General features: G+C 71.5%; 52 protein-coding genes, 1 pseudogene and 2 riboswitches (2 of these 55 cut by a window edge). Of the genes and pseudogenes, 34 read left to right on the top strand and 19 right to left on the bottom strand.

All coding sequences use genetic code 11. The annotated features are described in order from the left end of the window. The 6 genes from ACZ5GP_RS33210 to ACZ5GP_RS33185 all read left to right on the top strand — a co-directional run. On the top strand, nt 1-712 hold the 3' portion of the coding sequence (locus tag ACZ5GP_RS33210; protein WP_468754377.1) for a L,D-transpeptidase. It extends 530 nt beyond the left edge of the window; 712 of the gene's 1,242 nt are visible here — the last part of the coding sequence; its start codon lies beyond the left edge, outside the window; the stop codon is at nt 710-712. Nucleotides 713-803: 91 nt separating this feature from the next. Next, nucleotides 804-1,571, top strand: a complete 768-nt coding sequence (locus tag ACZ5GP_RS33205; protein WP_358582371.1) for an enoyl-CoA hydratase/isomerase family protein — start codon at nt 804-806, stop codon at nt 1,569-1,571. A gap of 184 nt (nt 1,572-1,755) precedes the next feature. Further along, nucleotides 1,756-2,364, top strand: coding sequence for an ATP-binding protein (locus ACZ5GP_RS33200; RefSeq protein WP_468754395.1), 609 nt, complete (start codon nt 1,756-1,758; stop codon nt 2,362-2,364). Between the two features lie 1,027 nt (nt 2,365-3,391). Further along, on the top strand, nt 3,392-4,129 hold the full coding sequence (locus tag ACZ5GP_RS33195) for a polysaccharide deacetylase family protein (RefSeq protein WP_468754376.1): 738 nt from the start codon (nt 3,392-3,394) through the stop codon (nt 4,127-4,129). After that, entirely contained in the window at nt 4,129-5,316 is a 1,188-nt protein-coding gene (locus tag ACZ5GP_RS33190; protein ID WP_468754375.1) for a YncE family protein, read from the top strand. The genes ACZ5GP_RS33195 and ACZ5GP_RS33190 overlap by 1 nt, the downstream gene beginning before the upstream one ends. 95 nt (nt 5,317-5,411) lie before the next feature. Next, nucleotides 5,412-5,963: a glycoside hydrolase family 25 protein gene (locus ACZ5GP_RS33185; RefSeq protein ID WP_468754374.1), complete on the top strand. Its 552-nt coding sequence runs from the start codon at nt 5,412-5,414 to the stop codon at nt 5,961-5,963. A gap of 26 nt (nt 5,964-5,989) precedes the next feature. On the opposite strand, the gene ACZ5GP_RS33180 is transcribed toward ACZ5GP_RS33185, so the two are convergent. From ACZ5GP_RS33180 to ACZ5GP_RS33165, 4 genes are all read right to left on the bottom strand, one after another. Then, nucleotides 5,990-6,688: an NADPH-dependent F420 reductase gene (locus tag ACZ5GP_RS33180; protein WP_468754373.1), complete on the bottom strand. Its 699-nt coding sequence runs from the start codon at nt 6,686-6,688 to the stop codon at nt 5,990-5,992. A 147-nt stretch (nt 6,689-6,835) separates the two neighbouring features. Continuing rightward, entirely contained in the window at nt 6,836-7,048 is a 213-nt protein-coding gene (locus ACZ5GP_RS33175) for an EF-hand domain-containing protein (protein ID WP_358582359.1), read from the bottom strand. Between the two features lie 64 nt (nt 7,049-7,112). Continuing rightward, entirely contained in the window at nt 7,113-9,695 is a 2,583-nt protein-coding gene (locus ACZ5GP_RS33170; RefSeq protein ID WP_468754372.1) for an AMP-binding protein, read from the bottom strand. After that, a complete protein-coding gene (locus tag ACZ5GP_RS33165) occupies nt 9,695-11,203 on the bottom strand; it encodes an MFS transporter (protein ID WP_468754371.1) in 1,509 nt (502 codons plus the stop codon). Before ACZ5GP_RS33165 ends, ACZ5GP_RS33170 begins: the two co-directional genes overlap by 1 nt. 493 nt (nt 11,204-11,696) lie before the next feature. On the opposite strand from ACZ5GP_RS33165, the gene ACZ5GP_RS33160 reads away from it, so the two are divergent. Further along, nucleotides 11,697-12,728: a hypothetical protein gene (locus ACZ5GP_RS33160; protein WP_468754370.1), complete on the top strand. Its 1,032-nt coding sequence runs from the start codon at nt 11,697-11,699 to the stop codon at nt 12,726-12,728. Between the two features lie 76 nt (nt 12,729-12,804). On the opposite strand, the gene ACZ5GP_RS33155 is transcribed toward ACZ5GP_RS33160, so the two are convergent. The 4 genes and pseudogenes from ACZ5GP_RS33155 to ACZ5GP_RS33140 form a co-directional block, all read right to left on the bottom strand. Then, a complete protein-coding gene (locus ACZ5GP_RS33155; protein WP_468754369.1) occupies nt 12,805-13,764 on the bottom strand; it encodes a hypothetical protein in 960 nt (319 codons plus the stop codon). Nucleotides 13,765-13,824: 60 nt separating this feature from the next. Next, a pseudogene (gene ilvN, locus ACZ5GP_RS33150) lies at nt 13,825-14,055 on the bottom strand (acetolactate synthase small subunit); the annotation flags it as partial. Nucleotides 14,056-14,062: 7 nt separating this feature from the next. After that, nucleotides 14,063-15,871 (bottom strand): acetolactate synthase large subunit, encoded by a 1,809-nt coding sequence (locus ACZ5GP_RS33145; RefSeq protein ID WP_468754368.1) that lies wholly within the window; start codon nt 15,869-15,871, stop codon nt 14,063-14,065. A gap of 359 nt (nt 15,872-16,230) precedes the next feature. Next, nucleotides 16,231-16,503 (bottom strand): hypothetical protein, encoded by a 273-nt coding sequence (locus ACZ5GP_RS33140; protein ID WP_468754367.1) that lies wholly within the window; start codon nt 16,501-16,503, stop codon nt 16,231-16,233. Between the two features lie 86 nt (nt 16,504-16,589). On the opposite strand from ACZ5GP_RS33140, the gene ACZ5GP_RS33135 reads away from it, so the two are divergent. Further along, nucleotides 16,590-16,751: a hypothetical protein gene (locus tag ACZ5GP_RS33135; protein WP_468754366.1), complete on the top strand. Its 162-nt coding sequence runs from the start codon at nt 16,590-16,592 to the stop codon at nt 16,749-16,751. A 30-nt stretch (nt 16,752-16,781) separates the two neighbouring features. On the opposite strand, the gene ACZ5GP_RS33130 is transcribed toward ACZ5GP_RS33135, so the two are convergent. From ACZ5GP_RS33130 to gcvT, 4 genes are all read right to left on the bottom strand, one after another. After that, the gene (locus tag ACZ5GP_RS33130) at nt 16,782-18,167 is read right to left on the bottom strand and encodes an L-serine ammonia-lyase (protein ID WP_468754365.1); all 1,386 of its coding nucleotides are present in this window, start codon (nt 18,165-18,167) and stop codon (nt 16,782-16,784) included. A 157-nt stretch (nt 18,168-18,324) separates the two neighbouring features. Then, nucleotides 18,325-19,584, bottom strand: coding sequence for a serine hydroxymethyltransferase (gene glyA / locus ACZ5GP_RS33125; protein ID WP_468754364.1), 1,260 nt, complete (start codon nt 19,582-19,584; stop codon nt 18,325-18,327). An 11-nt stretch (nt 19,585-19,595) separates the two neighbouring features. Continuing rightward, nucleotides 19,596-19,973, bottom strand: coding sequence for a glycine cleavage system protein GcvH (gcvH, locus tag ACZ5GP_RS33120; RefSeq protein ID WP_468754363.1), 378 nt, complete (start codon nt 19,971-19,973; stop codon nt 19,596-19,598). Between the two features lie 58 nt (nt 19,974-20,031). Further along, nucleotides 20,032-21,165 carry a glycine cleavage system aminomethyltransferase GcvT gene (gene gcvT, locus ACZ5GP_RS33115; RefSeq protein WP_468754362.1) on the bottom strand — a complete coding sequence of 378 codons (1,134 nt, stop codon included), beginning with the start codon at nt 21,163-21,165 and terminating at the stop codon, nt 20,032-20,034. Between the two features lie 34 nt (nt 21,166-21,199). Next, nucleotides 21,200-21,313: riboswitch (glycine riboswitch) on the bottom strand. Then, nucleotides 21,314-21,417, bottom strand: a riboswitch (glycine riboswitch). A gap of 275 nt (nt 21,418-21,692) precedes the next feature. Here gcvT and ACZ5GP_RS33110 point away from each other — a divergent pair. From ACZ5GP_RS33110 to ACZ5GP_RS33075, 8 genes are all read left to right on the top strand, one after another. Further along, nucleotides 21,693-22,358 (top strand): AAA family ATPase, encoded by a 666-nt coding sequence (locus ACZ5GP_RS33110; protein WP_468754361.1) that lies wholly within the window; start codon nt 21,693-21,695, stop codon nt 22,356-22,358. Between the two features lie 59 nt (nt 22,359-22,417). Next, complete coding sequence (locus tag ACZ5GP_RS33105) at nt 22,418-23,197, top strand: enhanced serine sensitivity protein SseB (protein ID WP_468754360.1); 780 nt, start codon at nt 22,418-22,420, stop codon at nt 23,195-23,197. Nucleotides 23,198-23,319: 122 nt separating this feature from the next. Next, nucleotides 23,320-24,132: an enhanced serine sensitivity protein SseB C-terminal domain-containing protein gene (locus ACZ5GP_RS33100; protein ID WP_468754359.1), complete on the top strand. Its 813-nt coding sequence runs from the start codon at nt 23,320-23,322 to the stop codon at nt 24,130-24,132. 298 nt (nt 24,133-24,430) lie between these two features. Continuing rightward, nucleotides 24,431-25,435 (top strand): ABC transporter permease, encoded by a 1,005-nt coding sequence (locus ACZ5GP_RS33095; RefSeq protein ID WP_358587119.1) that lies wholly within the window; start codon nt 24,431-24,433, stop codon nt 25,433-25,435. 102 nt (nt 25,436-25,537) lie between these two features. Then, nucleotides 25,538-27,292 (top strand): ABC transporter substrate-binding protein, encoded by a 1,755-nt coding sequence (locus ACZ5GP_RS33090; protein WP_468754358.1) that lies wholly within the window; start codon nt 25,538-25,540, stop codon nt 27,290-27,292. 156 nt (nt 27,293-27,448) lie between these two features. After that, entirely contained in the window at nt 27,449-28,450 is a 1,002-nt protein-coding gene (locus ACZ5GP_RS33085; RefSeq protein WP_468754357.1) for an ABC transporter permease, read from the top strand. Then, entirely contained in the window at nt 28,447-29,544 is a 1,098-nt protein-coding gene (locus ACZ5GP_RS33080; protein ID WP_468754356.1) for an ABC transporter ATP-binding protein, read from the top strand. Before ACZ5GP_RS33085 ends, ACZ5GP_RS33080 begins: the two co-directional genes overlap by 4 nt. A gap of 23 nt (nt 29,545-29,567) precedes the next feature. Then, on the top strand, nt 29,568-30,998 hold the full coding sequence (locus ACZ5GP_RS33075; protein WP_468754394.1) for a dipeptide ABC transporter ATP-binding protein: 1,431 nt from the start codon (nt 29,568-29,570) through the stop codon (nt 30,996-30,998). Between the two features lie 73 nt (nt 30,999-31,071). Here the strand turns inward: ACZ5GP_RS33075 and ACZ5GP_RS33070 are convergent, their stop codons facing one another. Further along, nucleotides 31,072-31,257 (bottom strand): hypothetical protein, encoded by a 186-nt coding sequence (locus ACZ5GP_RS33070; protein WP_468754355.1) that lies wholly within the window; start codon nt 31,255-31,257, stop codon nt 31,072-31,074. Nucleotides 31,258-31,435: 178 nt separating this feature from the next. Here ACZ5GP_RS33070 and ACZ5GP_RS33065 point away from each other — a divergent pair, with 178 nt between their 5' ends. From ACZ5GP_RS33065 to ACZ5GP_RS33055, 3 genes are all read left to right on the top strand, one after another. Continuing rightward, a complete protein-coding gene (locus ACZ5GP_RS33065; protein ID WP_468754354.1) occupies nt 31,436-32,110 on the top strand; it encodes a trimeric intracellular cation channel family protein in 675 nt (224 codons plus the stop codon). Nucleotides 32,111-32,155: 45 nt separating this feature from the next. Further along, nucleotides 32,156-33,043: a thioesterase family protein gene (locus ACZ5GP_RS33060; RefSeq protein ID WP_468754353.1), complete on the top strand. Its 888-nt coding sequence runs from the start codon at nt 32,156-32,158 to the stop codon at nt 33,041-33,043. A gap of 72 nt (nt 33,044-33,115) precedes the next feature. After that, nucleotides 33,116-34,111 (top strand): helix-turn-helix transcriptional regulator, encoded by a 996-nt coding sequence (locus ACZ5GP_RS33055; RefSeq protein WP_468754352.1) that lies wholly within the window; start codon nt 33,116-33,118, stop codon nt 34,109-34,111. Here the strand turns inward: ACZ5GP_RS33055 and ACZ5GP_RS33050 are convergent. Next, on the bottom strand, nt 34,056-34,916 hold the full coding sequence (locus tag ACZ5GP_RS33050; protein WP_468754351.1) for an alpha/beta fold hydrolase: 861 nt from the start codon (nt 34,914-34,916) through the stop codon (nt 34,056-34,058). The two genes, ACZ5GP_RS33055 and ACZ5GP_RS33050, sit on opposite strands and share 56 nt — an antisense overlap. A gap of 121 nt (nt 34,917-35,037) precedes the next feature. Then, nucleotides 35,038-35,685: a TetR family transcriptional regulator gene (locus tag ACZ5GP_RS33045; RefSeq protein WP_468754350.1), complete on the bottom strand. Its 648-nt coding sequence runs from the start codon at nt 35,683-35,685 to the stop codon at nt 35,038-35,040. A 137-nt stretch (nt 35,686-35,822) separates the two neighbouring features. On the opposite strand from ACZ5GP_RS33045, the gene ACZ5GP_RS33040 reads away from it, so the two are divergent. The 3 genes from ACZ5GP_RS33040 to ACZ5GP_RS33030 all read left to right on the top strand — a co-directional run bounded on the left by ACZ5GP_RS33040 (nt 35,823) and on the right by ACZ5GP_RS33030 (nt 37,597). Further along, on the top strand, nt 35,823-35,975 hold the full coding sequence (locus tag ACZ5GP_RS33040; RefSeq protein WP_468754349.1) for a hypothetical protein: 153 nt from the start codon (nt 35,823-35,825) through the stop codon (nt 35,973-35,975). Nucleotides 35,976-36,160: 185 nt separating this feature from the next. Beyond that, on the top strand, nt 36,161-36,379 hold the full coding sequence (locus ACZ5GP_RS33035; protein WP_468754393.1) for a DUF4190 domain-containing protein: 219 nt from the start codon (nt 36,161-36,163) through the stop codon (nt 36,377-36,379). A 48-nt stretch (nt 36,380-36,427) separates the two neighbouring features. Then, the gene (locus ACZ5GP_RS33030) at nt 36,428-37,597 is read left to right on the top strand and encodes a cysteine desulfurase family protein (protein ID WP_468754348.1); all 1,170 of its coding nucleotides are present in this window, start codon (nt 36,428-36,430) and stop codon (nt 37,595-37,597) included. On the opposite strand, the gene ACZ5GP_RS33025 is transcribed toward ACZ5GP_RS33030, so the two are convergent. Next, nucleotides 37,594-38,289 carry an N-acetylmuramoyl-L-alanine amidase gene (locus ACZ5GP_RS33025; RefSeq protein ID WP_468754347.1) on the bottom strand — a complete coding sequence of 232 codons (696 nt, stop codon included), beginning with the start codon at nt 38,287-38,289 and terminating at the stop codon, nt 37,594-37,596. The two genes, ACZ5GP_RS33030 and ACZ5GP_RS33025, sit on opposite strands and share 4 nt — an antisense overlap. A 61-nt stretch (nt 38,290-38,350) precedes the next feature. On the opposite strand from ACZ5GP_RS33025, the gene mnmA reads away from it, so the two are divergent. Next, entirely contained in the window at nt 38,351-39,487 is a 1,137-nt protein-coding gene (gene mnmA / locus ACZ5GP_RS33020) for a tRNA 2-thiouridine(34) synthase MnmA (protein ID WP_468754346.1), read from the top strand. Between the two features lie 30 nt (nt 39,488-39,517). On the opposite strand, the gene ACZ5GP_RS33015 is transcribed toward mnmA, so the two are convergent. Further along, nucleotides 39,518-40,462 carry an NADP-dependent oxidoreductase gene (locus ACZ5GP_RS33015; protein ID WP_468754392.1) on the bottom strand — a complete coding sequence of 315 codons (945 nt, stop codon included), beginning with the start codon at nt 40,460-40,462 and terminating at the stop codon, nt 39,518-39,520. Nucleotides 40,463-40,585: 123 nt separating this feature from the next. Between ACZ5GP_RS33015 and ACZ5GP_RS33010 the strand changes: the two genes are divergently transcribed. After that, nucleotides 40,586-41,569, top strand: a complete 984-nt coding sequence (locus ACZ5GP_RS33010) for a GlxA family transcriptional regulator (protein ID WP_468754345.1) — start codon at nt 40,586-40,588, stop codon at nt 41,567-41,569. Nucleotide 41,570: 1 nt separating this feature from the next. Here the strand turns inward: ACZ5GP_RS33010 and ACZ5GP_RS33005 are convergent, their stop codons facing one another. Next, complete coding sequence (locus ACZ5GP_RS33005) at nt 41,571-41,906, bottom strand: DUF427 domain-containing protein (protein ID WP_468754344.1); 336 nt, start codon at nt 41,904-41,906, stop codon at nt 41,571-41,573. Between the two features lie 49 nt (nt 41,907-41,955). Here ACZ5GP_RS33005 and ACZ5GP_RS33000 point away from each other — a divergent pair, with 49 nt between their 5' ends. From ACZ5GP_RS33000 to gatB, 9 genes are all read left to right on the top strand, one after another. Next, nucleotides 41,956-42,501, top strand: a complete 546-nt coding sequence (locus ACZ5GP_RS33000; protein WP_468754343.1) for an LOG family protein — start codon at nt 41,956-41,958, stop codon at nt 42,499-42,501. Nucleotides 42,502-42,508: 7 nt separating this feature from the next. Continuing rightward, nucleotides 42,509-43,207, top strand: a complete 699-nt coding sequence (locus ACZ5GP_RS32995; protein WP_468754342.1) for an SDR family oxidoreductase — start codon at nt 42,509-42,511, stop codon at nt 43,205-43,207. Further along, nucleotides 43,204-44,217 carry a methionine synthase gene (locus ACZ5GP_RS32990; protein ID WP_468754341.1) on the top strand — a complete coding sequence of 338 codons (1,014 nt, stop codon included), beginning with the start codon at nt 43,204-43,206 and terminating at the stop codon, nt 44,215-44,217. Before ACZ5GP_RS32995 ends, ACZ5GP_RS32990 begins: the two co-directional genes overlap by 4 nt. Nucleotides 44,218-44,248: 31 nt before the next feature. Next, entirely contained in the window at nt 44,249-46,432 is a 2,184-nt protein-coding gene (ligA, locus tag ACZ5GP_RS32985) for an NAD-dependent DNA ligase LigA (protein WP_468754340.1), read from the top strand. A gap of 530 nt (nt 46,433-46,962) precedes the next feature. Then, on the top strand, nt 46,963-49,071 hold the full coding sequence (locus ACZ5GP_RS32980; protein WP_468754391.1) for a putative bifunctional diguanylate cyclase/phosphodiesterase: 2,109 nt from the start codon (nt 46,963-46,965) through the stop codon (nt 49,069-49,071). A 156-nt stretch (nt 49,072-49,227) separates the two neighbouring features. Then, entirely contained in the window at nt 49,228-49,524 is a 297-nt protein-coding gene (gene gatC / locus ACZ5GP_RS32975; protein WP_010984178.1) for an Asp-tRNA(Asn)/Glu-tRNA(Gln) amidotransferase subunit GatC, read from the top strand. A gap of 4 nt (nt 49,525-49,528) precedes the next feature. Next, on the top strand, nt 49,529-51,022 hold the full coding sequence (gatA, locus tag ACZ5GP_RS32970) for an Asp-tRNA(Asn)/Glu-tRNA(Gln) amidotransferase subunit GatA (protein ID WP_468754339.1): 1,494 nt from the start codon (nt 49,529-49,531) through the stop codon (nt 51,020-51,022). After that, nucleotides 51,019-51,258 carry a hypothetical protein gene (locus tag ACZ5GP_RS32965; protein WP_358579402.1) on the top strand — a complete coding sequence of 80 codons (240 nt, stop codon included), beginning with the start codon at nt 51,019-51,021 and terminating at the stop codon, nt 51,256-51,258. Before gatA ends, ACZ5GP_RS32965 begins: the two co-directional genes overlap by 4 nt. A 16-nt stretch (nt 51,259-51,274) precedes the next feature. Next, nucleotides 51,275-52,789: an Asp-tRNA(Asn)/Glu-tRNA(Gln) amidotransferase subunit GatB gene (gene gatB, locus ACZ5GP_RS32960; RefSeq protein WP_468754338.1), complete on the top strand. Its 1,515-nt coding sequence runs from the start codon at nt 51,275-51,277 to the stop codon at nt 52,787-52,789. Nucleotides 52,790-52,877: 88 nt separating this feature from the next. Here the strand turns inward: gatB and ACZ5GP_RS32955 are convergent, their stop codons facing one another. After that, entirely contained in the window at nt 52,878-54,059 is a 1,182-nt protein-coding gene (locus tag ACZ5GP_RS32955) for an SMI1/KNR4 family protein (RefSeq protein WP_468754337.1), read from the bottom strand. Nucleotides 54,060-54,287: 228 nt separating this feature from the next. Here ACZ5GP_RS32955 and ACZ5GP_RS32950 point away from each other — a divergent pair, with 228 nt between their 5' ends. Then, nucleotides 54,288-56,326: the 5' portion of a phosphocholine-specific phospholipase C gene (locus ACZ5GP_RS32950; RefSeq protein ID WP_468754336.1), read on the top strand. Its footprint extends 79 nt past the window's final position; the window shows 2,039 of its 2,118 coding nt (coding positions 1-2,039); it begins with the start codon at nt 54,288-54,290; its stop codon lies beyond the right edge, outside the window.

Genomic DNA, 56,326 nt, shown 5'->3' with positions numbered 1-56,326 from the left:
CAACTTCACGCGCGGCATCACCGAACCGGAGGCCGTCGAGAAGGCCATCGAGATCAAGACGGAGCCGTCCGTGCCGGTCGAGGGCCACTGGTTCGGCAACGACCGCCTCGACTTCCGCCCGGAGAAGTACTGGAAGGCCGGCACGAAGGTCACCGTCAAGCTCAACCTCGACGGCGTCGAGGGCCGCCCCGGCGTCTACGGCGAGCAGACCAAGACGCTGAAGTTCACCATCGGCCGCAGCCAGGTCTCCACCGTCGACGCCAAGACGCACCAGATGAGGGTCGTCCGCGACGGCGAGCAGATCAAGAAGATCCCGATCACCGCGGGCGCGCCCGGCACCACCACGTACAACGGCCAGATGGTCATCAGCGAGAAGCTCCAGGTCACCCGGATGAACGGGGAGACCGTCGGCTTCGGCGGCGAGTACGACATCAAGGACGTCCCGCACGCGATGCGCCTGTCGACCTCCGGCACGTTCATCCACGGCAACTACTGGTCGGGCGGCGCGTTCGGCAACACCAACGCCAGCCACGGCTGCATCGGCCTGAGCGACGTGCGCGGCGGCTACAGCAAGAAGACGCCCGCCGGATGGTTCTTCGAGAACTCGCTGATCGGTGACGTCGTCGTGGTGAAGAACTCCGCGGACAAGACCATCCAGCCCGAGAACGGCTACAACGGCTGGAACATGCCGTGGGAGCAGTGGAAGGCCTGACGCCACCCCGTACGGAGTGAGGGAGGGCCCGGCCGCACTGTGACCAAGTGCACCGGGCCCCTCGGCGTTAACTGCCGCTAACGTGCCTGTCATGACTGCACACCTCGAAGTCGCCGAAGGCGTCGGCACGATCCGCCTCGACCGTCCCCCGATGAACGCCCTGGACATCGCCACCCAGGACCGCCTCAAGGAGCTGGCCGCCGAGGCCACGCGCCGTGACGACGTGCGCGCCGTGGTGATCTTCGGCGGCGAGAAGGTGTTCGCCGCCGGCGCGGACATCAAGGAGATGCAGGCCATGGACCACGCGGCGATGATCGCGCGCTCCGGGGCCCTCCAGGAGTCCTTCACCGCCGTGGCCCGCATCCCCAAGCCCGTCGTCGCCGCGGTCAACGGCTACGCGCTCGGCGGCGGTTGCGAGCTGGCGCTCTGCGCGGACTTCCGCATCGCCGCCGACAACGCCAAGCTCGGCCAGCCGGAGATCCTGCTCGGTCTCATCCCCGGCGCGGGCGGCACCCAGCGCCTGGCCCGCCTGGTCGGCCCGGCCAAGGCCAAGGACCTCATCTTCACCGGCCGCCAGGTCAAGGCCGCGGAGGCCCTCGCCATCGGCCTGGTGGACCGCGTGGTGCCCGCCGCCGAGGTGTACGAGCAGGCGCACGCCTGGGCCGCGCGGCTCGCACGGGGCCCGGCCATCGCGCTGCGCGCCGCCAAGGAGTCCATCGACGCGGGCCTTGAGGCGGACATCGACACGGGCCTGGCCATCGAACGCACGTGGTTCGCCGGTCTGTTCGCCACCGAGGACCGGGAGCGGGGCATGCGGAGCTTCGTCGAGGAGGGCCCGGGCAAGGCGAAGTTCCTCTGAGCGGTCTCGTTCGAACTCCCTTTCTGTTGCCCTCAGTTGGGGGTATACCGTCAGCGCGGGCCGTCCCCCTAAGGGGCGGTTCGCGGGTGCCTCGACAAAAACTCGTCCCCTTTGGCCCTAAGCCGCGGGGGATGACCCGGGAGCGGCGGTCACCGCAGGTCAGGGCCGCTCCTGCGGCTCATCTCTGCCACGGGCATATGCCTACTCCGTCCCCCGGAACGGTTGGTTCCGGGGGGCTTATTCCATCGGAACGGCCCCGGCGGGCACGCCGGGCGGCCATGATGGGGGGATGGCGGGGCTGGAGGGTTATGAACGGCCGCGGCGGCAGCCGAGTGCGACCGCGGCACGCTGGTCGCCGGCGGTAGAGGACGAACACGCGCTGAAGGCGCTGGAGTTGTTCGGTAATCCGACGGACGCGGAAGTGCCGCTGCCCTCGCGCCCGGAGTCCGCCGCCATCGCGCGCCGCCTCGCCCAAGTCGTCGTCCTGCGCCACTGGCACCTCTCCGCGAAGCTCACCGAGGACGTCGTCCTGCTCGTCTCCGAACTCGTCGGGAACGCCGTGCGGCACACCGGGGCCCGCGTCTTCGGGCTGCGCATGCACCGGCGGCGCGGCTGGATCCGCGTCGAGGTCCGCGACCCCTCGCGCGGTCTGCCCTGCCTGATGCCGGTCCAGGAGACGGACCTGAGCGGCCGCGGCCTCTTCCTCGTCGACAAGCTCTCCGACCGGTGGGGCGTGGACCTGCTCCCGCGCGGCAAGACGACGTGGTTCGAAATGCGGGTCGCCGACCGCTGACGCCCGCCCCCCGGACACGCGAAAGCCCCCTGCGGGCCACGGTCGGGCACGGCGGGGGCTTTCGGGAAGCGGCGTGGACGAGGGGGTGTGACCACGGCCGCCGGACGACCTGAGCCCGGGTCAATGGGGGTCGCGTCCCCGACTATGGCAGACGGGGGCCGACGATCCAAAACTCCCTATTCGGGTATTCAAGGGCAAATAGTGACAGTTTAGAGGTGAATCCTTGGTGAGATGGGACACCTACCTGGAAAACGGTGGACGAGCGGCGGTTGTGACTGGCGATAAGCAAGGCCTGCGGTGGCTTCCGAAGGGGCGGTCTCCCGGCCGAGCGAGGGCATGAAGCGGGTCAATCACCGCGAATCGCCCACCAGGCCCATTAAATGGTCGCGTGACAGCGCATGCGAGGGACGCGGGCCTGCCGGACCAGGAACCGCCGGACGCGGAGGCCGACACGGGCGGACCGCCGCCCTCAGCCGTGCCGCCCGCCTCCGCCGCGGCGCTGGGCTCAGCGGCGCCGCCTGCCCCAGCAGTCCCGCTCGTTTCAGCCGCGCTGTCCACCCCGGCTGCACCGCTCGCCTCGGCCGCGCCGCCTGCCCCCGTCGCGCCGGTCGTCCTGTCCGTGCCGTCCACCCCAGCAGTCCCGCTCGTCTCAGCCGCGCTGTCCACCCCGGCTGCACCGCTCGCCTCGGCCGCGCCGCCTGCCCCCGTCGCGCCGGTCGTCCTGTCCGTGCCGTCCACCCCAGCAGTCCCGCTCGTCTCAGCCGCGCCGCCCGTCCCGGCTGATCCGCTCGGCTCGGCCTTGTCGGCCACTCCATCCGGACCGTCCGCCTCGGCCGACCCGCTGGGCTCAGCCGTGCTGCTCGCCGCGTCCGCGCCGCCGCCCCCGGGCGCGCTGTCCGCCCCAGCCGCCCCACTCGGTCAGTCCGCACCATCCATCCCAGCCGCCCCGGTGGCCCCCACTGTCCCGTCCGCCCCAGCCGCGCCCCAGTCACCCCTACCCGGGCGGCGTGGGGTGCTGCGGGCCGGGGTGTCCACCGCCGCCGCGGGTGCCGGTGTCGCGCTGCTCGGCGGGTGTGGGAGTGGGCGCCCGACCGCGCCCGCGCGTGAGCGCTCGCCCGTGGCCAAGGCGCCCCCGGCCGCCCCCGCGCCGCGCCGCTTCGCCGGCCTGCCCGGCCAGATCGAGCACGGGCCCCGCAACCGCCCGGAGGTCGCCCTCACCTTCCACGGGCAAGGCGACCCCGCCATCGCGAAGGCGCTGCTCGCCGAGGCGGAGCGGGCCGGCGCCCAGGTCACCGTGCTCGCCGTCGGCGGCTGGCTCGACGCCCACCCCGACCTCGCCCACCGCATCCTCGACGGCGGGCACGACCTGGGCAACCACACCCTCCACCACCTCGACGTGAACGCCATGCCGGAAGCCGACGCCTACGCCGAGATCACCGGCTGCGCGGAGCGGCTGCGCCGCCTCACCGGCTCCATCGGCACGTGGTTCCGACCCTCGCGCGCCCGCACGGCGACCCCCCTCGTCGAACGGCTCGCCCACCGCGCCGGCTACCCGCACGTCCTCTCCTACGACGTCGACTCCCTCGACTTCATCTCACCGGGCGCCCCGGCCGTCACCCGCAAGATCGCCGCCGAGGTCCGCGCGGGATCCGTGGTGAGCCTGCACTTCGGGTACGCGGACACCGTCGCCGCGCTCCCCGCCGTCCTGCAAGAACTGGAACGCCGCGGCCTGCGCGCGGTGACGACCACGGAGCTGCTGACCTGATGTCCCGCATCGCACTGAACCTGACCACGCGCACCGCCGCCGTCCTCGCCGCCGGCGCGGTGCTCGCCGCCCTGGCCGGCTGCGGCACCGACGAGCGGTCCGACGAGGCCCTCGGCACCAAGGGCGCCCGCGAGCCCGCCAGGCCGAAGGCGATCCGCGGCCTGCCCGGCATGCCGCCGGTCCTGGACCCCGAGGACGCCTACGCCGCCGACCGGCCGAACGCCCTGGCACCCGTGGCCAGGAAGTTCCTGTCGCGCGTCTACGTCCCGAACACCGAGTCCGACACGGTGTCCGTCATCGACCCCAAGAAGTTCAAGGTCATCGAGACCATCAAGGTCGGCGACCAGCCCCAGCACGTCGTCCCCTCCTGGGACATGAAGACGCTCTGGGTCAACAACGACCTCGGCGACAGCCTCACCGCCATCGATCCGGTGACCGGCAAGCCGGGCCGCACCGTCGAGGTCTCCGACCCCTACAACCTCTACTTCACGCCGAACGGCAAGCACGCCGTCGTGATGGCGTCCATGGACCGCGAGCTGGTCTTCCGCGACCCGAAGACGATGAACCGCGTCAAGACGGTCCCCGTCACCTGCGCGGGCGTCAACCACGCCGACTTCTCCATGGACGGGCGCTACTTCATCGTCTCCTGCGAGTTCTCCGGTGAGCTGCTCAAGGTCGACACGGAGAAGATGGAGGTCGTCGGCCAGCGGAAGATCCCCTTCGAGGGCGCCATGCCGCAGGACGTGAAGATGTCCCCGGACGGCAAGACCTTCTACGTCGCCGACATGATGGCGCACGGCATGTGGGTCCTCGACGGCAAGAAGTTCACGGAGCCGAAGCTGCTGCGGACCGGAAAGGGCTGCCACGGCCTCTACGTCAGCCGCGACTCCAAGGAGATGTACATCTCCAACCGCGGCGAGGGCACCATCTCCGTCTTCGACTTCCCGAAGAACCGGCTCACCAAGAAGTGGAAGCTCTCCCGGGGCGCCAGCCCCGACATGGGCGGTGTCTCCGCGGACGGCAACACCCTGTGGCTGTCCGGGCGCTACGACTCCGAGGTGTACGCCATCGACACCCGCACCGGGGTCGAGCTGGGCCGCATCCCGGTCGGCAGCGGCCCGCACGGTCTGGCCGTCTACCCGCAGCCCGGCCGCTACTCACTGGGTCACACGGGCATCTTCCGTTGACAGATTGACGGTTGACGGTTGATGCACTCCGACACCGGGCACAAAAGGGGCAGTTCACAAACCCCCCCACCGTACCCTCGCCCCCGGAGGCCGTCATGCTGCGTGGCATCGATGTCAGCTCCCACCAGACCACGTTCGACACCGACGGCCTGTGCTTCGTCTTCGTCAAGGCGACGGAGGGGCGCTCGTACGTCAATCCGAGACTGGCCGAGCAGACGAAGCTGGCCCGCGACGGCGACTGTGTCGTCGGCTACTACCACTTCCTGTGGCCGGGGAACATCAAGGCCCAGGCCGAGTACTTCGTCGGCAGGGCCCCCGAGAAGAAGGGGGACCTGCTCGCGGTGGACTGGGAGTGGACGGGCGACCACACCCGCGCGACCAACGGCGAGAAGGACCGCTTCATCCGGGAGGTGAAGCGGCTCCGCCCCGACCACCGGGTGCTGCTCTACTGCAACCGCGACTTCTGGCTCAACCACGACACGACGTCGTATGCCGGCGACGGACTGTGGATCGCCGACTACGTGAGTGCCGGGAAGCCGCGCATCAAGGCGCAGTGGACGATCCACCAGTACACGTCGTCACCGGTGGACAAGAACGTCGCCTGCTTCGAGAGCGAGGACGCCCTGCGGGAGTGGGCCTCGCCCTAGGGCGAGGCGGCGTCCCGTCGGAAAGGTCAGGCGCGCCATTCGGCCGTGCGCTCGGGGGAGGCCGCCCGCAGGGCCTCGCGGATCGCCTCGACGCCGCCGGTGTTGCCGTACACGGGAGTCCCCGGCTGCTGGCGCCACGACTCGTCCTGGCCGCCGTTGTCGACGGTGTCGAAGCCGAGTTCGTCGAGCAGGTCGCGTACGACCTTCTTGGCGGCCTCGTCGTCACCGGACACCGGCAGGGCGACACGGTCCGGGGCGCCCTGGGGCCGCGGCTTGTCGAGGATGTCCTGGGCGTATGTGCCGTTGAACGCCTTGACGACGGGGTGGCCGATCTGCCGCTCCGTCCAGCGGCTCTCGGTCAGGCCCTCCTCGATCTCGGCGATCCTGCCGTCGCGCTGCTGCGGGTAGTAGTTGCCGGTGTCGATGACGACGACGTCCTTCGCCGCTGCGTCCAGGACGCCCTTGGGCAGGTCCGGGACGGCCTTGAGGGGGATCGTCACCACGACGACCTGAGCGCCGCGCGCGGCCTCCTCGACCGGGACGGGCGTCGCCCCGGTCTCCTCGGCGAGGGCGGTCAGGGTGTGCGGTCCGCGGGAGTTTGCGACGGAGACCTCGTGGCCGAGAGCGGTCAGGCGGCGGGTGAGGTTGCCGCCGATGTTCCCCGCGCCGATGATGCCGATCTTCATGACTGCCCCTTTTGATGCGCTGCCGTATCGGTGGTCCACCGCGCGTGCGGTGGGCCAATGCGTATACGGAGGTAACCTCCGGAAGCGCGGGGGTATTCCGGCGGAGCGGCCGGATTCCGGGCGCAGGCACCCCCGGACACGGCGAGGGGCCCGGCGCACGGATGCGCCGGGCCCCTCCAGCCGCGACTACTTGTTCAGGCTCGCCCAGAACTCGTCGAAGGACAGCCGCTTGTCCGCGTCCACGTCCTTCGCGCCGATGACGGCCTCGGCCACCGTCTCGGTCATGTAGAAGTCGCCCATCTTGGCCATGGCGCTCTTCCACTCGGCCGCTGTGATGAAGCCGTCGCCGTCCGCGTCGAACTGGTCGAACGTCCTGCGCGCTTCCTCGATGTCCGCCACCGGATCCACCCCTTCTTGGTGCACTACTGACGGGGGTCAGGGTAACGGCCGCCCCCGGACCGGCTCACCACGAGTGCTGTGCCCGGGCGACGAGCCAGTCCCGGACCAGTTCGTCGTTGGGCGATTCGAGCAGCGCGAAGTGGTCGACGGGCAGCCGGTCCACGGCGGCGTCCGGCAGGATGTCCCGCCACTGGCCGAGAGCCCGCCCGCCGGTCCAGGGTTCGCCGCCGCCGGCCGCCACGGCGGTCGGGCCGCGGCGGGCGTAGTCGATCTCGCCGCCGGTGTCGCCCTGGAGGATGCGCACGGGCAGCCCGTCGGGCGCACCGAGGACCAGGCCGTCCAGCACCCGCGCGTTCGACTCGTACACCGCCCAGGCGTCCTCGATCTCCCGCTGCCCCGCGTCCCGCGCCAGGGTCCCCGCGTCCTTGGCCGCCGCGGTGACCGCGGCCAGGTCGAACCCGCCGGACGCGTCGACGAACCGCTGCGCGGGAACCGGGATCGACCAGCCGACCCGCACGAAGATGTCGAAGGCGTCCCGCACGCTCACCCGGTGTGCGCCGGGGTCCGGCGGGTCGATGAGCAGGGCCCGCACCGAGTCGCCGAGACGGTCGCGCAGCCGGCGGGCGACCTCGTAGCCGAACACGCCGCCCAGCGAGAACCCGGACACGCAGACGGTGCCGTACCGGTCGACGCCGCTCGCCAGCAGCACCTCGGCCAGCCCGTCGGCGAGGGCCGCCATGCCCTTGCCGGACAGTTCCGGCGGGGTCTCCATGGCCCACACGGTGTCCTTCGGAGGCAGCAGCCTGGACAGCGACGCGTAGCGCGTGACGGCGCCGGACAGCGGCGGCAGGAAGACCCACAGCCTGTCCGGGCCGGCCGGACGCATCCGCACCAGCGTGGTGCCGGTGGTGTGGTGCGCGGTCGGGATCCCCTCGCGGCGATCGGTCAGCAGGCGGGCCAGCGCGTCGAAGGACGGCGTCCGGTACAGCTCGGCGGCGCGCACCTGCACGCCCAGCCGGTCGCGCACCTGGGTGATCAGCTCGATCGCCCTGACCGAGTCGCCGCCCACCGCGAAGAAGCTCGCCGACTCGTCCTCGGGCGGGCTGCCGAGGACCTGCCGCCACGCGAGCCGCAGCTGCGCGGCGACATCCGCCGGGTCGGCGCCCTCTTCGGCCTCCGGGGCCGGGAGGCTCTGCGCGCGGTCCAGGAGCGCGGCCTGATCGACCTTGCCGCGTGACGTCAGCGGGAACTCGTCCACCACGCTCACCCGCGCGGGCACCATGTAGTCGGGCAGGGCGCCGGCCAGCCGCCGCGCGATCACCGCCGCCGGATCCGTCCCCGGGGCGCGGCTCGCGTCCAGCCGGACGAACGCGGCGAGCAGTCGGCTGCCGGCCCCTTCGTACGGCACGACCACCGCGTCGAGGACGAAGTCGATGGCCAGCAGGCGCGAGACGATCTCGCCGAGTTCGACCCGGAAGCCGCCGTTGACCTTGACCTGCGCGTCGAAGCGGCCGTGCAGGTCATAGCCGCCGTCGGGCCGCGCCGTCGCCACGTCGCCGGTGCGGTAGGACCACTCCCCGTCGAGCAGGTGGAACGCCGAGGAGGACGCCGCCCGCCCCAGGTAGCCGCGGCCGACCGCGACGCCCTGGATGACGAGGCCGGACGAGGTGCCGTCCTCGCCCAGCGGTTCGAGGCGGAACCGGACGCCGTCGATCGGCGCGCCGATCGCGATGGCGTCGCCGGGCAGCAGGTCCCGATAGCAGACGACGACGGCCGTCTCGGTCGGACCGTAGCCGTTCACCACGCGTGTGCCGCCCGGCGCGACGACCGCCCAGGACGCCACCGCGCGCCGCGTCGGCGCCTCGCCGCCCGCCATCACCAGGCGCAGCTCCGGCGCGGTGTGGCCGGCCGATCCGGCCAGCTCGGCGCCGAACCTGTTGAACACGCCCGTCGGCAGGCTCAGCACGGTGATGCCGAGGCGGCGGCAGTGGTGCAGGAACTCCTCGGCACCGCCGTACACGAACGTCTCGTCGCGGAAGACGAGTTCACAGCCGACGGCCATGGACGTGCAGATCTGTTCCAGCGCGAGGTCGAACGCGATGGAGGAGAAGAACAGCCGGGTGTCGGCCGAGGTCAGGCCGTACCAGTCGGTGGTGCGCCGGACGTGGTTGTCCAGCGCGGCCTGTTCGACGACGACGCCCTTGGGCACTCCTGTCGAGCCCGAGGTGTAGGCGACGTACGCGGCGGGCGAGGTGCGCCGGACCAGCCGTTCGTCCAGCGGCGGGCCGGGCCGGGGGCCGCGTGCCGGGCCCGCCCCGGTGATCAGCGCGGCCGGCCCGCAGTCGTCGATGATCAACTGCTTGCGGGCCTCGGGGAGATCGGGCTCCAGCAGGGTGAAGGCCGCGCCGACACGGCTGACCGCGGCCATCGCCACGACCGTGTCGAAGCCGACCGGCAGGTCGATCACCACCACGCTCTCCGGGCCCGCCCCCAGGTCGCGCAGCCGCTCGGCCAGGGTGTCCGCGGCCGCCGCGAGGTCGCGGTAGCTCAGCCGGTGATCGCCGCGGGACAGCGCGGTCCGCTCGGGGCGGTCGATCGCGTGCGCGGCGATCGCGGAGTACAGCGTGGCGCCGGTTTCCGAAGTCATCAGGCGTTCACCTTTCGCGAACTGGGGGTGGGGGAGGGGGCGGTGGCGGTGGCGGTGGCGGGCAGCAGCACCAGGACGGTGATCGCGGCGGCCGAGGCCACCACCGCGCCGACGGTCCAGGCGATGAGCAGGCCGGAGCCGACTCCGTCGGTGAACCACGCCGCGGCCCGCCCGGTGCCACGGGCGATCAGGGCGTGGCCCTCGGTCACGGACGCCGCCGCGCCCCCCGGCAGACCGGGCACCGAGTCGAGCCGCGCCCGGTAGCCGGCGGTGAACACCAGGCCCAGCACGGCGACGCCGCCGGCTCCGCAGATCTGCTGGAACATGGCGTTCACGGACGATCCGACGCCCGCGTCGGAGGGCCGCAGACCACTGACGATCAGTGTGAGCGCGGGCCCGACGGACAGTCCCATGCCGAGCCCGCAGCACAGCAGCCCCGCCGCGAGCAGCGGATAGCGCAGATCGAGCGCGGCCAGGGCGCACGAGGCGCAGCCGAGGGCGCCGAGGCCGAGCCCGATCACCACGGCGGCCTTGGCCCCGACCCGCGCGACGACCGCGACGCAGGACAGGGAGGCGACGGTCAGCCCGATCGCCAGCGGCAGCAGGCCCGCGCCGGCGAGCAAGGGGCTCCAGCCCAGGCCGTACTGGGTGAACTGGCCGGCCAGGAACACCGTGCCGAACAGGGCGAAGAACAGTCCGGACATGGCCACGACGGCGCCGGTGAACGTCCGCTCCCGGAAGTAGCCGAGGTCGAACAGAGGCCGGGCGGTGCGCCGTTCGTGCACGGTGTAACCGACCAGGGTGAGCAGACCGGCGGCGCCGAGCCCGAGCCGCAGCCAGCCGGGAAGCCGGTCGTCGGCGGCGAAGATGATCGCCGAGGCGAACACCGCGACACCGGCCAGCAGCAGCAGCGCCCCGACGGGGCTCGGGCGCCTCCCGGTGGGCACCGGCTCCCTGCGTCGGATGAGCGTGGCCGTGCCGGCGAGGGCGATCGCGCCGACCGGCACATTGATCAGGAAGATCGACCCGTACCAGAACCGGGTCAGCAACAGTCCGCCGAGCACCGGGCCGATGGCCACCCCGAGTCCCACGACGGCCGGCCACAGCGCGAGGACGCGTCGCCTCTCGCCGTCGGTCAACTCCGCGGCGAACAGCCCGAAGATGCTCGGCACGATGAACGCGGCGCCGATGCCCATGCCCGCGCGGGACAGCACCAGCGCGAGCACCGAGGGCGCGAACGCGCCCAGCAGCGAGGCGGCGGTGAACACGGTGAGGCCCACCGCGTAGGAGCGGCGGGCCCCCATGCGGTCGACGGCGCTGCCCGCCACGATCAGCGATGACGCGAAGACCAGCATGTAGGCGTCGATGGCGAGTTGGACGTCCGGCGTGCCCGCCCCCAGCGAGGCCGATATGCGTGGCACCGCGGTGTTGATGATGGAATTGTCCGCAGAGACCATGAAGAGGCTCAGGTAGGCGGTGGCCACGACACCGAAGGTGCGCGATGTCATCTTTGGCCGATTTTCTGCCGGCGACATGTGGTTCTCGATCTTCTCTCATGCCCGCGGCGAGGCGTCGGCAGGCATTTGGGTGGCATCCACATGGAGTGGATATGCCGGGCGGCTGAATCGAGAAGTGTCGGCGTTCCGCGTCCCGGCAAGGGGAAAGTGTGGGGTGGCTTTCCGGGTGATGACCTTGTGAGCCCCCGACGCGCAAGCTATTTTCAGCTCGCCTGTTTCAGACGCTAGCAGTCGCCCGCGAGGAAGATCAATCCCGGGTGGCTTGGATCACACGGTCTCCAGCTCCCGCGCGCGGCAAGTGGATACGGCTGGTTCCCCGGGTTCGTGGCCGGGGCGTACGGCGTTCACCGCCATCGGGTGAACAGGCCGAAAACAGTGGGCACGCACAGCTTTTGACTCTGCCTCAAATTCATGGACAAGGGTGAAAGCGCGGGGGTTAACTTCCCAGCCGAGGCGTGGAATTCACTTTCTCCAAGGAGCGTAAATGACTGTCGAGGCCGCCATCGGGACCAGTTGGACCATCACCCCGGAGTTCGTGTTCACGGACGCGGAGCGCGAGGCCTTGGAGTCCGCGCTCGCCGGTGTCACGGCGAACCCCTATCGCCTTTACGAGGCCCACCGCTTCCAGGTGGGTCAGCTCATATCCACCGACGCCGTCCCGGCACGCTTCCGTGCCTACGTCGACTCGTTGGCGACCCGCGACCGCGCCACCGAGCCCGTGGTGGTCCTGAAGAACGTGCCCCACGACCGGGACGTACCCGTATTCGACTTCGACCAGCCGGTGCGCTCCAAGTACGAGCTGAAGAAGACGTTCGTCGCCGAGGGGTTCCTCGCGCTGTTCGCCCAGCTGGCCGACACCCCGGCCATCGGATACGTCAATGTCAACGACGGCGACGTCTTCCAGGACATCTACCCGCAGCGCCAGCTGCAGAGCAGCCAGTCGCAGAAGGCGCTCAACCAGATCCACTTCCACAAGGACTTGGCCAATCACTTCGTGCGTCCGGACCAGGTGTACATGGTCGGCATGCGCAGCACCCCGGTGAACGAGGTCTACACGTCGTTCGTCCGTAACATCGACGTCATCGCCTCCTTCACCGAGGAGGAGCTGGCGCTGCTGCGCTCCGCCGAGTTCTACACGCCCTTCGACGACCTGAGCACCATGGGCGGCGGACGGGTCGAGCTCGGCGAGGCGGACCTGCACCCGATCATCGGCGGGCGCGGCCCGGAGGACCTCCGGTTCTTCGAGAACCGCACGGTGGGGGTCACCGACGCCGCCAAGGCCATCGTGCCCAAGGTGGCCGAGACCCTGCACAAGCTCAAGCAGCGGGTGTTCATCGAGCCCGGCGACTTCGTGATCACGTACAACAACCACACGATCCACGCCAAGGAGGTCGTCGAGGTCGGCGACCCGGAGGCGCTGCAGACGCGCTGGATCATCAAGACGGTGAACGTGGACGACATGGCCCCCCACAAGGAGCACCTGGTCCCCGGCACCGACCACCTGATCAACGGCTGACCGCTCCTCGGTGTCCGGCCGGCGCCCCGGCAAGGGGGCGTCCGGCCGGTGGTCGCGGCGGTGGCCGTCGCGGCCGTCAGAACAGCTGCGGGAGCATGCTCGTCTCCGCCGTGACGTGCGCGGTGAGGAGTGCCGAACCGACGGGCGTCAGGACGTGCTTGACCGCCTTGCCGATGCGGTGCGTGGCCACCAGGCCGCCGTTGCGCAGCGCGGACACGTGCACCGAGGCGGTGCCCGCGCTGACGCCGAGCCGGTCCGCCAGTTCGGTGGTCCCGCAGCCGGCGCCGATGTTCAGCAGCGCCGCCGCGCGGCCGCGGCCGAGCAGTGCGCCGAGCCGGGTGGGGGCGACGGCCTCGTCGTCCCAGATCCGGCGGTGGCCGGACGCGGGGTAGGTGATCACCGACCCCCCTGCGCCTGTCAGGAGCACGCGCGTCCGCTGGAACACCGAAGGCACCAGGATCAGTTCGCGCTCGCCGCCCGCGGGCTCGCCGCGGACCTCGCGCACGGTGACCCCGGGCAGGCTGTCGACGACCTGGCGGACGCCGTACGCGGCGAGGTCGTGGGCGCGCAGCGCGACGTCGGACTCCAGGGCGGTCCTGATCCGGGGCCAGTCCTCGGCGAGACACTCCTGGAAGAACTCGCGCACCGGCCCCTCCATCGGGCCGAGGGCCGAGAAGTCGGTCTCCTGACGGCCGGCCCCGCTCCGCTCCCGGAGCGCCAACCGGCCTGCCGCGAGCCGCATGTGCCGCTGTACCGCGGAGAGGGTGAAGGCGTGCCGCTTGCCGAACTTCAGGCCGCGCGGCCGACGGCCGAGCGCGGCCGGGTACTGCCCGCACAGAAGTTCGGCCGCCGCGAGGACCTCCAGGAGCGGCGAGACGAAGAAGCGGCATCGGGACAGCTCACGCGCCGAGATGCCGAGGGTGATCCGGTCACCGTGCTCACCGCGCTCCCGCGGCGGACGAGCGGGCGTCGAGCGGGTCGGTGCTTGTACTGCGGTCCGCTGACTGATCAGCGGAGGCTGAGCGGCGATGGACATCCGGTGTGGTCTCCCCCCGGCCTTCACGGCTTGGTGCTCCCGGTGCTGTCACCGGGTCTGTTCTCGTATGGAGATGACGTTGACGAGCTTGTGGAGCTGCTGGACGACCTGCTCCAGCGGGCGCTCCTCCACCACGTCGACGACGATCGTCATGTGCGAGGTGGTCGGTTCGTCGGTCGGTCCCACCGACAGGGACTCGATGTTGAAGCCGCGGCGCGAGAAGAGCCCGGCGATCCGGGTGAGGGCACCGGCCTTGTTCTCGACGCGGACGGAGAGCGTGTGCTTCGACATGGCGTTCCTACTCCTCGTCGTCACCGAAGTCGGGACGGATGCCGCGGGCGGCCATGATGGCGTCGTTGGAGGTGCCGGCGGCGACCATCGGCCAGACCATCGCGTCCTCGTGGACGATGAAGTCGATGACCACGGGGGCGTCGTCGAGGGCCATGGCCTTCTCGATCGTCGCGTCCAGCTCCTCGGGCGTCTCGCAGCGCAGCGCGTGGCAGCCCATGGCCTCGGCGAGCTTGACGAAGTCCGGGACGCGGGTGCCGCCGGGCGCCCCTTCGGCCGTCTTCCCGGCGTGCAGCACGGTGTTGGAGTACCGCTGCCCGTAGAAGAGGGTCTGCCACTGGCGGACCATGCCGAGGACGCCGTTGTTGATGATCGCGACCTTGATCGGGATGTTGTTGAGCGCGCAGGTGACCAGTTCCTGGTTGGTCATCTGGAAGCAGCCGTCGCCGTCGATCGCCCAGACCGTCGCCCCGGGCTCGCCCGCCTTGGCGCCCATCGCGGCGGGCACGGCATAGCCCATCGTGCCCGCGCCGCCGGAGTTGAGCCAGCTGCCCGGCCTGTCGTACGTGATGAACTGGGAGGCCCACATCTGGTGCTGGCCCACACCGGCCGTGAAGATCGTGGAGTCGTCGGTCAGCTCTCCGATGCGCCGGATGACCTCCTGCGGGGAGAGGCGGCCGGCCGGGGCCGGCTCGTGGCCCAGCGGATACCTCGCGCGCCAGTCGTCGAGCAGCTTCCACCAGGCCACGAGGTCGGCCGCGGTGTCCTTGGGCCCCTCGCGCAGGGCGGCGACGAGGTCCACCAGCACCTCGCGGGCGTCCCCGACGATCGGCACGTCCGCGAAGCGGTTCTTGCCGATCTCGGCGGGGTCGATGTCGGCGTGCACGACCTTGGCGTGCGGCGCGAAGCCGTCCAGCTTGCCGGTGACGCGGTCGTCGAACCGCGCGCCCAGGGCGACGATCAGGTCCGCCTTCTGCAGCGCCGTCACGGCCGCGACCGTGCCGTGCATGCCGGGCATGCCCAGGTGCTGGGGGTGGCTGTCGGGGAAGGCGCCGATGCCCATGAGGGTCGTGGTGACCGGGATGCCGGTGAGTTCCGCCAGGGTCCGCAGCTCGGCGGAGGCCCGCGCCTTGAGGACGCCGCCACCGACGTAGAGCACCGGGCGCTCGGCGCCGGCGATCAGCCGGGCCGCCTCGTGGATCTGCTTGCTGTTCGGCCTGGTCGTCGGGCGGTAGCCGGGGAGACGGTGCTCGGCCGGCCACCGGAAGACCGTCTCCTTCTGCAGCGCGTCCTTGGTGATGTCGACCAGGACGGGGCCGGGGCGGCCGGTCGAGGCGATGTGGAAGGCCTCGCAGATCGCCCGGGGAATGTCGTCCGGGTCGGTGATCAGGAAGCTGTGCTTGGTGATCGGCATGGTGATGCCGCAGATGTCCGCCTCCTGGAAGGCGTCCGTGCCGATCGAGGAACTCGTCACCTGACCGGTGATCGCCACGATGGGAACCGAGTCCATGTAGGCGTCGGCGATCGGGGTGACCAGATTGGTGGCGCCCGGACCGCTCGTCGCCATGCAGACGCCGACCTTGCCGGTGGCCTGCGCGTAACCGGTCGCGGCATGGCCCGCGCCCTGTTCGTGCCGCACCAGGATGTGCCGCACCTTCGTCGAGTCCATCAGCGCGTCGTACGCCGGGGTGATCGCGCCCCCCGGTATGCCGAACGCCGTTTCCGCGCCGACGAGTTCGAGGGACCGGACGAGGGACTGGGCGCCCGTCATGGTCCCGGATTCAGGCGCGGAGGAGGGTATGTCTGCGAGCTGGCTCATCAATTCCGGATTTCTCTTCTTGGTGCCGCTTGGGACGGGCCCGGGGTGGGGGATGGCGGTGACATGGAGGCGTCACCGGGTGCCCGGGGAAAAGCGGCGGGATATGCCAAGAACGAAAACCCTCCAGAGAGGCGCAGGGTATGCGCTCACGCTTCGGGCGTGCGGTCCGACGGAGCGGGGCCGACGGTGTGCGTGGTGCGTATCCGCTGGTGAGCGGAGCTTGATCATAGGCACAGCGATCAGTGGAGCGACAGGGCGATCTCGAATAATGATCGTAAAGAAATTGTTGAGTGCACGTTTCTTGGAGTGGGCTCAACCGGGGCGCCGACAAGGGGCGTTGGCGCCCCGGTCGAGTCATCTCACCTGTCGCCGCTGTCGAGTTCGGCGGCGAGGCGTCGTCGGCCGATCCTGCCGTTCGCGTTGGTCGGCAACCGCTCGGCCCAGTAGGCCCTCGTCCAGCCCCTCGTCGACCAGGAGCAGCCCGAGTCCGGCCTGCTCGGCGATCGACTCGATGCGCTGCGGCGGGAACTCCGCCGGTGACGGAGGTCACCGATCCAGGGAACGCCCTTTTCCCCGGCCGGGTCGCGGCCGATCTCGCCCAGGCCTTCGAGACGCTCATGGACGGCCGCCACCGTCTCATCTGGCGTCGGAAAAGGAGGCCTTTTCGAGAAGCGAGCGCGTACGTATGGCGAAGTCCGCGGAAAGTGAATTCGAGGACGTGAGCGTAGGGCGGGGCCGGTCGGCCCGGCCGCCGCTCCTCGCCGAACTCGTGGCGCGCAGCGGCGAGCCGGCCCGCGAGGACCGGCCGGGCGCGGCCCGGGCGGCACTGGCGCCCGACGACCTGCGCGCCGCCCTGCCGGCCGGGACCGGCCCGCGGTGAGCGCCGGCGCCGATCACCTCGCGGCGCGCCTCAGCACTCGATGATGTTCACCGCGAGCCCGCCCCGGGCCGTCTCCTTGTACTTGACGGACATGTCGGCGCCCGTGTCCTTCATGGTCTTGATGACCTTGTCGAGGGACACCTTGTGGGAGCCGTCGCCGCGCATCGCCATCTTGGCGGCGGTGACGGCCTTCACGGCCGCCATGCCGTTGCGCTCGATGCACGGGATCTGCACGAGGCCGCCGACCGGGTCGCAGGTCAGGCCGAGGTTGTGCTCCATGCCGATCTCGGCGGCGTTCTCCACCTGCTCGGGGGAGCCGCCGAGGACCTCGGCGAGGGCGCCCGCCGCCATCGAGCAGGCGGAGCCGACCTCGCCCTGGCAGCCGACCTCGGCGCCGGAGATGGAGGCGTTCTCCTTGAAGAGCAGGCCGATCGCCCCGGCCGCGAGCAGGAAGCGGACCACGCCGTCCTCGTCGGCTCCCGGGATGAAGTTCATGTAGTAGTGCAGGACGGCCGGGATGATGCCCGCGGCGCCGTTCGTCGGGGCGGTCACGACGCGGCCGCCCGCGGCGTTCTCCTCGTTGACGGCCATGGCGTAGAGCGTGATCCACTCCATCGAGCGGGCCTGCGGGTCGCCCTCGGCGCGCAGCTGGCGGGCCGAGTTCGCCGCGCGGCGGCGCACCTTCAGGCCGCCCGGCAGGATGCCCTCGCGGGACATGCCGCGGGAGACGCAGGCCTGCATGACGCGCCAGATGTCCAGGAGACCCTCGCGGATCTCCTCCTCCGTGCGCCAGGCCTTCTCGTTCTCCAGCATCATCGCGGAGATGGACAGGCCGGTCTCCCGGGAGAGCCGCAGCAGCTCGTCGCCGGTGCGGAAGGCGTACTTCAGGACGGTGTCGTCCGGCACGATCGGGTTCTCGCCCGAGCCGCCCTCCTGCTCCAGGACGGTCTCGTCGACGACGAAACCGCCGCCCACGGAGTAGTACGTCTTCTCCAGCACGAGGGCGCCGTCGCGGTCGTACGCGAAGATCGTCATGCCGTTGGCGTGGTACGGCAGGGCCTTGCGGCGGTGCAGGACCAGATCCGCGTCGAAGTCGAAGTCGATCTCGTGCACGCCGAGCAGGCTGAGGCGGCCGCTGCTCTTGATCGCCTCGACGCGGCCGTCGGCGGACTCCACGTCGACCGTGCGGGGCGACTCGCCCTCCAGGCCGAGCAGGACGGCCTTGGGGGTGCCGTGCCCGTGGCCGGTGGCGCCGAGCGAGCCGTACAGCTCGGCCCGTATCGCGGCGGTGTGGGCCATGAGGCCCTCGTTCTTGAGGCGGCTCGCGAACATGCGGGCGGCCCGCATCGGGCCGACCGTGTGGGAGCTGGACGGGCCGATGCCGATCGAGAACAGGTCGAAGACCGAGATGGCCACGGGAGACTCCAATGGTTTTGGTGGACGCCCCGTCCGCCGGGGTGATGCGGAGATCGGGACGTGCGCCGGGCATGAGCGGGGGCACCGCGCTCACTGTGTTCACTTCCAGTGTGCGCGGTGCCCCGAAGTTACGTACGAAGGAAAGCGTACGAAATCACTACAGGCTGGGGTACAGGGGGTGCTTGTCGGCCAGGGCCGAGACCCGGGCCTTCAGGGCGTCCGCGTCGAAGCCGGGCTTGAGGGCCTCGGCGATGATGTCGGCGACCTCACGGAAGTCGTCCTCCTGGAAGCCGCGCGTGGCGAGCGCCGGGGTGCCGATCCGCAGGCCCGAGGTGACCATCGGGGGGCGCGGGTCGTTCGGGACCGCGTTGCGGTTGACCGTGATGCCGACCTCGTGGAGGCGGTCCTCGGCCTGCTGTCCGTCCAGCTCGCTGTCGCGCAGGTCCACCAGGACCAGGTGCACGTCGGTGCCGCCGGACAGGACGTCGACGCCGACGGCCTTCGCGTCGTCCTGGACCAGGCGCTCGGCCAGGATGCGGGCGCCGTCCAGGGTGCGCTGCTGGCGCTCCTTGAACTCCTCGCTCGCGGCGACCTTGAAGGAGACCGCCTTGGCCGCGATCACGTGCTCCAGCGGGCCGCCCTGGAAACCGGGGAAGACCGCGGAGTTCAGCTTCTTCGCGAAGTCCTTGTTGCGGGCCAGGATGATGCCGCCGCGCGGGCCGCCCAGCGTCTTGTGCGTGGTGGAGGTCACCACGTCCGCGAACGGCACCGGGTTCGGGTGCAGCCCGGCGGCGACCAGACCGGCGAAGTGCGCCATGTCGACCCACAGGTACGCGCCGACCTCGTCGGCGATCCGGCGGAACTCGGCGAAGTCCAGCTGCCGCGGGTAGGCCGACCAGCCCGCGATGATCACCTTGGGGCTGTTCTCCTTGGCCAGGCGCTCGACCTCGGCCATGTCGACCAGGCCGGCCTCGTCCACGTGGTAGGCGACCACGTTGAACTGCTTGCCGGAGAAGTTCAGGCGCATGCCGTGGGTGAGGTGGCCGCCGTGCGCCAGGTCCAGGCCGAGGATCGTGTCGCCGGGCTGGGCGAGCGCGAAGAGGGCGGCCTGGTTGGCGGAGGCGCCGGAGTGCGGCTGCACGTTGGCGTACTCGGCGCCGAACAGCTCCTTGACGCGCTCGATCGCGAGTCGCTCGGTGACGTCGACGTGCTCACAGCCGCCGTAGTAGCGGCGGCCGGGGTAGCCCTCGGCGTACTTGTTGGTGAGGACGGTGCCCTGGGCCTCCATGACGGCGACCGGAGCGAAGTTCTCCGAGGCGATCATTTCCAGGGTCGACTGCTGGCGGTGCAGCTCGGCGTCGACGGCGGCGGCGACGTCCGGGTCCAGCTCGTGCAGAGGGGTGTTCAGAAGCGACATCGGGGAGATCCTTAGCTGCCGGAGAACTCGGTGTACTCGTCCGCGGAGAGCAGGTCCTTCGGCTCCTCCGCGATCCGGACCTTGAAGAGCCAACCGCCCTCGAAGGGAGCGGAGTTCACCAGCGAGGGGTCGTCCACGACGTCCTGGTTGGCCTCGACGACCTCGCCGGTCACCGGCGAGTACAGGTCGCTGACGGACTTGGTCGACTCCAGCTCGCCGCAGGTCTCGCCCGCGGTCACCGTCTCACCGACCTCGGGAAGCTGCACGAAGACGACGTCACCGAGCGCGTTGGCCGCGTGCTCCGTGATGCCCACCGTCGACACGCCCTCTTCGGCGTCCGACAGCCACTCGTGCTCCTTGCTGTAGCGGAGCTGCTGGGGGTTGCTCATGTCCTGAATTCTCCTGTACGCGGGTGGGTGCTGCGGAACGGGAAAGGTGTGCGGGGGGTCACTTCCGGCGCTTGTAGAACGGCAGCGCCACGACCTCGTACGGTTCGTGCGTACCACGGATGTCCACGCCCACGCCGGGCGTGCCCGGGGCGGCGTGCTCCGCGTCGACGTACGCCATCGCGATCGGCTTGCCCAGCGTCGGGGACGGGGCGCCGGAGGTGACCTCGCCGATGACCTCGCCGTCCGCGACCACGGAGAAGCCCGCGCGCGGCACGCGGCGGCCGGCGGCGATCAAACCGACCAGCTTGCGCGGCGGGGCGGTCTCGGCGCGCTCGGCGGCGGCCGCGAGCGCCGCGCGCCCCACGAAGGTCTCGGCCTGCGAGGTCTTGTCGAACTTCACGACCCGGCCGAGACCGGCGTCGAACGGCGTGAGGGCGGCGGTCAGCTCGTGCCCGTACAGCGGCATGCCCGCCTCCAGGCGCAGCGTGTCGCGGCAGGAGAGGCCGGCCGGCACCATGCCGACGGGCGTGCCCGCCCCCATCAGCGCGTTCCACAGCTTCTCCGCGTCACCGGGGGCGACGAAGAGCTCGAAACCGTCCTCGCCGGTGTAGCCCGTGCGGGCGATCAGGGCGGGGACGCCCGCGACGGTGCCGGGCAGGCCCGCGTAGTACTTCAGGCCGTCCAGGTCGGCGTCCGTCACCGACTTCAGGATGCCGGGGGACTCGGGGCCCTGGACGGCGAGCAGCGCGTAGGCGTCGCGGTCGTCGCGGACCTCGGCGTCGAAGCCCTCGGCGCGGGCGGCCAGCGCGTCGAGCACGACCTGGGCGTTGGAGGCGTTGGCGACGACCAGATATTCGGGGGCCTCGCTCTCCCCGAGGCGGTAGACGATCAGGTCGTCGAGGATGCCGCCGTCCTCGGCGCAGATCATGGTGTAGCGGGCGCGGCCGACACCCACCGAGCCGATGTTGCCGACCAGCGAGAAGTTCAGCAGGTCGACGGCCTCGGGGCCGGTGACGGTGATCTCGCCCATGTGGGAGAGGTCGAAGAGACCGGCCTTGGTGCGCACGGCGTTGTGCTCGTCGCGCTCGCTGCCGTAGCGCAGCGGCATGTCCCAGCCCGCGAAGTCGGTCATGGTCGCGCCGAGCGCACGATGCACGGCATCGAGGGCGGTGAGGCGGGGGGCAGTGCTCATGAGGGAACTCCCAGGGCATGACGGGCGAGGTCGATCCTCCCCATCTGTCATCGGAACCTGAGAGGTTCGCCGCGAGCGTCCCGACATGTGGGACGCGCGGCTTGCACCTTGGGTGGAGCCGGCGTGCCGACTCGCTTTTCAGATGTGCCTCGCCCGCGCGGTACGGGGCCTGAGAGATTCAAGGGAGGGACTTGCTCCTTCGGCGCCCCGGGCCCATGCGTGCTGGTCCGGGAACTCTCCCGCGCGGATTCAAACGGCCGGTATGGAGTTGGCGCGCACATCATTGCACGCGGCCGGGGTCAGGGGGACTGGTGGTCCGGTGCCGGTTCGGGGCGGTCCCGGCAGGCCCGGCGGGACCGGGGTGGCTCCCGGCGCGGGTGCGGCGCGAGTCCGGCGCGGGCCCCGGCGTGGGCTCCGGAAATTTCCCTTGTGCCGCATTACCTTCTCTTTACACTTGCCGGGGAAAGCAGTACGTGACCGCTATGGGGAGGCCGATCACGGTGCGCAGCAGGACGAGAGTCCACGCCATGACCACGGGGATGGCGCTGCCGAAGCAGGCTGCCGCCCCGGCCCGGGAGGGCTGCGGCCCACTGCCCGTGCCCGTCGTCCGGGACCTGCGGCAGCGGGCCGGGCACAGCCCCCACCGCCTCACCTTCGACGAGGGCGACCTGGTCGTCGTCTCCGGGCTGCCCGGCGGCGGGAAGTCCACGCTGATGCGCCAGGCCGTCACGGGCCCCCGCGTCGACTCCCAGGACACCCGCGACGCGTGGGCCGCCCGCATGCCCGCCCCGCTGCCGTACGCGCTCTACCGCCCCCTGGTCCGCCTCGCGCACTACGCGGGCCTGCGCCGCGTCCTGCGGTCCGGCGCCGGCGTCGTCGTGCACGACTGCGGCACCCAGCCCTGGGTGCGCCGCTGGCTGGCCCGCGAGGCCGCCCGGCGCGGCAGGACACTGCATCTGCTCCTGCTCGACGTGCCCGCCGACACCGCCCTCCAGGGCCAGCGCGAGCGCGGCCGGGGCGTGTCCCGGTACGCCTTCGCGCGCCACCGCAGGACGGTCGGCCGGCTGGTCGGCGCCGCCGAGCGGGGCGACCTGCCGCGCGGCTGCGGATCGGCGGTGCTCCTGGACCGGGCGGCGGCGCAGGTGCTGCGGGCCGTCTCCTTCGACCGCCGGGGGATCGCCTTCGACCGCTGAGGGCGGCCGACGTTAGGGTTCAGCCGCAGGCTAAGCGGTCGCGAGCAGGGGTTGGACAGATGAACTTTCCGGCGCAGGCACACGCCCATCCGTACGGGGGGTGGCCGGGCAACGAACTGGAAGAGGTCCTCGCGGCCTGCCTCGGCGCCCCCGCCCCGGCGGGCGGCCGCATCGTGGAGGTCCTCGGCCGCAGCCACCTCTGGGTCCCGCTGCCGAACGGCGGCGGCCCCGACAGCCGCACCCTGGACCTGCCGACGCTGGAGATCGACGGCCAGGCGTACGTCCCCGTCTTCACCTCCGAGCAGCAGTTCCGCCAGGCCCTCGGCGACGCGGCGGACCGCATGGGCTGCACGGTGGCGCCCGCCGTGGAGTTCGCCCGGGGCCTGCCGCCGCAGCTGGGCATCGCGCTGAACCCCGAGGGCACCGTCGGCGTCCCGCTGCCGCCGGCCGCCGTGGCCGAGCTGTGCCGGGCGGGGCGCACCCCGCTGGACGGGCCGTCCACCGGCGGCCGGGTCCGCCTCTTCGAGCCGGACTGGCAGGAGGACCCGGTGGACTTCCTCGCCGCCGCCGCCGGGGAGTTCGAGGCGACGGGCGTCGTCCTCACCGCCCGCCGCTGCCTGGCCGCCGTCGAGACGGACGAGCCGACCCTGTTCGTCGGCGTCGAACTGGCCACCTGGGAGGGCCCGGCCCGCGAGCTGCCGATGGAGGCCCTCGGCCGCGCCCTCGGCCGGGTCCCGGTGGCCTGGCCGGTCAACCTCGTCCTGCTGGACGTGGCGCAGGACCCGGTGGGCGACTGGCTGCGCGCGAAGGTGCGGCCGTTCTTCCAGCGGCACGCCTGAGCCCGCGCCGGTCGGGGCGGGATGTGAAGCGCGTACGTCAAGTCCGCGCCCGCCTCGCCGCTTAAGCTGGTTCCATGGCCCGGCCGGGGCGGTGCGGGTTCGTAGTGAAGGGGCGGTAACGGGTGAGTGCGTCGGGCACGGCTGCGGCCGATGGGGCCTCCCCTGGACGAGCTGGCTCAAGTCCTCGGGGACAGGTCGAGCAGATGCTGCGCCAGGTGACGCCGGGGCGCTACGACGCGTACGAGGCACTGCTGCGCGCGCTCGCCGCCGACCAGCTGTGGATGCTCCTGTGGCACGGCCAGGCCGGCTCGCCCGACGCCCAGTACGGCACCATGGAGGTCGAGGGCCTCGGCTACGCCCCCTGTGTGACCTCCGCCCAGGAGCTGTCCGCCAGCGGCTGGAACCGCAGCTACGAGGTGGTGCGCGGCGTCGACGTCGCCCGCACCCTCTACCCCGACCACTACGGCCTGTGGCTGAACCCGCACGCCCCCGGCGGCGGCGTCGGCATCCCCTGGCTGGATCTGCGCCGCATCGCCACCGGCCTCGACCTGCTGCCCGCCGGACCGCTCAGGCTGACCGAGCCGAGCATCGAGCTGCCCCAGTTCTACGCCCTGTTGACGCAGAACGCGCACCGCACGCCCGTCGTGCGCTCCCTGCGCCGCGCCTGGGTCCAGCCCGTGCTCGGCGCGCCCCACCTGGCCATCGGCCTGGACGTGTACGACACCTCGCCGCCCTCGGTGGAGGCGGTGCGGGCGATGATGCGCCAGTCCATCCCCGCCGTGCCGGAGGGGCTGCCCGTCTCGACGGTCGCGATGTCGGACGACTACGACCCGATCACCCTGTGGCTGCGGGCCAACGCCCGCCCCTTCTACGACCGCGAGGCCCAGGCGGCCCCCGCCCCGGCCGGCGGCTACGGCTACCCCGCGCAGTACTGAACAGCGCGAACGGACGCGATGTCCGTTCTGATGGGGGTGGGGCCCTATGGGCGTCCGTGAAGCGTTGCACCCCAACTGCCCCGTGTTCGACCCTCGTTCAGCCGCGTCCGGATAACGGAACACCTCGATCAGCATCACGGTTGCGCATCCATTCACCAACAAGACTGGTAACAGCTCGCAGCCTGGATGAAGACTCCCGCTCCAAGGGGCCTTCGCCCCTGTGCACGACGGACTGATCACGTCGCTACAGCGGCAAGTGCGGGCCGGTCACCACCGGTTGAGAGGGGTCCCTGCCACGATGACGGCACCATTGCATGACACACCTGCGGACGCGGACCCGACCGAGGACGTCGCTCCCGCAGTTGGTGCAGGGGTGAAGAAGGTCGAGGGCCGGTCCCTCAAGCAGATCGCCTGGAACCGCCTGAAGCGGGACAAGGTCGCCCTCGCGGGCGGCATCACCGTGGTGCTCCTGGTCCTGGTCGCCGTCTTCGCGCCCCTGATCGTGAGCCTGCTCGGGCACCCGCCCAACGACTTCCACCAGGAAGAGCTCGACGAGCTGACCAACCTCCCCAAGGGCGCGCTCGGCGGCATGAGCGGCGACTTCCTCTTCGGGGTCGAGCCCAACAAGGGCCGCGACGTCTTCAGCCGCATCGTCTACGGCGCGCGGATCTCGCTCCTGGTGGCCTTCCTCGCCGCCATCGTCGCCGTCGTGCTCGGCACGCTCTTCGGGATCATCGCCGGCTACTTCGGCGGCTGGATCGACGCGCTGATCAGCCGGGTGATGGACGTACTGCTCTCCTTCCCGCAGCTGCTCTTCATCATCTCCCTCGTCTCCGTCCTGCCCGACGACCTGCTCGGCCTGACCGGCTCCAGCGTGCGCGTCGCGATCCTCGTCCTGGTCATCGGCTTCTTCGGCTGGCCCTACGTCGGACGCATCGTCAGGGGGCAGACGCTCTCGCTGCGTGAGCGCGAGTACGTGGAAGCGGCCCGCAGCCTCGGCGGCGGAAAGCGCCACATCCTCTTCCGCGAGCTGCTGCCCAACCTGGTCGCCCCGATCACCGTCTACGCGACGCTGATGATCCCGACCAACATCCTCACGGAGGCGGCCCTCAGCTTCCTCGGCGCCGGTGTCCGGCCGCCCACGGCCTCCTGGGGCGGCATGCTGCGCGACGCGCTGGAGACGTACGAGCACGATCCGATGTTCATGGTCTTCCCGGGTGTCACGATCTTCATCACGGTCCTGGCCTTCAATCTCTTCGGTGACGGGCTGCGCGACGCGCTCGACCCGAAGGGGACGCGCTAGCGGTCCCCGACCGACTTGCCCCTGCCGCATGTCAGGTGGCTCTACCCATGGTTCTCCGGCAGCTCAAGGCCAGGGACCGCGAATCTCGGAGGTTACGAGAAAATGCCCACAGTTTCCTCGAAACGACGGCTCACCGCTGGTGCGGCCCTCGTGGTCGCGGCGCTGGTGACCACCACGGCGTGCGGCGGCGGTGACGGTGACGACAGCGACTCGAAGGGTGCCGGCTACAACGCGTCGCTCGACAAGGTCGCCAACCCGTCCAAGAAGAAGGGGGGCACGCTGAAGATGGTCGGCAAGCAGGACCTCGACTCGGCCGACCCCCAGCGCGCCTACTACGGCATGTCGTGGGACTTCATGCGCTTCTACACCCGGCAGCTGGTGTCCTACGACACCAAGCCGGGCAAGGCGGGCACGAAGCTGGTCCCGGACCTCGCCACCTCCACGGCGAAGATCTCCGACGACGGCAAGACCTACACGTACAAGCTGCGGGATGGCCTGACCTGGGAGGACGGCTCCAAGCTGACCTCCAAGGACATCAAGTACGGCATCGAGCGCTCCTGGGCGACGGACACCATCACCGGTGGCCCCGGCTACATCCGCCAGGCCCTCGACCCGGACAAGAAGTACAAGGGCCCCTACAAGGACAAGGGCGGTCTGAAGGCGATCCAGACGCCCGACGACCAGACCATCGTCTTCAAGCTGCCCAAGCGCAACGGTGACTTCGAGCAGTTCCTCGCCATGCCCACCGGTTCGCCGGTCAAGGAGGCCAAGGACACCAAGGCGAAGTACACCGCGCGTCCGTTCTCCTCGGGCCCGTACAAGTTCCAGGAGTACAAGTCCGGCAAGAAGATCGTGCTGGTGCGCAACACGGCCTGGAAGAAGTCCACGGACCCGATCCGCGCGGCGCTGCCCGACAAGGTCGACGTGACGATCTCCGCCAACCTGGAGGAGAACGACAAGAAGCTGATGGCGGGTGACTACGACGTCGACATGAACGGCACGGGCATGACCCAGTCCGGCCGTGTCACCGCCGTGCAGAAGCACCGCGACAGCGTCGACAACATGCACACGTCCTTCGTGCGCTACGTCGCCCTGATCCACACCGCCAAGCCGTTCGACAACGTGCACTGCCGCAAGGCCGTCTTCTACGGGACCGACTTCGCCGGCCTGCAGCAGACCCGCGGCGGCAAGGTGGCGGCCGGTGACATCGCCAACAGCACGTTCCCCGTGGCGATCCCCGGTCACAGCGACTACGACCCGTACGGGGTCCTGCAGCGCAAGGGCAAGCCGGACGTCGCCAAGGCCAAGGACGAGCTGAAGAAGTGCGACAAGCCGAACGGCTTCTCGGCCAAGCTGACCGCCCGCAACAACAACCCGGGTGAGGTCGACGCCGCCGAGGCGCTCCAGGCACAGCTGGAGAAGGTCGGCATCAAGGTCGAGGTCGAGTCCCTCGACGGCGCCGACTCCGCCAGCATCACCGGCTCGCCCTCCGTCGTGAAGAAGCGCGGCTACAGCATGCAGATGAGCGGCTGGGGCCCGGACTTCCCCTCCGGCCAGGGCTACGCGCAGCCGCTGTTCGACAGCCGTTACCTGATCGACAACGGCAACTACAACGAGTCGCAGATCAAGGACAAGAAGATCGACGGGCTCTTCGACAAGGCGATCGCGGAGACCGACCCGGCCAAGGCCGGCGAGATCTACAAGCAGCTCGACAAGCGGATCCTCGACAACGCCGACTGGATGCCCTTCCTCTACGAGAAGAACATCACCTGGCGCGGACCGCGACTGACCAACGCCTACATGTCGGACGCCTACAACGGCCGTTACGACTACGTCTCGCTCGGCGTCACGAAGTAACACCCGGAACACCCGGCGAGGCACCATCCGTCCGGGCACCCGCAGTTGATTGACCCACCGCCGCCGAATCCCGCCAGTCCGAAGGGCAGGTGATGGCCCCGGGCGGCGGCCGGGACCCCTCACAAGGGGGTCCTGGCCGCCGCCGGGCCGCGCACAGTGCTTGCTTACCTCATCCGGCGCCTGATCGCCGTCATCATCATGGTGCTGGTCGTACTGCTCGCGACCTTCACCGTCTTCTTCATGCTGCCCAAATGGGCGGGACAGGACATCGCCGTCCTCTTCGCCGGCAAGGCGTCGGGTGCCGAGCAGCTCGAAGGCATCCGCGTCAAACTGGGTCTCGACGACCCCCTGCTCGTCCAGTTCTGGGACTTCGTCAAGGGCATCCCGATGGGGCGCGACTACGTCAACGGCAGTGACGTCACGCACTGCCCGGCGCCCTGCTTCGGCTACTCCTTCCGCACCGAGGCCCCCGTGTGGGAGACCCTCAAGGACGCCCTGCCCGTCACCGGCGCGCTCGCCGCCGGAGCGTGTGTGCTCTGGCTCGCCGGCGGTGTCGCCACCGGTGTCGTCTCCGCGCTGCGCCGGGGCTCCGTCTGGGACCGGGCCGCGATGACCACCGCCCTCGGCGGCGTCTCGCTCCCCGTCTTCTTCACCGGCATGATCGCGATGGGCGTCTTCGTCCACAACCTCGGCTGGGTCAAGATCGCGGACAGTCTCAGCACCGACGACTCCGCCGGCGTCTGGCTGCAGACGCTGATCCTGCCGTGGATCGTGCTGGCCTTCCTCAACGCCGCGATGTACGCCCGCCTCACCCGCGCCACCATGCTGGAGGTGCTCGGCGAGGACTACATCCGCACCGCCCGCGCCAAGGGCCTCGGCGAGTCCGCCGTCATCCGCAAGCACGCGCTGCGTTCCGCGATGACGCCGATCCTCACCGTCTTCGGCCTCGACCTCGGCGTCCTGATGGGCGGCGCGGTGCTCACCGAGTCCACGTTCAACCTGCCCGGGCTCGGCCTGGAGGCAGTCAGGGCCATCAGCAGCAAGGACCTGCCCGTCATCCTGGGCGTGACCCTGTGCGCGGCGCTCGCGATCGCCGTGGCCAACCTCGTCGTCGACCTTCTGTACGCCGTCATCGACCCGCGAGTGAGGCTGGGATGACCGAACTGTCCAAGAGCGGGGCCGCGGTGAACGAGCCCGTCGCCGACTCGCCCGCGCCCTCCGCCTTCCTGGAGGTGCGCGACCTCAAGGTGCACTTCCCGACCGACGACGGCCTGGTCAAGTCCGTCGACGGGCTCACCTTCTCGCTGGAGAAGGGCAAGACCCTCGGCATCGTGGGCGAGTCCGGCTCCGGCAAGTCGGTCACCTCGCTCGGCATCCTCGGGCTGCACACCGCCGGCCAGTACGGCGCCCGCAAGGCGCGGATCTCGGGCGAGATCTGGCTGGACGGCAAGGAGCTGCTGGGCGCCGACCCCACCGAGGTGCGCAAGCTGCGCGGCCGCGAGATGGCGATGATCTTCCAGGATCCGCTCTCCGCGCTGCACCCGTACTACTCCATCGGCAAGCAGATCGTCGAGGCGTACCGGGTCCACAACGCCGTCGACAAGAAGACCGCCCGCAAGCGGGCGATCGAGATGCTCGACCGGGTCGGCATCCCGCAGCCCGACAAGCGCGTGGACAGCTACCCGCACGAGTTCTCCGGCGGCATGCGCCAGCGCGCCATGATCGCCATGGCGCTGGTCAACAACCCCGAGCTGCTCATCGCCGACGAGCCGACCACCGCCCTGGACGTCACCGTCCAGGCGCAGATCCTGGACCTCATCCGGGATCTGCAGAAGGAGTTCGGCTCCGCCGTCATCATGATCACGCACGACCTGGGCGTGGTCGCCGAGATGGCCGACGAGCTGCTGGTCATGTACGGCGGCCGGTGCGTCGAGCGCGGCACCGCCGAGAAGGTCTTCTACGAGCCGCAGCACCCGTACACCTGGGGACTGCTCGGTTCGATGCCCCGCATCGACCGTGAGGAGACCGAGCGGCTCATCCCGGTCAAGGGCTCCCCGCCCAGCCTGATCAACCTGCCGAGCGGCTGCGCCTTCAACCCGCGCTGCCCCTACGCGGACATCCCCAAGGACCAGATCACCCGCACCGAGCGCCCCGAGCTGCGCCTGGTGGCCGAGGGGCACTACTCCGCCTGCCACATGTCGCGGGACGAGCGCACCCGGATCTGGACCGAAGAGATTGCGCCGAAGCTGTGAAAGACGACGTGAAGGGCCAGGAGATGACGATCCCGGCGCATACGGAGACCTCGACCGAGCCGCTGCTCAAGGTCGAGGGCCTGGTGAAGCACTTCCCCATCAAGAAGGGGCTGCTCCAGCGCCAGGTGGCGGCCGTGCAGGCGGTCGACGGGCTGACCTTCGACGTGCGTCCGGGCGAGACGCTCGGCGTGGTCGGCGAGTCCGGCTGCGGCAAGTCGACGATGGGCCGGCTGATCACCCGACTTCTCGAACCGACCGGCGGCCGCGTCGAGTTCGAGGGCACGGACATCACGCACCTGAACACCGGGAAGATGCGTCCGCTCCGCCGTGACGTGCAGATGATCTTCCAGGACCCGTACTCGTCGCTGAACCCCCGGCACACCATCGGCACGATCGTCGGCGCGCCCTTCAAGCTCCAGGGCGTCAAGCCCGAGGGCGGCGTGCGCAAGACCGTGCAGGAGATGCTGGAGCGCGTCGGGCTCAACCCCGAGCACTACAACCGCTATCCGCACGAGTTCTCCGGCGGTCAGCGCCAGCGCATCGGCATCGCGCGGGCGCTGGCGCTGCGGCCGAAGCTGGTCGTGGCGGACGAGCCCGTCTCGGCCCTGGACGTCTCCATCCAGGCCCAGGTGGTCAACCTCCTGGACGACCTCCAGGACGAGCTGGGCCTCACGTACGTGATCATCGCGCACGACCTGTCGGTCATCCGGCACGTCTCGGACCGCATCGCGGTGATGTACCTGGGCAAGATCGTGGAGCTGGCGGACCGCAAGGACCTCTACTCCACGCCGATGCACCCGTACACCAAGGCGCTGCTGTCCGCCGTGCCGGTGCCCGACCCCAGGCGGCGCGGCACCAAGAGCGAGCGCATCCTGCTGCGCGGCGACGTGCCCTCGCCGATCGACCCGCCCAGCGGCTGCCGCTTCCACACGCGGTGCTGGAAGGCGACGGAGATCTGCAAGACGAAGGAGCCGCCGCTGATCCCGCTCGCCACCGGGCACCAGGTGGCGTGCCACCACCCGGAGAACGCGGCGGACCAGGCGCCCGAGGACACCACGCTGCTGGCGGCCGCCAAGGAGGCGATCGAGGTGGTGACGGTGGTCCCCAAGGCGGAGGAATCGACGCCGGAACCGCCCGCCACGAAGGCGGCGAAGCCGCTCGCGAAGCCGACGGAGGCCTCGGTCGAGCCGGTGGAGGCTCCGGTCGAGCCGGTGGAGGCCCCCGCGAAGTCGGTGGAGGCTCCGGTCGAGCCGGTGGAGACTCCCGTGAAGTCGGTGGAGCCGCTTGTGAAGCCGGCAGGGGCCCCCGCCGAGCCCGGGGCGGCCCCCGCCAAGTCCGCGGAGATCCCCGCCGAGCCGGCGGACACCCCCGCCGAGTCGGCCGGGAGCCCCGCCAAGTCGGTCGAGGCCCCCGCCAAGTCGGTGGAGCCGCCCGCGGAGTCGGCGGGCAAGTAGGAGGCCCCGGAGGGAGGGCACGCGGTCGGCCGCGTGCCCTCCCTCCGCTGTTTCGGCGACGAGCCGCCCCCGCTCACTCCGTGACGCTCCAGCGCCCCACTTCCCGGTACGCGGAGTCCTGGACGGCCTCGCCGTCGCCGGGCGTCAGCGCGTAGTGGCCGAGGTTGCCGCCCCAGTACCGCAGGATGCGGCCCAGTTCCTCGGCGGCCCTTCCCTCGAACGCGGTCTCGCCCATGTCGACCTCCAGCACGAACTTCATGACACCTCACTTCGCTCGTCGTCGCGCCTGCCTTGCCTGCCTTCAACCGTGTCATTGAAGTTCCAGTGGGGACTTGTGGACGACAGTGCGGGGCGGCACAGCGAATGGCCGCACACGAACCCTCAACCGGGGGCGAAGCCGGCGATGAGGCAGGGGTGGCCTCGGGTAAGAATGGCGCGTGCTCCAGGATCTGTTCAGCCCCTCCGTCCAGCACGCGCTCGACATCGTGGGGATCTTCGTCTTCGCGATCTCCGGCGCGCTGCTCGCCGTGCGCAAGAACTTCGACGTCTTCGGCATCGCCGTCCTCGCCGAGGTCACCGCGCTGGGCGGGGGCCTCTTCCGGGACCTGGTCATCGGGGCCGTCCCGCCGGCCGCCTTCACCGACCTCGGATACTTCATCACCCCGCTCTTCGCGGCCGCCCTGGTCTTCTTCCTCCACCCGGAGGTGGAGCGCACCCAGCTCGCGGTGAACGTCTTCGACGCCGCGGGCCTCGGGCTCTTCTGCGTGTCGGGGACGACGAAGGCGTACGACTACGGCCTCGGCCTCACCGCGTCCGCCGCCCTCGGTCTGATGACCGCGGTCGGCGGCGGCGTCCTGCGCGACATCGTCGCCAACGAAGTGCCCTCGCTGGTCCGCTGGGACCGCGACCTGTACGCCGTGCCGGCCATCGTAGGCGCGGCGATGGTCGCCCTGTGCATCCGCTTCGACGAGCTGACCGCCTTCACCAGCGGCCTCGCCGTCGTGACGGCGTTCGTCCTGCGCCTGCTGGCGCTGCGCTACCACTGGCGGGCGCCGCGCGCCTGGCACCGGCGCTCCACGGCGGTGGAGGCGGACGTCCAGGAGACGCCGTAGCCAGAAAAGCTACCGCTCAGTAATTGGATGTTGTACGTTGCTGCCATGGCAACGGCAGCATCGGACACCTCGGCAGCCCCACTCCCCGCGGCGGCCCCCGTTCGCATCGGCGACAGCGAGTTCGACCGCGACACCGCGGTCACCCGGCGCGCGCCCGGCGTCTACGACACCGAGCTCTCCGCCGGCTGGACGATCATCAGCGCCGTCAACGGCGGCTACCTCCTGGCCGTCATCGGCCGCGCCCTCGCCGACGCCCTGCCGCACGCCGACCCCTTCACCATCTCCGCGCACTACCTCACCGCGTCCCGGCCCGGCCCGGCCGTGGTCCGCACGGACGTGGTGCGCGGCGGCCGCTCCCTCTCCACCGGACAGGCGTCCCTCTTCCAGTACGACGAGGAGGGCCGCGAGGTCGAGCGGATCCGCGTCCTCGCCTCGTACGGAGACCTCGACGCGCTCCCCGACGACGTCCGCACGACCGCGGACCCGCCCGCGATCCCGGCGCTCGACCAGTGCTTCGGCGCCCAGGACGCTCCCGGCCACCGCCCGGTGCCCGGCAGTTCCGCCATCGCCGACCGCCTCTTCCTCAAGCTCGACCCCGCCACCGTCGGCTGGGCGCTCGGGCAGCCCTCCGGCAAGGGGGAGATGCGGGCCTGGTTCGGCCTCGCGGACGGCCGCGACGCCGACCCGCTGTCGCTGCTGCTCGCGGTGGACGCGCTGCCGCCCACCGCCTTCGAGATGGGCCTCACCGGCTGGGTGCCCACCGTGGAGCTGACGGTACACGTGCGCTGCCGCCCGGCCCCCGGACCGCTGCGCGTCGCGATCACCACGCGCAACCTTGCCGGCGGCTTCCTGGAGGAGGACGCCGAGGTGTGGGACAGCGCGGACCGCCTGGTCGCGCAGTCGCGCCAGCTGGCCCGCGCCCGCCTGTCCTGAGCCGCCGGGCGGGCCTGCCCTCATGCCGGAGCCGCCGCGGCGGGCAGGCCCTCGTACGGGATCCTGGACGGCGTGAAAGCTGACCGGCTGCTCTCGATCCTGCTGCTGCTCCAGACCCGCGGCCGGGTGCCCGCGCACGAACTGGCCGAGCGGCTCGAAGTCTCCGTCCGCACCGTCTACCGGGACATCGAGGCCCTGTCCGCCTCCGGCGTCCCGGTCTACGCCGAGCGCGGCCGGCACGGTGGCATCGAGCTGCTCGCCGGCTTCCGCACCGACGTGACGGGGCTGACCGCCGACGAGTCGCGCGCCCTGTTCGTCCTCGCCGCACGGGGCGCGCACGCGGCGCTCGGCCTGGACCGGGCGCTCGGCTCGGCGCTGCGCAAGGTCATGGCCGCGCTGCCCGAACCGCACCGGCCCGCCGCCGAACTGGCCAGCCGCCGCATCCTCGTCGACGCCTCCCGCTGGATGGCGGGCCCTTCGGCCGGCGGGGAGCTGGCCGCGCTGCAGGACGCCGTCTTCGCGGACCGGCGCCTGCGGCTGCGCTACCGGCATGCCGGGGCCCCGCGGCCAAGGACGTACACCGTCGACCCGTACGGCCTGGTGTCCAAGGCCGGCGTCTGGTACCTCGTCGCCGACCGGCGCGGCACCCCGCGCCTCTTCCGCGCCGACCGGATCGGCTCGGCCACCCTCACCGAGACCCCGGTCCGGCGCCGCCCCGGCGTCGAACTCGCCGACGTATGGGCGGTGTTGAAGGCGCAGGTGGAGGACCGCCCCGGTGGCATCGAGGTGACGGCCCGGGTGCGGCGCGACCGCTACGACCTGTTCCTGCGCCTCAACGGCACGGCGTTGGCCCACCCGCCCGAGGACGACGACGGCACGGGTGAGTGGATCACGGTCCGTCTGGCGTACGAGTTCCTGGGCGCGACGAAGACGCTGCTGCCGTTCGCCGACACGGTCGAGGTGCTCTCGCCGCCCGAGGTGCGCGCCGAACTGGCCCGGGCCGCGGCGGCCGTCACCGCCCTGTACGCGGCGGATCCGCCCGGAGGAACCGGGCCAGCTCCGCGCTGAGTTCGGCGGGCGCGTCCTCCTGTACGAGATGTCCCGCGCTCTCGATCAGGCGCAGCCCGGCGCCGGGGATCGCCGCGGCCAGCTCATGGGCGCGCGCCACCGGGATCCAGGTGTCCTCGGCGCCCCAGCAGATCAGCACCGGCAGGTCCAACTCGCCGTACCTGCCCTGGATCTCGTCGGTGTAGCGCTGGTCGTTCTGCTCGATCTGCCGGTAGAAGGCGGGCCTGCCCTCCGCCGTGCACCAGGGGGCCACCAGCCGGTCGAGCACCGCGGGGTGCAGGCCGCGGTGCGCCGCCGAGCCGACGTAGGCCCGTACGAGTGCCTCGTGCAGGTGGGGCGGCAGCTGACCGAAGACATCGGCGTGCGCGCCGAGGAGCCGGTAGGTGGGGGTGCCCCAAGGGGCGAGCGCGACCGGGTCGACGAGGGCGAGGCGGTCGTAGCGCGCGCCGTGCAGGAGGTGGGCGCGCAGGGCGACGCAGCCGCCGAAGTCGTGCGCGAGGACGGCGGGCCGCTCAAGGCCCCAGTGGTCGAGCAGCTCGGTCAGCACGCGGCCCTGGGCGGCGAGCGAGACGTCCTGCCCGTCCCGCATCTCGGAGGCGCCGTATCCGGCCAGGTCCCAGACGTACACGCGGTGTTCGCCCGCGAGGGCGCGGGCGACGGCCCGCCAGACGTACGACGAGAAGGGGGTGCCGTGCACCAGGACGACGGGCGGGGCGCCGGCGGGCCCGAGCGCGGCCCAGCGGACGGCGCCCGAGGAGCCGGCGAAGGTGCGGTCGAGGATCCAGGCGTCACCGGCGTTCGTCATGGCCGTAGAGCGTAGTTGCCCCTTACGTCAGAGTCGAGAGGCCGCGGCGGCACAGGGGGTGCGATACCGGTGGGCCGCCGTTCGGGGCGAGGAGCGAGGCCCACCGACCGCCGAAGGAACCTCAGCCCTCGTCCAGCCAGTGGCGGCGCCCGAGGCTCACCAGGCGCAGCCGGCGCCGGGCCGTGGCCGCCACCCGCTCGGCGGCCGCCGGGTCGCCCTGCGCCTCCAGGAGGGCGGAGGCCGTCATCACCATGTGGTCGACGTACATCCCGGCGAGCATCAAAAGGTCGTCCTCGGCCCAGCCCGCCGCCCCCGGCTCCCCGGCGAACTGCTCCTTCACCTCCTGGGCGAACAGCGCGAGCTGGCCGTTTATCGCGGCCCGCACCGCCTGCACGCCGCCGTGCTGCTCGCGGGCGATGAAGCGGACATGGGCGGGGTGGGCGCGGACGTACGCGGCGATCAGTTCGACGGTGGCCGCGATGCGTTCCTCCCCGTCGTCCTCGCCCGCGCGCTCACCCGTCGCGGAGAGCAGCGCGGTGAGCGCCAGATGCAGGCTGCCGAGCGCCTCCTCCACCAGCGCGACACCCAGGTCGGCCATGTCCCGGAAGTGCCGGTAGAAGGCGGTGGGGGCGACACCGACGGCGCGGGTGACCTCGCGCAGGCCCAGGCTGGACAGGCTCTGCTCCTCCAGCAGCCGCAAGGCCGCGTCGAGGAGGGCCTGCCGGGTCCTGCGCTTCTGGGCCTGCCGGACGCCGAGGGTGTGACTCATGCCATGCAGTTAACAACTGTTCTCCGAGTTTGGAAAGCGTGGGACGGAGTACTCTGAAAGTCAGTGAACAGTTGTTACCACAAGCGTTCACCGAACCGGGCCCGCGACGGTCCGGTCGCCGATTGGAGAGGGATCTCATGCTCTTCCTTGTCGCCGCCCTCCTGCTGCTGGGTGTCGCCATGGGTTCCGTGGCCCACACCCCCCTGCCGGTGACGCTCGTCGCCGCCGCGGTCATCGGGGTGTGGCTCGTCGTCTTCGCGCTCCGCGAGCGCCGTACACACCACCGCTGAGCGGCCGTCATCCCAGATCCGTGCGGCACCACGACCCGTTGAGGAGTCGGACCATGGCACTCACCACCCAGCACCGCACCGGACCCGCCACGGACCGGAGCGTCGAACGCCCCGCGGGCCATACCCCGCGGGAGGCCGCGGAGCGCGCCCCGCGGCGCCCGACCGGCCGCCGGGACACCGACGGCATGGCCGTCGCCTCCTTCGTCTGCGGCCTGCTCGGACTGCTCGTCCTGAACATCTTTCTCGGCCCCGTCGCGATCGTCCTCGCGGGCCTCGCCCTGCATCGCGGCACCGCCCGAAAGGGCCGCGCCCTGCTCGGACTCGGGCTCGGCGTGGCCGACCTGGTGGTCCTCGCCGCGCTGGTCGCGATGGACGGCACCGTGTCCTGGGGTCTCGCAGGCTGATACCGCCGGGTCGTCCGGTGCCGTACGACTCGTAGAATCGTGCGCACCATGGCCTACCTCGACCACGCAGCGACCACTCCGATGCTTCCGGCGGCGATCGCGGCGATGACCGCGCAGATCGCCGTCACCGGCAACGCCTCCTCGCTGCACGCGGCGGGCCGGCGGGCGCGCCGATCCGTCGAGGAGGCCCGCGAGACCCTCGCCGAGTCGCTCGGCGCGCGCCCCAGCGAGGTGGTCTTCACCTCCGGCGGCACCGAGGCCGACAACCTCGCCGTGAAGGGCCTGTACTGGGCCCGGCGCGACGCGGAGCCGGCCCGCACCCGCGTCCTCGCCAGCCCCGTCGAACACCACGCCGTCCTGGACGCCGTCGACTGGCTCGGCCGGCACGAGGGCGCCACCGTCGAATACCTCCCCGTCGACGCCCACGGCCGCGTCCACCCCGACGCGCTGCGCGAGGCGATCGAACGCGACCCCGACGACGTCGCCCTGGCCACCGTCATGTGGGCCAACAACGAGATCGGCACGATCCAGCCTGTCCGGGAACTGGCCGACGTGGCCGCCGAGTTCGGCATCCCGCTGCACGCCGACGCCGTCCAGGCCTACGGCCAGATCCCCGTGGACTTCCAGGCATCGGGGCTCGCCGCGATGACCGTTTCCGGCCACAAGATCGGCGGTCCCTACGGCATCGGCGCCCTGTTGCTGGGCCGGGAGCACAGCCCCGTGCCCGTGCTGCACGGCGGCGGCCAGGAGCGGCACGTGCGCTCCGGGACGCTGGACGTGCCCGCCGTCGCCGCCTTCGCCGTGGCGGGGGAGTACGCCGCCGAGCACCGCGAGCGGTTCGCCGCCGAGGTCGGCGCCCTGCGGGACGAGCTGGTGGCCGCCGTCCGCGCGGCGGTCCCCGAGGCGATCCTCGGCGGCGACCCCTCCCCGGCGGGCCGGCTGCCCGCCAACGCGCACTTCACCTTCCCCGGCTGCGAGGGCGACTCCCTGCTGCTGCTGCTCGACGCGCAGGGCATCGAGTGCTCCACGGGCTCGGCGTGCACGGCGGGCGTGGCCCAGCCCAGCCACGTCCTGCTGGCCACGGGCACCGACCCCGACCTGGCGCGCGGCACCCTGCGCTTCTCCCTCGGCCACACGTCCACCAGGGCGGACGTCGATGCCGTCGCGGCGGCGATCGGCCCCGCGGTGGACCGGGCCCGCACGGCGGGGCTCAGCTAGGACTTCTTCTTCCGCTGCCCGGGGGGCTTTCCGCCGCCGTCCCGGGCGGCACGGACCAGGCGCAGGTACCGGTCCCAGTCCCAGTGCGGCCCCGGGTCCGTGTGGTCCGTGCCCGGCACCTCCACGTGCCCGATGATGTGCTCGCGGTCCACCGGGATGTCGTACCGCTCGCATATCCCGGCCGTGAGCCGCGCCGACGAGGCGTACATCGCGTCCGTGAACGACGACTTGTCGTCGACGAACCCCTCGTGCTCGATGCCCACACTGCGTTCGTTGTAGCTCCTGTCGCCGGCGTGGAACGCCACGTCCAGCTCGCGGATCAGCTGCGCCACATGCCCGTCCTTGCGCACCACGTAGTGCGCCGCGGCCCCGTGGCCGGGGTCCTTGAAGACGCGCAGCGCCGTCGCGTACCCGCCCTGGACGACGTGGATGACGACGCGGTCGATGGCGTAGTCGTCGGGGCGGTTCGCGCGGCGCCAGTTGTAGTCCGAGGCGGCCGTCCACTGCGCGCCCTGCGCGTCCACCTCGCCCTCCTCGCGCCTCTTCACCACTCCGGGCATCCGCCACCACAGCCGCCCCAGGTCGTCCCCGGCGAACACGGCCGTGCCGGCGGCGGCCGCTCCGCCCCCGATGAGCAGGGTGCGCCGGCTGACCCCGCGGCTTCCCGGCCTGTGCCCCTCTGGTTCCCCCATGTGCTCGTCAACGCTTGGCCGCGGGCGTCCGGTTCCCGCGGGCCCGTACTCTGTTAGGGCTATGACTTTCACCGAGACCCCGCAGCCTCCCCAGCGCCCCCTCCGTGTCCTGGCCGCCATGTCCGGCGGCGTGGACTCCGCCGTCGCCGCCGCGCGCGCCGCCGAAGCCGGACACGACGTGACGGGAGTGCACCTCGCCCTCTCGGCGAATCCCCAGTCGTTCCGCACGGGCGCCCGGGGCTGCTGCACCATCGAGGACTCGCGCGACGCCCGCCGCGCCGCGGACGTCATCGGCATCCCGTTCTACGTGTGGGACCTCGCCGAGCGGTTCCGCGAGGACGTGGTGGAGGACTTCGTCGCCGAGTACGAGGCGGGCCGCACCCCCAATCCGTGCCTGCGCTGCAACGAGAAGATCAAGTTCGCCGCGCTGCTCGACAAGGCCCTCGCCCTCGGCTTCGACGCGGTCGTCACCGGCCACTACGCCAAGGTGATCGTCCGCGAGGACGGCACCCGCGAGCTGCACCGCGCCTCCGACATGGCCAAGGACCAGAGCTACGTCCTCGGCGTCCTGGACGACCGGCAGCTCGCCCACGCGATGTTCCCCCTCGGTGACACCGTCACCACCAAGGAGGAGATCCGCGCGGAGGCCGAGCGCCGCGGCCTCGCCGTCGCCAAGAAGCCCGACAGCCACGACATCTGCTTCATCGCCGACGGCGACACCCAAGGCTTCCTCGCCGCCCGCCTCGGCAAGGCGCAGGGCGACATCGTGGACGAGTCCGGGACGGTCCTCGGCAGCCACGAGGGGGCGTACGGGTACACCATCGGCCAGCGCAAGGGCCTGCGGATCGGCACCCCGGCCCCCGACGGCAAGCCGCGCTACGTCCTGGACATCTCGCCGGTGGACAACACCGTGACGGTCGGCCCGGCCGCCGCCCTGGACGTCACCGGCCTGACCGCCGTCAAGCCCCGCTGGTGCGGTGCGGCCCCCACCGGCCCCGGCACGTACACGGCGCAGCTGCGGGCGCACGGCGGCGAGAGCGAGGTCTCCGCCGAGCTGGTCGACGGCGAGCTGCGGGTCTCCTTCACCGAGCCCGTCCGGGGCGTGGCCCCCGGCCAGGCGATCGTGCTGTACGACGGCACGCGCGTGGTCGGCTCGGCGACGATCGCGACGACGGAGCGGGTGACGGCGGGCGTCTGACACCCACCGCCCCACCCGCTCACCCGGCGGCTATGCGGCGACCCGGAGCACGATCTTGCCCCGCGTGAGGCCCCGCTCGCCGTGCGCGTGGGCCTTGGCCGCCTCTTCCAGGGGCAGCACCGTGTCGATCTCGACGTGGAGCTTCCCCTCTTCCGCCAGGCGGGCGATCTCCAAGAGGCCCAGGCGGTCCGGCTCCACGATCGTCCAGCCCGCGTGGACGCCGTGCTCCCGCGCGAGACCGGCGTCCGGCAGGCCGCCGGGGTCCGGCAGCGTCACCAGGTGGCCGCCGGGACGCAGGACCCGAAGGGACCGCGTGCCGTACTCGCCGCCCACCCCGTCCAGGACGACGTCCACGTCGCTCACCGCCTCGGTGAAGTCCACGCGCGCGTAGTCCACGACTTCGTCCGCGCCGAGATCGCGCAGGAAGGCGTGCTTGTCCTCCCGCGCGGTCCCGATGACGTACGCGCCCCGGGCCTTGGCGATCTGCACGGCCAGGTGCCCCACACCCCCGGCCGCCGCGTGGATCAGCACCCGCTGCCCGGCCCGCAGCCCCGCCGTCTCGACAAGCCCCTGCCAGGCGGTGAGCGCCGCGAGCGGCAGGGCGGCGGCCTCGACGTGGGTGAGGCCCACGGGCTTGGGCGCGAAGCGCCGCGCGGGCGCCACGACGTACTCCGCGTAGCCGCCCGCCTGCTCGGGGAAGCGGGGCATGCCGAAGACCTCGTCCCCGGGGGAGTACAGGGTCACTCCGGGACCCACCTCCTCGACGACGCCAGACACGTCGTAGCCGAGGATCGGCGTGTCCCCCCAAGTGCCGAAGGCGCCTTCCGCGCGGGTCTTCCAGTCGACGGGGTTCACCCCCGCCGCGTGCACCCGCACCAGGATCTCGGTGAGGCCGGGCTCGGGACGGTCGACCTCCACGGGCACCAGGTTCTCGGGGGCACCCCAGGAGCGGGGGCTTACGGCACGCATCTTCATGGTCATCCTCTTGGCTCTTCCACCGGACCGGATCTTCTGCCGGGACGGCTGGAGGACTCAGAGTGCGTCGGGACCGGCGGGCGCGGTGCTGGCAGTTTGGCCAGGATGTGACAGGATTCGGCCATGACTTCTCATGGCGGCCGACACCGGGTGGCGGTGCTCGCGCTGGACGGGGTGTACGCCTTCGAGATGGGCATCCCGCCCCGGATCTTCGGGGCCGCCCAGGACGCCGGGGGACACCCGCTGTACGACGTCGTCGTGTGCACGGTGGACGGCGGGCCGGTGCGGACCGACGCCGGGTTCGAGGTCGCGGTGGAACACGGCCCCGAGGCGCTCGCCGCCGCGGACACGGTCGTCATCCCGCCGACCGAGCGGCTGTGCGGCGGCACGGACGAAGGCGTCCTGCCGGCCCCCCTGGCCGCCGCGCTCGCCCGGGTGCGGCCCGGCACGCGCTGGGTGTCGCTCTGCACCGCCTCGTACGTCCTGGCCGCCGCCGGGCTGCTCGACGGGCGCCCCGCGACCACCCACTGGAAGGAGGCCGACCACTTCCGGCGCACCTTCCCCCGGGTCGCGCTCGACGAGGACGTCCTCTTCGTGGACGACGGCGACATCCTGACGGCGGCCGGCGTCGGCGCGGGCATCGACCTGTGCCTGCACCTGCTGCGCCGCGACCACGGCACCGCCGTCGCCCACCGCGTCGCCCGCTTCTGCGTGGTCCCGCCCTGGCGCGAGGGCGGGCAGGCGCAGTACATCGAGCGGCCCGTCCCCGCGCCGACGCTCGCCTCGACGGCCGCCACGCGCGCGTGGGCGCTGGAACGGCTCCACGAGCCGCTGCCGCTCGGCGAGCTGGCCGCGCACGCGCGCATGAGCCTGCGGACCTTCACGCGCCGCTTCCAGGAGGAGGTCGGCATGCCCCCCGGCCGCTGGCTGACCGCCCAGCGCATCGAACTGGCCCGCCGGCTCCTGGAGTCGAGCGACCTGCCCGTGGACGTCGTCGCCCACCGGGCCGGATTCGGCACCGGCAACTCACTGCGCCAGCACATGCGCGCGGTGCTCGGGGTCTCGCCGGCCGCCTACCGCAAGACGTTCGCCGGCGCCGGCCGGTGACCTACCCCTGCGGCGGAGCCACCTGTGCCTCGTAGAAGCAGTAGTGGTCCTTGACGGCGGCGACCTCCGGTTTCGGCTCGTGGTAGGCCCACACCGCGTCCTGCGCGCCCGGCAGCGACCAGTAGGAAGCCGTGCCCTTGAACGGGCAGTGCGTGATGGTCGCGGACGGCGCCAGCAGGTCCGTACGCACGTCCTCCGGAGGCAGGTAGTACCGCACGGGACACCCCGTCTCGCGCAGCAGCAGCGGGCGGCGGCTCTCGGCGACGACCTGCCCGTCGTGCACCACGCGCACATGGTCCGTGCCCTGCTCGACAGTGATCCGGTGTCCCTTGGCCACGACGTACCTCCTCGACAGGTGCCTTCCCCTCGGACCGTACCGTGAGCGCATGAATATCTGCGTCTTCCTCTCCGCCGCCGACCTCGACGAGCGCTACACCCGCCCCGCCAGGGAGTTCGCCGAACTGCTCGGCAAAGGAGGCCACACCCTGGTGTGGGGCGGCTCGGAGAGCGGCCTGATGAAGGTGGTCGCGGACGGTGTCGAGGAGGCGGGCGGACGGCTGGCGGGCGTCTCCGTCGACTTCCTCGCGGCCAAGGCCAGGGCCGTCACCGACCCCCACGAGATGGTGATCGCCCGCGACCTCGCCGAGCGCAAGGCGCTCCTCCTGGAGAAGGCCGACGCGATCGTGATCATGGTCGGTGGCACCGGCACCCTCGACGAGGCGACCGAGATCCTTGAGCTGAAGAAGCACGGCAAGCACACCAAGCCGGTGGTCCTGCTGAACTCCGCCGGGTTCTACGACGGCCTCAAGGAGCAGTTCCGCCGCATGGAGGACGAGGGCTTCCTGCCCGTACCCCTCACCGAACTGGTCTTCTTCGCCGAGGAGCCCGTCGGCGCCCTGGCCTACCTGGAGGAATCACAGGGCACGCGGTGATGCGAGCATGGCGGGTATGGCTACACATGTGATCACCGGGGCCGGCTCCGGCATCGGAGCGGCCGTCGCCCGCCGCCTGCACGCACGCGGCGACGAACTCGTCCTCCACGCGCGCGACGCGGGCCGCGCCAAGGAACTCGCCGCACAGTTCCCCGGCGCGAGCACGCTCGTCGGCGACCTCGCCGACCCCGACAGGCTCTCCTGGGCCTTCGGCCACCAGTCGCTGCCCTCGCGCGTGGACTCCCTCCTGCACATCGCGGGCGTCGTCGACCTCGGCCCGGTCGGCGAACTCACCCCCAAGGCCTGGCACCACCAGCTCAACGTCAACCTCGTCGCCCCCGCCGAGCTGACCCGCCACTTCCTGCCCCAACTGCGCGCCTGCCAGGGACACGTCGTCTTCGTCAACTCCGGCGCGGGCCTGAACGCCCACGCCGAGTGGTCCGCGTACGCCGCCTCCAAGCACGGACTGAAGGCCCTCGCCGACTCCCTGCGCCAGGAGGAGCACGGCAACGGCGTCCGGGTCACCTCCGTCTACCCCGGCCGCACGGCCAGCGCCATGCAGGTCAAGGTCCACCAGCAGGAGGGCAAGGAGTACGACGCGTCCCGCTGGATCGACCCCGAGTCCATCGCCACGACGATCGTCATGGCCCTGGACCTGCCGCGCGACGCGGAGGTCAACGACCTGACGGTGCGGCCGGGACGATGAGCGACACGATCACCTGGGGCCCGGCGACCGGCGTCGGGTCCTTGCCCGGCGGGGACGCCCGCGAGGCCGCGAAGACCGTCACCGGCAGCTTCGCGGGACCCGGGGAGGGCATCCCCCACCTCGCCGAACTGCCCGCGCGCGGACCCGGCGCCGACATGATCGGCCGCACCGCCGGACTGCTCGTGGACCTGTACGCGCGCGTGGAGCCCAGCGGCTGGCGCGTCGGCGACCGGCCCGGACGCGACACCAAGCGGGCCAGGGCCTGGCTCGGCGAGGACCTCGACGCCCTGGAGGAGTTCACCCAGGGGTACGAGGGGCCGCTGAAGGTCCAGGCCGTCGGCCCCTGGACGCTCGCCGCCGCCCTGGAGCTGCGCAACGGCGAAGTGGCGCTCTCCGACCCGGGGGCCTGCCGCGACCTCGCCGGATCCCTCGCCGAGGGCCTGCGCGAGCACCTCGCCGACGTGCGCCGCAGGGTCCCGGGCGCCCAGGTGGTGCTGCAACTGGACGAGCCCTCACTCATCGCCGTGCTCCGCGGACAGGTCAGGACGGCGAGCCAGTACCGCACCCACCGCGCCGTGGACCGCCAGAGCGTGGAGAACACCCTCCGGGACGTCCTGGCCGTCCAGGGCGAGGGCCCGACCGTCGTCCACTCCTGTGCGCCGGACGTGCCCTTCGCGCTGCTGCGCCGCGCCGGGGCCCACGCGATCTCGTTCGACTTCTCGCTCCTCACCGAGCGTGACGACGAGGTGATCGGCGAGGCGGTCGAGGGCGGCACGAAGCTCTTCGCCGGTGTCGTGCCGGGCGTGGACGGCCCATTGTCGGACCCTGCCGGTAGCGTCATGGGTGTCAGGACGCTGTGGCGCAGGCTGGGGCTGAATCCGGGATCACTCGCGGAGTCGGTCGTGGTCACTCCGTCGTGCGGACTCGCGGGGGCTTCCCCCGCGTACGCCCGCGCGGCACACGCCCACTGCGTCAAGGCGGCGAGATCGCTCGCAGACAACCCTGAGTAATTGGGTATGACGTAACGGGAGGACTTTTACGGTGGCTGTCGAACAGCAAGGCTCCGTGCCCGCCGAGGCACGGGATCAGCATGCCCAGCTGGCCGAACAGATCGAGGAGCACCGCTTCCGGTACTACGTGAAGGACCAACCCGTCGTCAGCGACGCGGAGTTCGACAAGCTCCTGCGCTCCCTGGAGGCCCTGGAGGAGGAGTACGCGGAGCTGCGGACACCGGACTCGCCCACCCAGAAGGTCTCGGGCGCGTACGAGACGGAGTTCACGGCGGTCGAGCACCGCGAGCGCATGCTCTCCCTCGACAACGCCTTCGACGACGCGGAGCTGGCCGCCTGGGCCGACCGCGTGGCCAAGGACGTCGGCTCGCCGGGCTACCACTTCCTGTGCGAGCTGAAGGTCGACGGCCTCGCGGTCAACCTGACGTACGAGGACGGCAGGCTGACCCGCGCCGCCACCCGCGGCGACGGCCGCACCGGCGAGGACATCACGCCGAACGTCCGCACCATCGCGGACATCCCCCAGCGCCTCAAGGGCGACCGCGTGCCCGCCCTGGTGGAGATCCGCGGCGAGGTCTTCTTCCCGATGGAGAAGTTCGAGGAGCTGAACGCCCGCCTGGTGGAGGCGGGCGACAAGCCCTTCGCCAACCCTCGCAACGCCGCGGCGGGCTCCCTGCGCCAGAAGGATCCCCGCATCACCGCGACCCGGCCCCTGCACATGGTCGTGCACGGCATCGGCGCCCGCGAGGGCTTCGACATCGACTGCCTCAGCCACGCCTACGAGCTGCTCCACGAGTGGGGCCTGCCCACCGCCCGGCACAACAAGGTCGTCGAAGGCCTCCAGGGCGTACGGGACTTCATCACGTACTTCGGCGAGAACCGCCACTCCGTGGAGCACGAGATCGACGGCGTCGTCGTCAAGCTCGACGAGATCCCCCTCCAGGGCCGCCTCGGCTCCACCTCGCGCGCCCCGCGCTGGGCCATCGCCTGGAAGTACGCCCCGGAGGAGGTCAACACCAAACTGGTCAACATCCGCGTCGGCGTCGGCCGCACCGGCCGCGTCACGCCGTACGCCCAGGTGGAGCCCGTCACCGTCGCCGGCTCCGAGGTGGAGTTCGCCACCCTGCACAACCAGGAGGTGGTGAAGAAGAAGGGCGTCCTCATCGGCGACACGGTCGTGCTGCGCAAGGCCGGTGACGTCATCCCGGAGATCCTCGGCCCGGTCGTGGACCTGCGGGACGGCACCGAGCGGGAGTTCGTGATGCCCGCCGAGTGCCCCGAGTGCGGCACGGCGCTGCGGCCCATGAAGGAGGGCGACATCGACCTCCGCTGCCCCAACGCCCAGACCTGCCCCGCCCAGTTGCGCGAACGGCTCTTCTACCTGGCCGGCCGCAAGTCCCTGGACATCGAGAACTTCGGATACGTCGCCGCGGCCGCGCTGACCAGACCCCTGGAGCCGGCCGAGCCGCCGATCCTCGACGAGGGCGACATCTTCGACCTCCAGGTCGAGGAGCTGCTCCCCATCAAGTCCTACGTCCTCGACCAGGACTCCGGCCTGCCCAAGCGCGACCCCAAGACGGGCGAGGAGAAGGTCGTCACCTTCTTCGCCACCCAGAAGGGCGAGGCGAAGAAGAACACCCTCGCCATGCTGGAGAACATCGCGGCGGCCAAGGAGCGCCCCCTCGCCCGCGTCCTGACCGGCCTCTCGATCCGGCACGTCGGCCCGGTGGCCGCCGAGGCGCTGGCCCGCGAGTTCCGCTCCATCGACCGGATCGAACAGGCCACCGAGGAAGAGCTGGCCACGACGGAAGGAGTGGGGCCGGTCATCGCGGCCTCCCTCAAACAGTGGTTCGCCGAGGAGTGGCACCGCGAGATCCTCCGCAAGTGGCGGGCGGCCGGGGTGCGCATGGAGGAGGAGACGAGCGGCGAGGACGAGGGTCCCCGCCCCCTGGCAGGCCTCACGGTCGTCGTCACCGGCACGCTGGAGCACTACACCCGGGATGGCGCGAAAGAGGCGCTGCAGACCCGTGGCGCGAAGGTGACCGGTTCCGTTTCGAAGAAGACGTCTTTCGTCGTCGTGGGGGACAACCCCGGCTCGAAGTACGACAAGGCGATGCAGGTGAAGGTTCCGGTTCTCAACGAGGAAGGCTTCGTCGTGCTGCTGGAACAAGGACCGGACGCGGCGCGGGAAGTCGCGCTTCCGACCGAGGAGTAGCGGTTGAAGGCCACCCGTTCGGCGCATATCAGATGCATACGGGTGGCCGGGTCGCATTCGGGCAACCGTGGGCGACCGCTGCCCGTGGAAGCCTTCTGCGGCCTACTGTTGAGATGTGCGCCTGCCGTGCCCCGCTGCGAACGGGGCATCTCCTGCTCAACAAGAGCGCGGAAGGGGGCATCCCCCGCTCGGCACGAGTCCGGGAGTTGTGCGGCCCTTGCTCGTTCGGAGCGCGGGGACGGAAGTTCCGGGCCCGGCCGCCTTTGGGCCGAGTCCGTTTGGCGTGGGCACCGCCGGCTGTGAGAGGGACGGGAATGGAACCGACCGAGAGCGCCGCCCCGTACTCACCGCTGCGCGCGCGCCGGTGGTGCGCGCCGGCCACCTGGCTGCGCGGCCGGCGGGCCGTACCGGCCGCCGACCCCGGCCTCGCGAGCGGACCCGGATGCGGCGCGCTGAGCACCGCCATCGAACCTCGTGAGCGGGCCTGGACCTCGCCCACGTCCGGATGCGGCACGGAGAGCGCCGTGGCCATGGCGGGCGGCCCCACCGAACAGGACCCCCGCGACCCCTGGCCCCTGCTGCCCCTCCTGGTCGTCACGGCCGCCGCGTTAGTCCTCGGCACCGGCTTCTTCCAGGCCCTCACGGACCGGCACACGCCTTTCCCCGCCGGGGCGACCGGCTGGTCCCTCGCCGTCCTCACCGGCCTCATCGTCGGCCACCTCGTCGCCCTCGGCCGCGACCGCTGGTGGGGCGGCACGGGCTCCGGCGGGGCCCTCACCGTCGCCGTGCTCCTGCTGTACGGGTGGGTGCCCGCCGGCCTGGTCAGCATCACCGTCGTCGTCCTGGTCGGCGTCGCCCGCAGGCACCGCCGGCGCCAGGGCGTGCTGCACGGCGCGGTCGACATCCTCGGCATCGGCGCGGGCGCACTCACCCTGGCCGCGTTCGGCACCGCGCCGACCGCCGAGTCGCCCTGGCTCCCCGAGACCTGGGACCTGTACACCGCCCCCGAAGTGGCCCTGGTCGCCGTCGCCTACCTCGTCGTCACCCGCGTACTGCTCTGGTACGTCCACGCGCCGCGCACCGGCGCCCTGCCCACCGTCACCCGAACGGCCCTGGTCAGGCAGGGCCTTCTCGGCATCGCGCTGCTCGGCATCGCCCCGCTGATCTGCGTGGTGGCCGTCTCCCTGCCGATCCTGCTGCCGCTCTTCGCGATCCCGCTGGTCGCGCTCGACTCCACCCTGTGGATCGCCCGCGCCCGCGCCGAGGAGCAGCTCAGGGACCCGCTCACCGGACTGCCCAACCGGCAGTGGCTCCTCGAGCGGACCTGGACGGCCCTCGACGACGCCGAGCGGATCGGCGCGCGCTCCGCCCTGATGCTGATCGACATGGACCGCTTCCGGTCGGTGAACGACACCCTCGGCCATCTCGCCGGGGACCGATTGCTGCTGCAGATAGCGGACCGGCTCAGGCTCGCTCTCCCGCGCGGCGCCGAGGCGGCCCGCCTCGGCGGCGACGAGTTCGCCGTGCTGCTGCCCATCGCCGACTCCACCACGTCCGCCACGCGCGTGGCGCGGCAGCTGGTGGCCGCGCTCGGCTCACCGCTGGACCTCGACGGCCTCACCCTCGTCCTGGAGGCCAGCGCGGGCCTCGCCGTCTTCCCCGACCACGCGCTCGACGCGGAGGGCCTCCTGCGCCGCGCCGACGTGGCGATGTACCAGGCCAAGCGGGACCGCACCGGCGTCGAGGTGTACGAGTCCAAGCGGGACTCCAACACCCCGGACCGCCTCGGCCTGCTGGGGGACCTGCGCCGGGCGCTGGACGCGGGCGACGTCGAACTGCACTACCAGCCCAAGGTCCGCTTCGACGGCAAGGTCGCGGGCCTGGAGGCGCTGGTGCGCTGGGTGCACCCCGAGCGGGGGAAGGTGCCGCCGGACGAGTTCATCGCCATCGCCGAGTCCTCCGGACTCATGCCGCACCTGACCGAGTACGTCCTGGAGTCGGCCCTCGGCCAGGTGGCCAAGTGGCACGCCCAGGGCCTCAAGGTCCCGGTCGCCGTCAACGTCTCCCCGCGCGACGTCCACACGCCCGGTTTCGCCGGGTCCGTCGCGGCGCGCCTGGCCCGGCACGGGGTGCCCGCGGGGGCGCTCCAGCTGGAGATAACGGAACACGTGCTCCTGGAGGACCCGCAGCGCGCCGCGGACACCCTGGCCGGGCTCACCGGCCACGGGGTCAAGATGTCCCTCGACGACTTCGGCACGGGGTACTCCTCGCTGGTCCACCTGCGGCGGCTGCCCGTCAGCGAGCTGAAGATCGACCGCTCCTTCGTGGCCCGGCTCGCCATCGACGAGGAGGACGCGTCGATCGTCCGCTGCACGGTGGACCTCGCCCACTCGCTGGGCCTGCTCGTCGTCGCCGAGGGCGTCGAGGACGACGAGACGTGGGAGCGGCTGCGGGACCTCGGGTGCGACGCGGTCCAGGGGTGGCTGGTCGCCGCGGCGATGCCCCCGGAGGAGACGACCGCCTGGCTGCGGGCCCGCGGCTCACGCGGCTGGCGCCGCCCGGCAGACGTCGCGGCGGAGGCGGCGGCGCTCGCCGAGGGCTCCGACGTGGGGGAGTCCTCGGGGCACGTGGTCAAGTAGCCCCGCGGCACCGGCAGGCGACAGGCGGCGGGGCACCTCTCGAGGCGCGGTGAAGCGCCCCCGCGGTCGGCCGCGGGGAAACCGTTTAACGGCCACACCACCTCGACCCATAGGATTGGCCCCACAACCCGCAAACTCACCCCTGAGGATCGCCGCATGCCTGGCATCACGCGCGAGGAGGTCGCCCACCTCGCCCGCCTTGCACGTCTGGAGCTGAAGGCCGAGGAGCTCGACCACTTCGCCGGACAGCTCGACGACATCATCGGCGCGGTCGCCCGCGTCTCGGAGGTCGCCGACCAAGACGTACCGCCGACCTCGCACCCGCTGCCGCTGACCAACGTCATGCGCGCGGACGAGGTCCGTCCGTCGCTCACCCCCGAGCAGGCGCTCTCGGGCGCCCCGGCCCAGGAGCAGCAGCGTTTCAAGGTGCCGCAGATCCTGGGGGAGGACTAAGAACATGACGGACATCATCAAGCTCACCGCCGCCGAGATCGCCTCGAAGATCGCCTCCGGCGAGCTGACGGCCGTCGAGGTCACCGAGGCCCACCTGGCCCGTATCGACGCCGTCGACGAGAAGGTGCACGCCTTCTTGCACGTGGACCGCGAGGGCGCCCTCGCGCAGGCCCGCGCCGTCGACGAGAAGCGCGCCAGGGGCGAGAAGCTCGGCCCGCTGGCCGGCGTGCCCGTGGCGCTCAAGGACATCTTCACCACCGAGGGCATCCCGACCACGGTCGGTTCCAAGATCCTCGAAGGCTGGATCCCGCCGTACGACGCGACGGTCACCAAGAAGCTGAAGGCCGCCGACGTCGTCATCCTCGGCAAGACCAACATGGACGAGTTCGCCATGGGGTCCTCCACCGAGAACAGCGCCTTCGGCCCGACCGGCAACCCCTGGGACCTCACCCGCATCCCCGGCGGCTCCGGAGGCGGCTCGGCCGCCGCCCTCGCCGCCTACGAGGCCCCCCTGACCCTCGGCACGGACACCGGCGGCTCCATCCGCCAGCCCGCGGCCGTCACCGGCACGGTCGGCGTCAAGCCCACCTACGGCGGCGTCTCCCGCTACGGCATGGTGGCCTTCTCCAGCTCCCTGGACCAGGGCGGCCCCTGCGCCCGCACCGTCCTCGACGCGGCCCTGCTGCACGAGGCCATCGCCGGGCACGACGAGCTGGACTCGACGTCCATCGACGCCCCGGTCCCGCCGGTCGTCGAGGCGGCGCGCAACGGCTCCGTCCAGGGCATGCGCGTCGGTGTCGTCAAGCAGTTCCGCGGCGAGGGCTACCAGGCCGGTGTCGTCCAGCGCTTCGACGAGTCCGTCGAGCTGCTGAAGTCGCTGGGCGCCGAGATCGTCGAGCTGGACTGCCCCTCCTTCGACCTCGCCCTTTCGGCGTACTACCTGATCGCGCCCTCCGAGTGCTCCTCGAACCTCGCCCGGTTCGACGCGATGCGCTACGGCCTGCGCGTCGGGGACGACGGCACGAAGTCCGCCGAGGACGTCACCGCGCTCACCCGCGAGGCCGGCTTCGGCGACGAGGTCAAGCGCCGCATCATCCTGGGTACGTACGCGCTCAGCTCCGGCTACTACGACGCGTACTACGGAAGCGCCCAGAAGGTCCGCACGCTCATCACCCGCGAGTTCGAGGCGGCCTTCGAGCAGGTCGACGTGATCGTCTCCCCGACGACGCCGACCACGGCCTTCCCGATCGGGGAGCGCGCCGACGACCCGATGGCCATGTACCTGGCCGACCTGTGCACCATCCCGACCAACCTGGCGGGCAACTCCGCCATGTCGCTGCCCTGCGGTCTCGCGCCGGAGGACGGCCTGCCCGTCGGGCTGCAGATCATCGCCCCCGCCATGAAGGACGACCGCCTGTACAAGGTGGGCGCCGCCGTAGAGGCCGCCTTCGTGGAAAAGTGGGGGCACCCGCTGCTGGAGGAGGCACCGTCACTGTGAGCGCACTGAACAAGGCCAAGGGCTTCAAGAAGTCCAAGACCGGTACGTATCTGTCGATCGGCACCACCGCGTTCGGCGCGGTCTCCGTGCTCAAGCAGGCCAGGCTGGCCCGCACCGAACACGACACGCTCCGCCTCGTGGACGCCGTCGTCTCCGCCGCTGCCATCGCCACCGGCGTCGCGCTGCTCCTGCGGGAGCTCAAGCGCCTCGGCGACGACGACGTCCTGCTGGGCTGAGAGGGAAAGTTTCACCGTGACTGTCACTACCGACCTGGTGTCGTACGAGGAAGCCCTCGCGACGTACGACCCCGTCATGGGCCTCGAGGTCCATGTCGAGCTGGGCACCAAGACCAAGATGTTCTGCGGCTGCTCGACCACCCTCAAGCAGGGCGCGAACAGCCAGACCTGCCCGACCTGCCTCGGCCTGCCCGGCGCGCTGCCGGTCGTGAACGAGATCGGCGTCGAGTCCGCCATCAAGATCGGCCTCGCGCTGCACTGCGAGATCGCCGAGTGGTGCCGCTTCGCCCGGAAGAACTACTTCTATCCGGACATGCCGAAGAACTTCCAGACCTCCCAGTACGACGAGCCGATCGCCTTCAACGGCTATCTGGACGTCCAGCTGGAGGACGGCGAGGTCTTCCGCGTGGAGATCGAGCGCGCCCACATGGAGGAGGACACCGGCAAGTCCACCCACGTGGGCGGCGCGACGGGCCGTATCCACGGCGCCTCGCACTCGCTCCTGGACTACAACCGCGCCGGCATCCCGCTCATCGAGATCGTCACCAAGCCCATCGAGGGCGCGGGCGAGCGGGCCCCCGAGGTCGCCAAGGCGTACGTCGCCGAGCTGCGCGAGCTGATCAAGGCGCTCGGCGTCTCCGAGGCCCGCATGGACAAGGGCCAGATGCGCTGTGACGTGAACCTCTCGCTGCGCCCCAAGGGCCAACAGGAGTTCGGCACGCGCAGCGAGACGAAGAACGTCAACTCGCTGCGTTCCGTGGAGCGCGCCGCCCGCTTCGAGATCCAGCGCCACGCGGCGGTGCTCTCCTCCGGCGGCACGATCCTCCAGGAGACCCGCCACTTCCACGAGGAGGACGGCTCCACGACCTCCGGCCGCATCAAGGACAACGCCGAGGACTACCGGTACTTCCCGGAGCCCGACCTGGTCCCCGTGGCCCCCTCCCGGGAGTGGGTCGAGGAGCTGCGCGCCGGTCTCCCGGAGCTGCCGCGACTGCGCCGCAACCGGCTCCGCGAGGAGTGGGGCATCTCCGAGCACGACATGCAGTCGATCCTCAACGCCGACGCCATCGGCCCGATCGTCGCCACCATCAACGCGGGCGCGGACGCCGCGTCGGCCCGCAAGTGGTGGATGGGTGAGCTGGCCCGGCACGCCAACGAGCAGGGCGTGGACCTCGGCGCGCTGGCGATCACGCCGGAGCACGTCGCCCGCGTGACGGAGCTGGTCGCCGCGGGCGACCTGAACGACAAGCTGGCCCGCCAGGTCATCGAGGCCGTCCTGAAGGGCGAGGGCACGCCGGACGAGGTCGTCGAAAAGCGCGGCCTGAAGGTCGTCTCGGACGAGGGCGCGCTCACCGCCGCCGTCGACGAGGCCATCGCCGGCAACCCGGGCGTCGCGGACAAGATCCGCGGCGGCAAGGTCGCCGCGGCCGGGGCGCTGGTCGGCGCGGTCATGAAGGCCACCCGTGGCCAGGCCGACGCGGCCCGCGTCAAGGAGCTGATCCTGGAGAAGCTGGGCGTCAGCGAGGGCTGAGGCTCTCCACCGTCCGCGTGAGGGGGCGGCGCACCCGGCAGGGGCGCCGCCCCCTCACCCGTACCCGCAAGGCCCGGCGGGAGCACGGTCACCCGGTCCCGCGCGCTGCGAACGGCTCGAAGAACATGTGCTCCAACGGGTCCTGATCCGGGCGCAGTCCGGGAAAGCCGGCGGTGCCCGGTCCGTCGCCGCGCAGCCAGTTCAGCAGCGTCCCGGTGAAGTTCCCCGGCAGTGGCGGGCCCTGGTCGGCGTGCCGTGGATCGACGGCGACGCGCCACTGGTCGGGCTCGCCCTCGGCGCACCAGCCGATCACGTCCCCGTCGATGGTCGAGGCGAACGGCAGGAAGCCGCCGGGCTCGGGCCAGGCGGGCATGGGGTAGTACTGGGGGTGCGCCTCGCGCAGGGCGCGGTAGCCCTCCAGCATCTCCTCGGCGCCGGCCGCGAGCCCGAAGCGGCCCGCCAGGTCCAGGGGGGCGGGCATGTCCAGCCACCAGCTCCAGTTCCCCGCGCCGTACCGCTCGGTGAGGGCCATGAAGTCCGTGGGGAGCCGGGTACCGAGCCGGGCGAAGACCTGCTCCCACGTCCCGGTGCCCAGATGGGGCGTCAGGGGCGGGGGTATGAGCGCGGTGACCGCCGCCAGGCCCTCGCCCTCGGTGAGCGCGGCGTGCTGGCGCGCGTCCACGTACGTGCCCCGGGGCGGCGGGGCCCAGGGGCCGGCACCGGCCAGCGGCGCCCAGGCGTGGACGGCCACACCGTCCCGGGCGGCCGCGCTGTCGTGGACGGCCGCCGACAGCACGTCCAGCAACGGGACTTCGTACGACGCCCAGGGCTCGGCCTCACCGACGGCGATGGACGTGGTCAGGAGCACCACCGGCCACGCGTCCGGGTCCTTGGAGACCGAGGTGTCCCAGAACAGGTGGTCGCCGCCCGCCGTCGTGGCGAGGGCGAGGAGGCCGCCCTCTTCTGGCAGGAAGCGGCGCCGCTCCCGGGTGAACATGTTCGGCCGGATCGCGGAGTGACGGTGGGTCTCGACCACCCACGCCCCGTACTCATACCGCCCATCGGCGCTGACGCAGGGGGTGTGCAGGCGGATGGCCGCGGCGCCGCCACCTATCTCGACCGGGCCGTACGCCGACACCAGGGCCTTGTAGTCGGTCGGGAGCGGGACTTCCAGCCAGGCCTCCACGGCCGCCCAGTCGACGGCGGGCACGGCATCGGGCGGCGGCCCCAGCAGGTCCCTGAAGGCGGCGACGCGCTCGGTGATCTCCATGCCTCCGAGGATGGCACCCGCCACTGACAACGCCCCGAAAAGGGACATCGGGGCGCCGCCCGAGGGCCCCGCGTCCGGGACCTTTTGGACGTTCACCCCGACTTCGTCCCTCCGCCTTCACAAGGAAACCGGACGTCACTAGCGTCCCCGCCGAAGAGATCAATGGATCAGCGGAGAACCATTGACGCCGGCCAGGGCAACAGGGCCAGGACTACTGGGAGGTCACACGTGACTCCGGAGATTTCGCGCAGACGCCTGATGGCGGTCGGCGGCGGCGCGCTCGGTGCGGCCGCCGCCGGTTCCTTCCTGCCGCCCTCGCTGCAGGAGGCGCTCGCGCACGAGCCGCCGCGGGGCGGTGGCCTCGACTCGATCGAGCACGTCGTGATCCTGATGCAGGAGAACCGTTCCTTCGACCACTACTTCGGCTCGCTGCGCGGGGTGCGCGGCTTCGGCGACCGCAACGCCATCCGGCTGCCGAGCGGTACGTCCGTGTTCGAACAGCCCGACGCCTCGCGCACCGTCCTGCCCTTCCCCGTCCGCGAGGCCGCCAGGACGCAGCGCAAGGACCTCCAGTACATCGGCGACCTGGACCACTCCTGGGGCGGCGGCGCCAAGGCCTGGCACGGCGGCTGGATGGACGGCTGGGTCACCGCCAAGACGGCGGCCACCATGGCGTACTACACGCGCGAGGACATCCCGCTGCACTACGAACTCGCCGACACCTTCACCGTCTGCGACGCCTACCACTCCTCCATCCACACCTCCACCAGCCCCAACCGCAACCACCTGTGGAGCGGCAGGACGGGTTACGAGGCGAACGGCAAGCGGGCCGTCGGCAACGACGCGTACGCCGAGGGCACCCACCCCGGATACGGCTGGGGCACGTACGCCGAACGCCTGGAGAAGGCGGGCGTGAGCTGGCGGACGTACACGGAGTGGGAGAACTTCACCGACAACCAGATCGAGTTCTTCACCACCTTCAAGGCCATCGCCCGCAAGGCCCTGGCCAAGACCGGCCTCACCTACATGGAGGCCTTCTACGCCAAGGTGCGCGACGCCGCGGACGAGACCGCGCGCGCCGAGCTGCTCGCCACCCTGGAAGAGGGGGTGGCCACGCTGAGCAAGCACGAGCGGTCGCTGTTCGAGCGCGGCCTGCGGCGGGTGCCGACCGGGAAGCTCGCCGAGGAGTTCGCCAAGGACGTCGCGGGCGGCAAGCTGGCGCACGTCACCTATCTGGTGCCTTCCGCGCTGGATTCCGAGCACCCCAGCGTCTCCTCGCCGATCCACAGCGCGACCATCGTCTACAAGATCCTCGACGCGCTCGCCTCCCACCCCGAGGTGTGGCGCCGTACCGCCGTGTTCATCAACTACGACGAGAACGACGGCTTCTTCGACCACGTCCCGCCGCCCGTGCCCGGCGGCGAATCGCCCGAGGAGAAGGAGGAGCGCTGGGAAGGCAGGCCGACCGGGCTCGGCGTGCGCGTGCCGATGCTCGTCGTCTCGCCGTGGACCGTCGGCGGCTACGTCTGCTCCGAGGTGTTCGACCACACCTCCGTCGTGCGCTTCCTGGAGAAGTGGACCGGCGTGCGGGAGCCCAACATCAGCGCCTGGCGGCGCAAGGTCACCGGTGACCTCACCGGCGCCTTCGACTTCCGGCGCGCCCACCGCCGCCCGGACGTCGAGCGGCCGGGCCCCATCCCGGCCTTCACCGGACGCTGGCGGCCGCAGCCGCCCCTGGAGCAGTCCATGCCGGTCCAGGAGCCCGGCGTCCGGCGCGCCCGCCCGCTGCCGTACCAGCCCGACGCGGACGCGCGGCCCGGCGAGGACGGCTCGCTCACCGTGCGGCTGCGCAACGGCGGCAGCTCCAGCGCGCACTTCGCGCTCTACCCCTACGCCGGCGAGTTCCCCCTCCCGCAGCACCAGGACGTCGTCCGCAAGGGCTCCTGGACGGTGCCGGTGCCGGGCGGCACGTACTCCTTCACCGTCACCGGGCCGAACGGCTTCCGGCGCGAGTTCGCGGGCGGCAAGCCGGGCAGCACCGGCCAGGACGGTGGCGCGCGGCTCGCCTCCGCGATCACCCGCCGCGAGATCCACCTCACCCTCGCCAACCGCGGCCGCCGCGAGCTGGTCTTCACGGTCAAGCCGCTCGGCTACGTGGACGAGGACGACCTCAGGCGCCGCACCCGCACCGTCCGCGTCAAGGCGGGCGGCAGCCGCACCGTCGCCTGGCACACCGACGACGAGCACGGCTGGTACGACGTGGAGGT

The organism is Streptomyces sp. NPDC031466 (genome assembly GCF_055581265.1).
Note: the sequence above shows the minus strand (reverse complement) of the source record. Positions and strands in the feature narration are given on the sequence as shown.

Excerpts from the sequence above, each read along its gene's own strand:
- ACZ5GP_RS33205 (WP_358582371.1), top strand. The coding sequence starts at position 804 with ATGACTGCACACCTCGAAGTCGCCGAAGGCGTCGGCACGATCCGCCTC.
- ACZ5GP_RS33190 (WP_468754375.1), top strand. The coding sequence starts at position 4,129 with ATGTCCCGCATCGCACTGAACCTGACCACGCGCACCGCCGCCGTCCTC.
- ACZ5GP_RS33185 (WP_468754374.1), top strand. The coding sequence starts at position 5,412 with ATGCTGCGTGGCATCGATGTCAGCTCCCACCAGACCACGTTCGACACC.
- ACZ5GP_RS33170 (WP_468754372.1), bottom strand. The coding sequence starts at position 9,695 with ATGACTTCGGAAACCGGCGCCACGCTGTACTCCGCGATCGCCGCGCAC.
- ACZ5GP_RS33165 (WP_468754371.1), bottom strand. The coding sequence starts at position 11,203 with ATGACATCGCGCACCTTCGGTGTCGTGGCCACCGCCTACCTGAGCCTC.
- ACZ5GP_RS33160 (WP_468754370.1), top strand. The coding sequence starts at position 11,697 with ATGACTGTCGAGGCCGCCATCGGGACCAGTTGGACCATCACCCCGGAG.
- ACZ5GP_RS33155 (WP_468754369.1), bottom strand. The coding sequence starts at position 13,764 with ATGTCCATCGCCGCTCAGCCTCCGCTGATCAGTCAGCGGACCGCAGTA.
- ACZ5GP_RS33145 (WP_468754368.1), bottom strand. The coding sequence starts at position 15,871 with ATGAGCCAGCTCGCAGACATACCCTCCTCCGCGCCTGAATCCGGGACC.
- glyA (WP_468754364.1), bottom strand. The coding sequence starts at position 19,584 with ATGTCGCTTCTGAACACCCCTCTGCACGAGCTGGACCCGGACGTCGCC.
- gcvH (WP_468754363.1), bottom strand. The coding sequence starts at position 19,973 with ATGAGCAACCCCCAGCAGCTCCGCTACAGCAAGGAGCACGAGTGGCTG.
- gcvT (WP_468754362.1), bottom strand. The coding sequence starts at position 21,165 with ATGAGCACTGCCCCCCGCCTCACCGCCCTCGATGCCGTGCATCGTGCG.
- ACZ5GP_RS33110 (WP_468754361.1), top strand. The coding sequence starts at position 21,693 with ATGACCACGGGGATGGCGCTGCCGAAGCAGGCTGCCGCCCCGGCCCGG.
- ACZ5GP_RS33105 (WP_468754360.1), top strand. The coding sequence starts at position 22,418 with ATGAACTTTCCGGCGCAGGCACACGCCCATCCGTACGGGGGGTGGCCG.
- ACZ5GP_RS33095 (WP_358587119.1), top strand. The coding sequence starts at position 24,431 with ATGACGGCACCATTGCATGACACACCTGCGGACGCGGACCCGACCGAG.
- ACZ5GP_RS33090 (WP_468754358.1), top strand. The coding sequence starts at position 25,538 with ATGCCCACAGTTTCCTCGAAACGACGGCTCACCGCTGGTGCGGCCCTC.
- ACZ5GP_RS33080 (WP_468754356.1), top strand. The coding sequence starts at position 28,447 with ATGACCGAACTGTCCAAGAGCGGGGCCGCGGTGAACGAGCCCGTCGCC.
- ACZ5GP_RS33075 (WP_468754394.1), top strand. The coding sequence starts at position 29,568 with ATGACGATCCCGGCGCATACGGAGACCTCGACCGAGCCGCTGCTCAAG.
- ACZ5GP_RS33070 (WP_468754355.1), bottom strand. The coding sequence starts at position 31,257 with ATGAAGTTCGTGCTGGAGGTCGACATGGGCGAGACCGCGTTCGAGGGA.
- ACZ5GP_RS33060 (WP_468754353.1), top strand. The coding sequence starts at position 32,156 with ATGGCAACGGCAGCATCGGACACCTCGGCAGCCCCACTCCCCGCGGCG.
- ACZ5GP_RS33050 (WP_468754351.1), bottom strand. The coding sequence starts at position 34,916 with ATGACGAACGCCGGTGACGCCTGGATCCTCGACCGCACCTTCGCCGGC.
- ACZ5GP_RS33045 (WP_468754350.1), bottom strand. The coding sequence starts at position 35,685 with ATGAGTCACACCCTCGGCGTCCGGCAGGCCCAGAAGCGCAGGACCCGG.
- ACZ5GP_RS33040 (WP_468754349.1), top strand. The coding sequence starts at position 35,823 with ATGCTCTTCCTTGTCGCCGCCCTCCTGCTGCTGGGTGTCGCCATGGGT.
- ACZ5GP_RS33035 (WP_468754393.1), top strand. The coding sequence starts at position 36,161 with ATGGCCGTCGCCTCCTTCGTCTGCGGCCTGCTCGGACTGCTCGTCCTG.
- ACZ5GP_RS33030 (WP_468754348.1), top strand. The coding sequence starts at position 36,428 with ATGGCCTACCTCGACCACGCAGCGACCACTCCGATGCTTCCGGCGGCG.
- ACZ5GP_RS33025 (WP_468754347.1), bottom strand. The coding sequence starts at position 38,289 with ATGGGGGAACCAGAGGGGCACAGGCCGGGAAGCCGCGGGGTCAGCCGG.
- mnmA (WP_468754346.1), top strand. The coding sequence starts at position 38,351 with ATGACTTTCACCGAGACCCCGCAGCCTCCCCAGCGCCCCCTCCGTGTC.
- ACZ5GP_RS33015 (WP_468754392.1), bottom strand. The coding sequence starts at position 40,462 with ATGAAGATGCGTGCCGTAAGCCCCCGCTCCTGGGGTGCCCCCGAGAAC.
- ACZ5GP_RS33010 (WP_468754345.1), top strand. The coding sequence starts at position 40,586 with ATGACTTCTCATGGCGGCCGACACCGGGTGGCGGTGCTCGCGCTGGAC.
- ACZ5GP_RS33000 (WP_468754343.1), top strand. The coding sequence starts at position 41,956 with ATGAATATCTGCGTCTTCCTCTCCGCCGCCGACCTCGACGAGCGCTAC.
- ACZ5GP_RS32995 (WP_468754342.1), top strand. The coding sequence starts at position 42,509 with ATGGCGGGTATGGCTACACATGTGATCACCGGGGCCGGCTCCGGCATC.
- ACZ5GP_RS32990 (WP_468754341.1), top strand. The coding sequence starts at position 43,204 with ATGAGCGACACGATCACCTGGGGCCCGGCGACCGGCGTCGGGTCCTTG.
- ACZ5GP_RS32980 (WP_468754391.1), top strand. The coding sequence starts at position 46,963 with ATGGCGGGCGGCCCCACCGAACAGGACCCCCGCGACCCCTGGCCCCTG.
- gatC (WP_010984178.1), top strand. The coding sequence starts at position 49,228 with ATGCCTGGCATCACGCGCGAGGAGGTCGCCCACCTCGCCCGCCTTGCA.
- gatA (WP_468754339.1), top strand. The coding sequence starts at position 49,529 with ATGACGGACATCATCAAGCTCACCGCCGCCGAGATCGCCTCGAAGATC.
- ACZ5GP_RS32955 (WP_468754337.1), bottom strand. The coding sequence starts at position 54,059 with ATGGAGATCACCGAGCGCGTCGCCGCCTTCAGGGACCTGCTGGGGCCG.